The sequence below is a fragment of the Pseudomonas sp. 2FG genome (assembly GCF_005502935.1).
Taxonomy (GTDB): domain Bacteria; phylum Pseudomonadota; class Gammaproteobacteria; order Pseudomonadales; family Pseudomonadaceae; genus Aquipseudomonas.
Window position 1 is genome coordinate 1 of record NZ_SCMP01000009.1, and the last position, 54,859, is coordinate 54,859.

A 54,859-nucleotide genomic window follows, 5' to 3' on the forward strand; every position below is an offset into this window, starting at 1 on the left:
ACCCCAAACTGCCCCCAACCGCCATGCCAAGCCGCGCTTATCAGCGACGGCGTGGGCGGTGTAGCGGTGAGGGTCGGGGTGGGCGGTGGCTCGCTGAGTGCCTGGCCGACCAGGGGGCAGGACGCGCAGGCATCGGCCATTCGGACTAGGCAGCGGTAACGATTCCCCCATTAAGCGAAGCCGCCAGACTCGTTGGCGAAAGGGGCGTAGCCGTATGCGCCCCGCCAGATGAGCAGAAGGCGCACCTATGGAATTTGCGTTCAGCGACGAGCAGGAAATGATTCGCGCGTCCGCCGAGAGCTTTCTCGCGGATGTGTCCGACTCCGCAGCGGTGCGGGCGGCTATGGCCAGCGAGCTGGGCTATGACCGCGCGCTGTGGCAGCGCCTGTGCGGCGAGATGTACTGGCCGGCCATCCATATCCCCGAGGCCTACGGCGGCCTCGGCCTGGGGTTCGTCGAACTGGCGATCCTGCTGGAGCAGATGGGCCGCCGCCTGCTCTGTTCACCGTTCTTTGCGACCGCCTGCCTGGCCACGCCGGCGCTGCTGCTGGCCGGCAGCGAGCGGCAGAAAGCCGACTGGCTGCCACGCATCGCCGAGGGCAGCATCAGCGGCACCCTGGCCTTTGCCAGCGCCAACTGCTGGGATGCCGAGACGGTGCAGGCCACTGCGCGCGCGGAAGGCGAAGGCTTCGTACTGAATGGCACGCTTAATTACGTGCTCGATGGACACAGCGCCGACCTGCTGATCGTCGCCGCCAGAACCCCTGGCTCGATGGGCGAGGCGGGTATCAGTCTGTTCGTCCTGGCGGCCGACAGCGCCGGCATCGAGCGCCAGATGTTGCCGACCATGGACCAGACCCGTCGGCAGGCGCGGCTGCAACTGAACAATCTGTATCTCGGCGCCGACTGCCTGATGGGCGAGTTTGGCGCTGCCTGGCCGCAACTCGAACGCATCATCCAGTTGGCCTGCATCGGCTTGGCCGCCGAGCAGACCGGTGGCGCTCAACAGGTTCTCGACCTGAGCGTCGCCTACATGCAGGAACGCCAGCAGTTCGGCCGTCCCATCGCCAGCTTCCAGGCACTCAAGCACCGCGCGGCGGACATGATGCTGCAGGTCGAATGTGCGCGTTCGGCGGCTTACTACGCCGCCTGCGTGGCCCAGGAACTGCTCGACCCGGCGGGCGACGTCCAGGTCGCGGCCGAGTTGCCGCTGGCGGCGGCACTGGCCAAGGCGCAGTGCAGCGAGGCGTTCTTCCACTGTGCGGCGGAGTCGATCCAGCTGCATGGCGGGGTCGGCTTCACCTGGGAATATGACCCGCATCTCTACTTCAAACGCGCCCGCGCCAGCGAAAACTTCCTCGGCGCGCCAGCCCTGCATCGCGAGCGGATCGCCGCCCTGCTGCTGGATGCACAGCCATTGGGGGCACAGCCATGAAGATCAGTTTCAGTGCGCAAGACGAGTGCTTCCGCGAGGAAGTTGCCGGCTGGCTGGCGGAAAACCTCTGTGGTGAATTCGAGCCGCTGCGTTTTCGCGGCGGGCCGGGCGACGAACACATGTTCCCCAAAGAGCGCAAAGCCTGGGAGCGCACGCTCGCCGCAGGCGGCTGGACCTGCGTGGGCTGGGCGCCCGAGCACGGCGGACGCGGCCTGTCGATCAGCCAGCAGGTGATCTTCCACGAGGAATACGCCCGTGCCGGTGGGCCGGGGCGCATGGGCCATATCGGCGAGGGCTTGGCTGGGCCGACCATCGCCGCCTTCGGTAACGCCGAGCAACAGCGCAGGTTCCTCCCGGGCATCGTCAGCGGCAGCGAGTTCTGGTGCCAGGGTTATTCCGAACCGGGCGCCGGTTCCGACCTGGCCAACGTCAAGACCCGTGCGGTGCTGGATGAGGCGAGCGGCAAATGGCGGATCACCGGGCAGAAGGTCTGGACCTCGCTGGCCCACGAGTCCGACTGGTGCTTCGTGATCGCCCGCACCGAGCCGGGCAGTGTCGGGCACCACGGCCTGTCGTTCCTGCTGGTGCCGATGGCGCAGGCGGGCATCACGGTGCGGCCGATCGAGCAACTCACCGGCACTTCCGAATTCAACGAGGTGTTCTTCGACGACGCCGAAACCGACGCCGCGTATATAGTCGGCAAACCCGGCGAAGGCTGGAAGATCGCCATGGCGCTGCTGGGCTTCGAGCGTGGCGTGTCGACCCTCGGCCAACAGATGCAGTTCCAGAATGAGCTGAACGAGATCATCGCCATCGCCAAGGCCAATGGCGCCGCCCGCGATCCAATCTTGCGCCAGCGTCTCGCCGAGGCCTGGGGCGGGCTGCGAATCATGCGCTACAACTCGCTGCGCATGCTCTCCGGTGCCCAGGACGGTGCGCTGCGCAAGGACGCGATGATCTACAAGCTGTTCTGGTCCAGCTGGCACGCCAACCTCGGCAAGCTGGCGATGGACGTCCTCGGCGCCGAGGCCGAGTTGATCGAGGCCGCGCCTTACCAGCTCAACCGCCTGCAGTCGCTGTACCTGTTCACCCGCTCCGACACCATCTACGGCGGCAGCAACGAAATCCAACGCAACATCATTGCCGAACGCGCCCTGGGGATGCCGAAAGAACCCCGCGTTCGCGCCTGAATCCGGCCTGAGGAATCTGAATATGCTTAATCCGACCTACGTCCCTGGGCACCAGTTGCTGCACGGCAAGTCCGTTCTGATCACCGCCGCTGCGGGCGCCGGCATCGGCTTCTCCGCCGCGCTGCGGGCCGCCGAGGAAGGCTGCCGGGCGCTGATGATCAGCGATATCCATGAAGGCCGGTTGCAGGAAGCAGCGTTGAAGATTCGCGAGAAGACCGGGCTCGACCAGCTCTTCACTCAGGTCTGCAACGTCACCGACGAACAGCAGGTGCAGGCACTGATTGCCGCCGCCGAGCGCGATCTGGGCGGCGTCGATGTGCTGATCAATAACGCCGGCCTCGGCGGCTCGCGGCTGCTGGTGGAGATGCCGGACGAGGAGTGGCAGCGCGTGCTGGACGTGACCCTCACCGGCACCATGCGCATGACCCGCGCCATGCTGCCGAAGATGATCGAGCGCCAGGCCGGGGTCATCGTCAACAACGCCTCGGTACTCGGCTGGCGCGCGCAGAAGGAGCAATCACACTACGCCGCGGCCAAGGCCGGGGTGATGGCGCTGACCCGTTGCGCCGCGGTCGAAGCCGCCGAGCACGGCATCCGCATCAACGCGGTGAGCCCGAGCATCGCCCTGCATGACTTTCTGCGTAAGTCCGCGCCGCAGGAGGTATTGGAAAAACTCGTTTCGAACGAGGCCTTTGGCCGCGCGGCCGAGGTCTGGGAAGTGGCTAACGTGATGATGTTCCTGGCCAGCGATTACAGCTCCTATATGACCGGCGAAGTCTTGTCGGTCTCCAGCCAGAGGGCCTAAGCATGACGATGATTTTTACCAGTCCCTTCGAGCTGGCCGCGAGCGTCGGTGAGCAGCTCGGCCACAGCGACTGGCTGAAGGTGGAACAGGAGCGCATCGACCTGTTCGCCGAGGCCACCGGCGATCACCAGTGGATTCACGTCGATCCAGATAAAGCCGCCCAGGGCCCGTTTGGCGCCTGCATCGCCCACGGCTACCTGAGCCTGGCGCTGGTCAACCTGTTCCTGCCGCAGATCCTCGAGGTGCGCGGCATTTCCATGGGGGTGAACTACGGCTGCGACCGCCTGCGTTTCCCCAATGTGCTCAGGGTTGGCGCCCGCGTGCGCGGCAGCGCCGAACTGGTATCGGTCGAGGAGATCAAGGGCGGTGTGCAGGCGTGCATCCGCGTCAGCGTCGAGATCGAGGGCGAAGAGCGCCCGGCCTGCGTGGTGGACACCATCAGTCGTTATTACCCGGCATAAAAGTGCAGCGTCGTAGGGTGGATGTCGTCTTTCAACATCCACCGGCGTGCCGCCGGTTGGCGGATGTAAACAGCGACATCCACCCTACCTCTTCGTTGGCCCTGGTACCGGGAGTTAAACCCCCTCTCCCTTGAGGGAGAGGGCTGGGGAGAGGGCTGGGGAGAGGGTAGGACTCTCGCCAAGAACCTGAATTCGAGGAACAAACAAATGAAAGAAGCCGTAATCGTCTCCACCGCCCGCACGCCGATCGGCAAGGCCTTCCGTGGCGCCTTCAACGATACCGAGGCGCCCCTGCTGGGCGGTCATGTGGTACGCGAGGCCGTGCGCCGCGCCGGGATCGAGCCGGGCGAAGTGGACGACGTGCTGATCGGCGCCGCGGCGCAGCAAGGCACCCAGTCCTATAACCTCGGCCGGCTCTGCGCGATTGCCGGCGGGTTGCCTTCGACCGTGGCCGGCATGGCCATGGAGCGTCAGTGCGCTTCCGGCCTGATGAGCATCGCCACCGCGGCCAAGGGCATCATCTGCGACGAGATCGACATCGCCGTGGCCGGTGGGCTGGAGTCCATCTCCCTGGTGCAGAACAAGCACAAGAATCTTTACCGCAACCAGTCCAACGCGGTGCTCGAACTCGATCCGACCGCCTATATCCCGATGATCGAGACCGCCGAGATAGTCGCCGCGCGCTATGGCATCTCGCGCGAGGAACAGGACGAGTACAGCTACCACAGCCAGATGCGTACCGCCCTGGCGCAAAGCGCCGGGTTGTTCGATCTCGAGCTGGCGCCGCTGACCAGCCGGCAGGCGCTTTTCGACAAGGCCAGCGGCGAGAACCGCTACGAGAGCGTGACCCTGGCCCGCGACGAGTGCAACCGCGCGAGCACCACCCGCGAGAGCCTGGCGGCGCTGGAGCCGGTGTGGCAGGGCGGGCAGTGGACCGAGTCGGGCCGCTTCATCACCGCCGGCAACGCCTCGCAGCTGTCCGATGGCGCCTCGGCCTCGGTGCTGATGAGCGCCAAGCTGGCCGAACAGAAAGGTCTGGAGCCGCTGGGCATCTACCGTGGCCTGGCGGTGGCTGGCTGCAATGCCGACGAGATGGGCATAGGTCCGGTCTATGCGATCCCCAAACTGCTCAAGCGCCATGGCCTGAAGATGGACCATATCGGCCTGTGGGAACTCAACGAGGCCTTCGCCTGCCAGGTGCTGTATTGCCGCGACACTCTGGGCATCCCCGACGAACGCCTGAACGTCAACGGCGGCGCCATTTCCATCGGCCACCCGTTCGGCATGTCCGGCGCGCGCATGGTCGGCCATGCGCTGATCGAGGGTAAACGCCGTGGCCTGCGTTATGTGGTGGTGAGCATGTGCATAGGCGGTGGCATGGGCGCCGCCGCGCTTTTCGAAGTGGTCTAGGGGAGATGGCAATGATCAGTCCACAACAGATCCAGACAGCTATGGCGCGTTATGTCGAGCTGGTGGATGCCGGTGATATCGACGGCATAGTCGCGCTCTACGCGGCGGATGCGGTGGTGGAAGACCCGGTAGGCAAGGCACCGATTGTCGGCATTGCCGCTATCGCGACCTTCTACCGCGAGGGGCTCGGCAAGACCAATGCCACGGCCACCTTGACCGGCCCGGTACGGGCCACGGTGAATGGTTGCGGCGCCATGCCGTTTCGCGTCGATCTGAACTGGGGCGGGCAGCTGTGCTCGATCCAGGTGATCGACGTAATGGAGTTCGACGCCGACGGCAAGATCCGCTCGATGAAGGCCTACTGGAGCGAAGCCAACCTGGAACGGCGAGGTGAGGCATGAGCCTAGAGCAGCGCATCGCCCGCCTGGAGTCGCTGGAGGCGATCCGCCAGTTGAAACACCGCTACTTGAATGCCTGTGATCTGAAGGAGGTCGAGTGCATTCGCGACTGCTTCGCCGAGGGCGAAATCCTCATCGACTATGGCCCGGTGGGGCTCTTTCACGAGCGCGAGCGCTTCGTTGCGCTGTACCAGGAGTTGGCCTGCCATGAGTCGGTGATCGACCTGCATCACGGCGCCAACCCGGAGATCGAGCTGCTGTCGGCGAGCGAGGCGTCGGCGCGTTGGGCGCTCTGGTATTTCAATATCGACGCCAACAGCGGCGCCACTCGTCAGCTCGGCGGCTTTTACCAGGATCGCTATCGGCTGACCGAGAGCGGCTGGAAGATAGTCGAGACGCGCTTTAGCGCCCATTCGCAGACCAGCGGCAGTGCTGGCTGAGAACCCGTAGGGCGGACTCAGGAGCGCCGCGAACAGTCCGCCTGGTAGACGGCGTACTGCTGCGCGAGTACGCCCTACGCATTACGCCCCATGACCACTCCCGTTGATGGTCGAGGGCCGACTAGCCGGCGAAATCCCGATTCTGCGTCTGCCCGCTTTCATAGAAGGTCTTGAGGTTCTCGGCGATCTGTTTGACTGCCTTGGCGAAGGCCTTGGCCAGCAGCCATTCCACTAGGCGCCCGCCGCGCAGGCGGTAGCTCAGGCTGGCGGTGAAGGCGGTGCGCTCACCGGCCGAGGCGATGGCGTAGCGAAACCAGGCCTCGCGAAAGGGCACTGGCGCGCCCTTTCCCCCACGATGCAGACGGATCAGGAAACCCTCGCCCTCGTGCCACTCGCTGACCGTTTCATCCAGCCATTGGCCGTTCTTCTGGAATACCCGGCGGCTGGCGCCCAGGCCTTCCTGCGGACCGGGATGGAGCTGGCAGCCGGTCAGGTCCGGCACGTAATGCGGGGCCAGGGTCAGGTCGCGCAGCTTGCTCCAGACCTGCTCGACGGGCAGGTCGATCAGCAGGCTATGGCTGGCTTGTAACGGCATCGCTGGTTGCTCCGATCAAGGGTTCTGGGCCGCGTCGAGAAAGGCCGGGCGTTCGCCGCCGCCATGCACGCCTATATCGGCGCCGCTGACATAGCGTGCCAGGGGCGAGGCCAGGTACAGGCAGCTGTCGCCTATATCCTCCGGCTCGGCCAGGCGTTGCAGGGGAATGGTCGCCGCGACCCGGGCGAGGCCGGCCGCATCGCCATAGTGCAGCTCGGCCTGCTCGGTGCGGATCAGCCCGGCGGTCACCGCATTGACCCGTACCTTGGGCGCCCACTCTACCGCCAGCGAGCGGGTCAGGTTGAGCAGTCCGGCCTTGGCCGCGCCGTAGGCGGCGGTGCCGGGAGAGGGGCGGGTGGCGCTGACACTGCAGATATTGATGATGGCGCCGCCCTCGGCCTGCTCCTGCATCACCCGGTTGGCCAGCTGGCAGAGGTTCAGCGGCGCCAGCAGGTTGAGGCGGATGATCGACTCGGAGAAGCGCGGCGAGGCAGTGGCGGCATCCGCATTGGGGGCGCCGCCGGCGTTGTTGACCAGCACGTCGAGGCGGCCGAAGCGCTCGACTATGGCGTCGATCAGGCCCACGGCCTGCTCCCAGTCGCGCAGGTCACACGGCAGGAACAGCGCCTGGCGGCCATCCTGCTCGGGCAGCGTCGGCGGGGCTTCGCGCCCGCAGATCACCACCTCGGCGCCGCATTCGAGAAAGCGCTGGCTGATGCCGCGGCCGACGCCTTTGCCGCCGCCGGTCACCAATACCACCTTGCCGCGAAAGTCCATTGGGTTCTGCATGGCTGCCTCGCCTGTAATTCTGAGATACGGCCGAGCCTAGGGCGCCGCCCCGCAGGCGCCAACGTCCGAAGAGACTAGGGCGTAGGGTGCGCTCCGCGCACCACCTGCCGCGGGCATTTGGTGCGCAGAGCGCACCCTACGAGCCGCCTCTCGGCCGCCAACAAGGCGTCGCGGCTAGTCCTGTCGGACGATGTTGCGCCCCGGGCGCCTCGGAATAATCCGGTAAACCCTGAACCCCGAGGAGAACCCCATGGGCGCTGGACCGCAAGGGCATTTCATCACGTTGAACGATGGACTCAGGTTGCACTATCTGGATCTTGGGGCTGGGCAGGGCGAGCCCGTGGTGTTTATCCACGGCAGCGGCCCCGGCGCCAGTGGCCATAGCAATTTCAAGCAGAACTACTCGCAGTTCGCCGCCGCCGGTTATCGCGTCATAGTTCCGGACCTCCCGGGCTACGGCGCGTCCGACAAACCGGAAACGATTTACAGCCTGGACTTCTTCGTCACGGCGCTGAGCGGCCTGCTGGATGCCTTGGATATCCAGCGCTGCGTGCTGATCGGCAACTCCCTGGGCGGCGCCATTGCCATCAAGTTGGCACTGGACCAGCCGGCGCGGGTGAGCAAGCTGGTGCTGATGGCGCCGGGCGGGCTGATGGAAAAAGAGCAGTACTACCTGCAGATGGAGGGCATCCAGAAGATGGGCGCGGCCTTCGCCGCTGGCGAGCTGAACGATCCCGCGGGCATGCGCCGGCTGCTCGGCCTGCAACTGTTCGACCCGTCGCTGATCAGCGCTGAAACCGTCGATGAGCGGGTCAGCGTAGTCCTGCAACAACCGCGTTGCGTGCTGTCGAGCATGCAGGTGCCGAACCTGGCCAATCGGCTGGGCGAGCTGCAATGCCCGATCCTCGGCTTCTGGGGCATGAACGACAAGTTCTGCCCGGCCAGCGGTGCGCAGACGATGCTGGAAGCCTGCCGCCACATTCGTTTCGTGCTGCTCAGCGAATGTGGGCACTGGGTAATGGTCGAGCACCGCGAGCTGTTCAATCGGCAGTGCCTGGACTTCCTCGCGGAGGCCAAACCATGAGCGAGGACCTGCGCCGCCAGTACGGCGCCGAGCTGTACCAGGCCCTGAGCAACGGCACCACCTTGCAGCCGCTGACCGCGCGCTGGCCACAGATCAGTATCGAGGATGCCTACCATATCTCCCTGCAGGTCGTTGAGCAGCGGGTAGCGGCGGGCGACGCCATAGTCGGCAAGAAGATCGGCGTCACCTCCAAGGCGGTGCAGCAGATGCTCGACGTGCACCAGCCGGACTTCGGCTTTCTCACCCGGCAGATGTGGTTCGCCGAGGGCGCGACTATTTCCCTCGCCGCCAACCAGCTGATCCAGCCGCGCGCCGAGGGCGAGATCGCCTTCCTGCTCAAGCAGGACCTGGTCGGCCCGGGCATCAGCGAGCAGGACGTGCTGGATGCCACCGAGTGCGTGATGCCCTGTTTCGAGGTAGTCGATTCGCGCATCCAGGACTGGCGCATCCGCATTCAGGACACCGTGGCGGACAACGCCTCCTGCGGTGTGTTCGTGCTCGGTGAGCAGCGCCTCGACCCGCGCCTGCTGGACCTGCCGAACCTGCACATGCAGGTGTTCAAGAACGGCAACAAGATCAGCGAAGGCCTCGGCTCCGCCGTGCAGGGCAACCCGCTTACCGCAGTGGCCTGGTTGGCCAACTGCCTCGGCCAGTTCGGGATTCCGTTCAAGGCCGGTGAAATCATCCTGTCCGGTTCGCTGGTGCCGCTGGAGCCGGTAACGGCCGGCGATCGCTTTTCCCTGACTATCGACGGCCTGGGCAGCGCCCAGGTGTCCTTCGAGGAGTGAAAATGAGCAAGAAACTCAAAGCCGTGATCATCGGGCCGGGCAATATCGGTACCGACCTGTTGATGAAGATGCGCCGCTCGGAATGGATCGAGCCGGTCTGGATGGTCGGCGTCGACCCCGAATCCGAGGGCCTCAAACGGGCCCGCGAATTCGGCCTGAAGACCACCGCCGCGGGCGTCGACGGCCTGCTGCCGCATGTGCTGGACGACGATATCCGCATCGCCTTCGACGCCACCTCGGCCTATGTGCATGCCGAGAACAGCCGCAAGCTGAACGAGTTGGGGGTGATCATGATCGACCTCACCCCCGCGGCCATCGGCCCCTACTGCGTACCGCCGGTGAACCTCAAGGCGCACGCCGCAAAGCTGACGCTGAACGTCAATATGGTCACCTGCGGTGGCCAGGCCACCATTCCCATGGTCGCCGCCGTGTCGCGGGTACAGCCGGTGAGCTACGGCGAGATAGTCGCCACCGTCTCTTCTGGTTCCGTGGGGCCGGGCACCCGGCAGAACATCGATGAATTCACCCGCACCACCGCCGGTGCGGTGGAGCAGATCGGCGGCGCTTTACGCGGCAAGGCGATCATCGTGATCAACCCGGCCGAGCCGCCGTTGATGATGCGTGACACCATCCACTGCCTGACCGAAGACGAGCCGGACCAGGCGGAGATCCGCGCCTCGGTGTTGCATATGGTCAAGGAGGTGCAGCGCTATGTGCCGGGCTACAAGCTGATCAACGGGCCGATCTTCGACGGTAACAAAGTTTCGATCTTCATCGAGGTCGAAGGGCTCGGCGACTACCTGCCCAAGTCCGCCGGCAACCTCGACATCATGACCGCCGCCGGCCTGCGTACCGCCGAGATGTTTGCCGAAGAGGCGCACAACGGCGCGCTTCAGTTGCCCGCCCGCTAAGTGGAGAGAACTTCATGAATCTGCATGGTAGAAGCGTCACCCTCCACGACATGAGCCTGCGCGACGGCATGCACGCCAAGCGGCATCAGATCTCCCTGGAGGAAATGGTCAAGGTCGCCAGCGGCCTGGATGCCGCCGGCATCCCGCTGATCGAGGTCACCCACGGCGATGGCCTGGGCGGCGCCTCGCTGAACTACGGCTTCCCGGCCCACAGCGACGAGGAGTATTTCTCCGCGGTGGTGCCGCTGATGAAGCAGGCGAAGATCTCCGCGCTGCTGCTGCCGGGCATCGGCACAGTCGAGCATCTGAAGATGGCTCACGAGCACGGGGTTTCCACCATCCGCGTGGCGACCCACTGCACCGAGGCCGACGTATCCCAGCAACACATCGGCATGGCCGCGAAGATGGGCCTGGATACCGTCGGCTTCCTGATGATGGCGCACATGCTCAGCGCCGAGAAATTGCTCGAACAAGCCCGCCTGATGCAGAGCTTCGGCGCCAACTGCATCTACTGCACCGACTCGGCCGGCTATATGTTGCCGGATGAGGTCAGCCAGAAGATTGGCCTGCTGCGGGCCGAGCTGAACCCAGGCACCGAGGTGGGCTTCCACGGCCACCACAATATGGGTATGGCCATCGCCAACTCCCTGGCCGCCATCGAAGCGGGCGCCGTGCGTATCGACGGCTCGGTAGCGGGCCTCGGTGCCGGTGCCGGTAACACGCCGCTGGAGGTGTTCGTCGCGGTGCTCAAGCGCATGGGCGTGGACAGCGGCGTCGACCTCTACGGGATCATGGACGTGGCCGAGGACCTGGTGGTGCCGATGATGGATCAGCCGATCCGCCTCGACCGCGACGCCCTGACCCTGGGCTATGCCGGGGTCTACAGCTCCTTCCTGCTGTTCGCCAAACGCGCCGAACAGAAGTACGGCGTCTCCGCCCGCGAACTGCTGGTGGAGCTTGGCCGGCGCGGTACCGTCGGTGGCCAGGAAGACATGATCGAGGACCTGGCGCTGACCCTGTCACGGGCACGGGGCGTGTTACCGACCTGAGCGGCTGACAGCGCAGGAAAACCAGCAAGCTTTGCTCGGCAAGGCCTGCTGGTTAATTCGTTTGCCTGTCGTGGTCTGTAGGCTGGCGTAGAGCGAAGCGAAACCCAGCGCTGTCGGCGTTGGTCCTCTGGGTTTCGCCAAAAAGCGGCTCTACCCAGCCTACGTCCTGGAGTTTACCTGGCAAGCCAAGCTATCGGCCGAGGACCGACTCTCAGGGCAGCAGCTGGCCGATGGAGGGCGCCGGCATAAAACAAGCTCCGGCGTAAGCCTGGCAGGCAGCCATCCCTGCCAGCCGGTAAGGCTGGTCTTTCAGCAGCAGGCTTAAGGTTGCCGCGCTGCCGGCGCAGACGAGGATCAGCAGGGCTATCGTGGTTTTTCTCATGACGGGCCTCGGCTTCTATGGGCCGCCGCAGTCAGGCAGTTTCGCCGCTGCGGCTGGCGCTAGGCTTTGTTGTTGTAGAGCTACCTTAGAAGGGGCGCTCATGGCGGGCTTCGTCCGAATGGACTAGATGCCGGAGGGGGCGACTAGCGGTCTTGGGCGTGTGCCTCAACCGCGTCGGGCCAGGGCGCCGAGGGCCATGAACAACGCGGCGATGGCGCGGGCCTCATGCAGTTCGCCGCGGGCGACCAGGTCGGGAATCTGCGCCAGCGGCAGGCGAATCAGGTCCAGCGGCTCGGGCTCGTCGCCGGGCAGGTAGCAGGGGCTCAGGTCTTCGGCGAGCACGACGCTATAACGGTGGCACAGGTGGCCGGGCGCCAGGGTCAGTTCGCCCAGCTCGGTCAGCCGTTCGGCGCGCAGACCGACTTCCTCGATCAGTTCGCGCTGTGCCGCCTGCAGGTAATCCTCGTCCGGCTCGGCGCCGCCCTTGGGCAGGCCCAGTACCTTGGCCTCCACGCCCACCGCGTATTCACGCACCAGCAGCACGTGTTCGGGGTCGGGCATCGCCACCAGCATCACCGAGCGGTAGCCGGTGCCGCGCAGGCGTTCGTAGACGCGTTGTTGGCCGTTGCTGAATTGCAGGTGCAGGGCCTCGATCTGGAAGTAGCCGCTTTCGGCCAGCAGTTCGGTTTTCAGGATGGTCGGACAGGTCCGCATGGCTAGGCCCCCTACGCTTGGGGATGGCGTCTCGGTTAGCGCACTCTGCGCGTGGACGTGCATGCCGCCATCGTCCAAGCGGACTACTACAAGAGCGTAGGGCGGACTCAGGAGCGTAGCGAACAGTCGCCGTTCGAAATGGCGTACTGCTTCGCGAGTACGCCCTACGCGCTTTGTTTTTTGTGGATGGTCAGCGCACAAGTGGAGGGCTTAGCCGAGGGTCGCCACGCTGCGCAGGATCAGCCGGACCAGCATGGTCTGGCGGGTCACGCCGGTCTTGGAGAAGGTCGAACGCAGGTGCGCGCGCGCGGTGTTGCGGCTGATGCCCAGCTGTTCCGAGGCTTCGTCGAGGGTCAGGCCGTTGGCCAGCAGCATGGCCAGCTGGGTCTCGGCCGGGGTGAAGTCGAACAACGCCCGGACTATCTCTTGCGGGGCGCTGGACTGCTGTTCCGGGTCGCTGATAAAGATCACCACCGCCGGGCACTGCTTGCCTTCGCTCCAGGCTGACAGTGGCACCGAGCGCACGATGATGCCGAGATCCGCCCGCCCGGACGGCCGCTGCACGCGCAGGGCCTCGACCACCGAGGGGTTGCTGCTTTTCTGCGAGAGCAGGGATTGCTTCACCAGGCGGCGGAATTCCTGGGTGTCGCGAGCGGTACCGACCTGCAGGCCATCGTTGACCAGCTTGAGACCGTCCTTGGCCTGGATCAGGCGGTCGGCGACCTGGTTGGTCTGCAGCACCTTGCCCGTCTCGTCGAGGATGATGGTGCCGACCGCCATCTGGTCCACCGCGCCGGCGTAGAGGTTGCGTTCGGTCTCGATACGGTTGAGCTGCATGTGGATCTTGATCGAACGCTCCAGGTGCGGAATGAATTGCGCCAGTAGGGCCTTGTCTTCGCTGTCGAAAGCCGGGCTGCTGCGCCCACGGCTGATGCGGATGCGGCATTGCGCGCCGTCGCAGGTGTTGATGTCGGCGCCGAGGATATGGAAGACGTCCACCGGCTCGAGAAAGCTCTTGTAGAACTCGGAGTTGAGCCACTCGTCCTTGGAGACGACTTCCTCGAGGGTGACGACCTGGCGGTTGGGTAGGTCGACGAAGGGGTCGAGGGCGAAGAAGTGCTTGTTGTAGGAGGCCGTCGCCTCGGCCGAGGTGCCGGTGGTGTTCACCATCAGCCCGTCCACCTGGGCGCTGGGTGGGCGCAGGATGAAGGTCACGTACTTGCTGTCCAGATACAGATTGAGCTGGTTGAGAAAGGTCGCCCAGGGGATGTTTTCCAGCGGTCCCTGATAGAGGTTGCCGAGCATCTCACTAAAGGTTTCGAGACTGAGGGGGCGAGCCATGAGGGACACCGTTTTTTTGCTGTAACGGACACCGAGCATAAGCGCTGCTTTCTGCCGAGTGCAACGCCCTAGCTAGAGAGGAGGATGGCTGGCGGCAGGGCGTGCCGCCAGCCCAGGGCTCAGGCGAATTCGCGGTTACGCACCGCGAAGGTCTTGCGCTCGTTGACCTCGGCCGGCAGTTCGGCGATGTCGTTGTAGAACTGCTGGTACCACTTGCGCAGCTGGTAGACCGGGCCGTCGCCGTCGCACAGCAGCGGGTTGTCGACGCGGGTCTTGCTGTGCCAGATCGCCACGTCTTCGTAGAAGGCTGCTTGCGCCTGCTGTACGTAGGCCTTGGCCATGGCGCCGTTCTGCTCGTCGCTGAGGCCGGGGATCTTTTTCACCAGTACGCCATAACGCAGGGTGAAGCTGTGCAGGTCGATCGGCACATGGCAATTGAGCAGGATCGAATGGATCGGCTGGCCGTCCATCTCGCCAGTCATCTCGGTGATCTGGTAGGCCGGGCCGAAGTAGGTGGCCACGGTGTTCAGCTCGCTGTCGCCGGACAGGCGCTCGCTGCGCGCACACATGATCTGGGTCGCCATATGCCGTTCGAAGACGTTGCTGAATTCCTCGACCGGGGCGCCATGCACCGTGCCGAAATGCGCCATGTCGGCGACGTTGTCGATCAGCTCGCGGCAGTTGGTCGCGATCTGTAGCTCGGCAACCTCCCAGTCGGCCCATTCGTCGCTGAAGCTGGCGTCGATCCGCGGGATGAGCTGCTCGGCGATCGGCGGGTTGCCCTCGGGATCGTTCCAGACGAACAGTAACTGGTTCTCTTCCAGGATCGGCCAGCTCTTGACCTTGGCTCGTGGCGGGATGCGTTTGGCATAGGGGATGTCGTCGCACACGCCGTCGGCGCCCCAGCGCCAGGCGTGGAAGGGGCAGCGAATGGAGTTGCCCTCGACGCAGCCTTGGCTGAGGTCGGCGCCCATGTGCGGGCAGTAGCCGTCGAGTATATGCAGCTCGCCGTCCTCGCCTTGGAAGGCCACCAGGCGGGTACCGAACACGTCCAGGCGATGGGCTTTGCCATCGCGGTACTGGGCGGCCAGGCCGAGGCAATGCCAGCCCCGGGCGTAGCGGTCTTCCAGTTGTCTCGTTTCGATGCGGTGCAGGGTGCTCATCTTGTTGTTCTCCGGAGGCGTTCCTGATTGGGCTGCCACTGGTTCAGGCAAACCTTGGGCAGTGCTTTTGCACGCTACGGATTCTGCAACGCCTGTAGCTGAAGGCATCGTCTGAACGGACGATGGCTGGCATTGCGCAGGCAGCTCTACTGGCGCCATTAGAACAATCGGCAGGAGTCGGCGATGAGCAGTGAACAGGGCCGCGTGGCGGTCATCACCGGGGCGGCCAGCGGCATTGGCCGCGGTCTGGCCGAATATGCGGCGGGGCTGGGCATGCGCCTGGTGCTGAGCGATGTCGATGGGCAACGGCTACAGGCACTGTGCGCCGAACTGCAGGCACGCGGTGCCGAGGCCGTCGCCTGCGTCACCGATGTCGGCGACCCGGCGCAGGTCGAGCGCTTGCGCGATGTCGCGGTGGAGCGTTTCGGCGGAGTCGACCTGCTGTTCAACAACGCCGGGGTAATGCAGACCGGCAACTGCTGGGAGATCAGCCATGAGCAGTGGCAGCGCATGCTCAGCGTCAACCTGCAAGGGGTGATCAACGGCATTCGCAGCTTCGTGCCGCTGCTACTCGAGCAGGGCCGCCCGGCCCATGTGGTCAACACCGCCTCGCTCGCGGGCCTGGTCAGCAGCCCCTTGATGGCGCCTTACAACGTGACCAAACAGGCGGTGGTCGCGCTCTCGGAAACCCTGCACTACGAGCTCAGCCTGCTACAGGCGCCGGTCTCGGTGTCGGTGCTTTGCCCAGGGCCGGTGGCCAGCGAGATCATGGCCTCGGACCAGGTCGCAGGCTCCGCCGGCGCGCAGTTCAACGAGTTGCTCGACGCCAGCATCCGCCAGGGCATGACGCCGCTCGAACTGGCCGAACTGGTGTTCGCCGCCGTGCGCGATAAGCGCTTCTGGATACTCCCGCACAAGTTCTTCAAGCCGGCATTGCAGCGGCGGCTACGGAGCATCCTCGAAGAGACCAACCCGCTGTTTCAGTTCGCCGAGATAGAAGGAGAGCAGGATGCCGCTCGATAGCCAGATCGCCACGGTACTGCAGCAGTTCAGTGGCCTGCCGCAGCCGGACTTCAGCCAGCTTAACGCCGCGCACTACCGGCAGTTCTCCGACAACCTGATGCCGCCCATCCCCGGCGAGCCCATGGCCGAAGTCCGCGACCTGCGCGTGGCCGGCGCCGACGGCGAGCTGGACGCACGCCTGTATCGGCCGCTGGATCAGCCAAACCTGCCGCTATTGGTGTTCTTTCACGGTGGCGGCTTCGTCATCGGCAACCTGAATACCCATGACAATCTGTGCCGGGCGCTGGCCAGGCAGAGCGGTGCAGTGGTGGTGTCGATCGCCTATCGGCTGGCGCCTGAAGCCAAGTTTCCGGCGGCGCCCTTGGACTGCTACAGCGCCACCTGCTGGCTGGTCGAGCAGGCCCACCTGCTGGGCTGCGACGCCAGCCGGGTGGCCTTGGCCGGCGACAGCGCCGGGGCCAATCTGGCGCTTGCGGTGAGCCGCCTGGCGGCCGAGCGCAAGGGGCCGCGCATCAGCTATCAGTGCCTGTTCTATCCGGTCACCGACGCTCGCTGTGGGAGCGCCTCCTACCAGGAGTTCGCCGAGGGCTACTTCCTCACCCGCGAGATGATGCAGTGGTTCTGGCAGCAATATTTGCCGAGTCCCGGGCAGGCCGGGCAAGCGCTGGCTTCGCCACTGCTTGCCGATGATCTGGCCAGCCTGCCGCCGACCACCCTGATCACCGCCGAGTTCGACCCGCTGCGCGACGAGGGCGAGGCCCTGGCCCAGCGCCTGCGGCAGGCCGGCGTCGCCACGCGCCTGCAGCGCTATGACGGCATGATCCACGGCTTCGTCAGCATGGCGCCCTTTGTCGAACGTGGGGCCGAAGCCCTGGCTGCGGCCGCCGCCGATCTGCGCGCGGCGCTTAACTGAGCGGACACCGAACATGCAACTGGATACCCCACAGCAACTGCTCGAAGCCATCCGCCGTGGCGAGATGGTGATCATCACCGACGATGAGAGCGACGGCGAAGGCTCGCTGCTGATGGCGGCCAAACAGGTCGATGCCAGCGCGATCACCTTCATGGCGCTGCACGCCAGAGGCTTGATCTGTCTGGCCTTGACCGAGGAGCGCTGCAAGGCGCTGGGCCTCGGCCTGATGGTGCCGAACTCGCGCGCACCGCATGGCATGGGTTTTACCGTTTCGATCGAAGCGAGCACCGGCGTGTCCACCGGGATCTCCGCCGCCGACCGCGCGCGCTCGGTGCAGGTCGCGGTTGACCCGGCCAGCGGCCCCGCCGACCTGGTGCAGCCGGGGCATATCTTCCCGTTGCAGGCGCAGCCAGGCGGGGTGATGCAACGCGCCGGGCATATCGAGGCCGCCTGCGACCTGGCGCGCCTGGCCGGGCTGATGCCGGCGGCGACCCTGGTCGGCATCCTCAACGAAGCAGGGGAGATGGCCCGGGGTGCCGAGCTGCAAGCATTCGCCATGACCCACGGCCTGAAGATCGGCAGCATCGCCGAGCTGATCCACTACCGCATCCTCCACGAAGGTACCATCCAGCGTTCCGGCGAATATCCGCTGCGCACCCGCCATGGCGAGTTCCGGGCGCTGACCTATCACGATGCCTACAAGGGGCAGCTGCATCTGGCGCTGGTCAAAGGCCGCATCGACGCCGGGCAGCCGACCCTGGTGCGGGTGCAGGCGGTCGAGACCCTGCGCGATTCGCTCGGCTGCGAGCCCGAGAGCGGGCCGCAGCAGTGGAACCTGGACCGCGCCCTTGAGCGCGTGGCTGCCGAAGGCTGCGGCGTGGTGGTGCTGTTGGCCCAGCAGGAAACCCCGGACGGCCTGCTTGAACAACTGCTCAAACAGAGCGCCGGCAAGCCGCGGCCGCCGCAGTTCCCGCAGCGCACTCTGGGCATAGGCGCGCAGATCTTGCGCGACCTCAATGTGCGCAAGATGCGCCTGCTGAGCTTCCCGGTGAACTACAAGGCGGTTTCTGGTTTCGAGTTGGAAGTCGCCGAATTCGTCCCCTTTCATCCCACAACAGAATGAGGACGCCATGGCGACCGCGCTGGAAAAGCTCTTCGGTCCGGCGCGTCTGGCCGGGCTGACACTGCGCAATCGGGTGATCAAGACCGCCACCTTCGAGGGCATGTGCCCCAGCGGCGTTCCGGGCGACGAGCTGATCCGCCACCACGCCGAGATGGCCCGTGGCGGGGTAGCGCTGACCACAGTGGCCTACTGCGGAGTATCGCCGGACGGCCTGACTTTCCCCGACCAGATGTGGATGCACGACGGCATCTTCCCGCAGTTGCAGCGCCTGACCGCCGCGGTGCATGCCGAGGGTGGCGCCGTCTCCGCGCAGCTGGCCCATTGCGGCTTCTTCAGTGCGCAGGGCGGGTGAAACCCGCCAAATAAAAACAACACAACACTCTCAGCCGGTCATTAGTTTTACCGCGCGGGTTTCACCCGCCCTACAAGGCTCATGTTCATCCAGACGCCCAATCACCATGGGACCGAAGTGCACGTCCCTCGGTAATCCGGGAATCAAGAAAAAAGCCCCTGTCCTTCTTCAAGAACAGGGGCTTTTTCATATCTGCCGAATCAGGGCTTCAGGCCCTTGAACATCAGCTTGGCCTGCGCCTGCAGTGCCGGTAACGCGGTCATATTGCCGTCGATCACGGTGATCACCGCCTTGCCCAGCCACAGCTGATAGGCGTCGGCCTTCTGCTGTTCGGCGGTCGGCGTCGGCGGGGCGATCAGGTTGACCCGTACCACGCCATCGGCGCCACGCTGCGGGGCGAAGTTCACCGTGCCCCAGTCGCCGATGGGGGCATAGCTGACGCCGGTCACCTCGCTGGCCTCACGGGCCGGGTAGTTGATGTTCAGCCCGGTGGTGCCCGGCAAGCCGAGTACGTTCAGCTCGCAGAACGGCTTGGCTTTGCCACCGCTCTTCGTGCACAGCCGCTTGGCCTGGGCGCCGGCGGCGGAGGCCTGCTGGATCACCTTCACCGCGAAGTTGGCGGTGTCGTCCATGGCGTTGAGGGTCTTCAGGTAGCCGGCTTGTTGGTCGCGCATGATCAGTTCGAGGTCAATCGCGGTGGACACCGCCACCGCCGGCACCCCCTTGAACATGGCGCGCACCGCGGCGTTCACCGTGCCGGACATCTGCGTCAGCGGGCCGACGTTGTCGCCGAAGTTGGTCCCGGAGACCACCAGGTCCGGTGGGTTGTCCTTGAGCAGCAGGCCGAGACCGACGTTGACCGCATCCACCGGCGTGCCGATGGCCATGTTCTTGCCGGCCGGCGGGGTGTAACCGGCGGGTGCGCCGACGCAGAACTTGCCGGGGGCCAATTCGGTCACCGCCACAGCCTGGCCGGGACTGACCACGCTGGCGGCACCTATGCCGCTGCTGTCCTTCTCCGGGCCGACCAGGGTGACCTGGTGGCCGGCGCCGACCAGCGCCTGGTACACGAAGCCGATGCCGGGGGCGCGGCAGCCGTCGTCGTTGGTCAGCAGAATGTTCAAGGCCTGGGCCTGCAGTGACAGGCTCACACCGGCCACGCCCAGGGCGGCGGTAAACAGCTTATTCATTATTGTTGTCTCCATGCGATCAAAGTAAGGCCATCACCGGCGGGGCGCAGCGGCACCGCCAGTCTGGCAAGGCTTGGTTACAGTGGTTCGACAGATAGGCTGCTGGCGTGCGGATTGTGCTGTGCCGCACACCGGCTGCATTGGGGATCCCTGATTGAACGGGCCGATCAGGGACTAGGTTCAGAACCTGTTCAATATCTGCTGCGCTTGGCCATGCTGCGTTGAAAACAGGCTCGGACTGCTCATTTATTACTCGTAAACTCCGCGTCCTCGCCTGTTTTCGCCTTGCCTGACCTGCGCTCGCGACGATCTTGAGCAGGTTCTTAGCGCGTACCCAATTTACGCAGGTTGCCTGGGGTGAAATCGCTGTCCGTGAAGGTGCTGGCATTCAACTTCGCGGGGTGTTGGTCAACCAGCAACCGGTCGACCAGGTAGGAGCCGGCGATCAGGTCATGGTACATACCCAACCGGGCGTGATAACGCTGGGTGTCGTAGGTGTAGATCGAGGCTTGCATGTTGGTACGCCAGAACTGGCCACGGTTGTCGTAGTTGTCGGCCAACGCCGCCGCCCAGGAGTCCTCGTCGAGGTAGAGCACGCGCTTGGCGTAGATATGGCGGTTACCTTCCTTCAGCTTGGCTTCCAGTACCCAGACGCGGTGCTTCTCATAACGCATATAGTCAGGGTTGATATGGCCCTTGGTGGACAGCAACTGCTCGGCCTTCACACTGGGGTCGTCGAGCTTGTAATTGTGGTAGGGGATGTAGAGCTCTTTCTTGCCCAGGATCGTCCAGGTGTAGCGGTCTGGTGCGCCGTTGAACAGGCGGTCCTCGTCATAGACGCGAAAGCCGCCTGCACCGGTGGGAGAGTCATAGCCCACGGTGGGGGCGCGACGTACCCGGCGTTGGCCTGGTGCGTACATCCAGGCTTGGCGAGGATCGGCCACCGGGTTGATGAACTCGTGGCCAACGACCATCTCACCTTTTTTGCGCACGGGCTCCAGAGTGGTCAGCAGGAAGTGCGACATCACGCCATTGGCCGACTCCAACGTAAGGTTCGTGTCGGACCAGGTCGAGAGGATCTTGTAGTTCACCTTCTCGAAGACCTTGTTGCCATCGGCATAGTTCACGACCTGAAGGTAGTCGGCCTCTTCTTTCGCGGCGCGCCCCTGCAGGACGTGGTTGAACATCAGCTCGCTGCCGCTCTTCGGGATCGGGAAGGGCGAGGCACCGAAGGCATTCTTGGTGCCGTAGCCGCCGTCGGTCAGCTCGGCGTTAAGGGCGTTTTGCTTGATGTTGTCTTCCATTTTCTGGTCGAAGCGGAAGTCGCGGTGGCTCGGATAAACCGGGATCTTAAACGTGGCGGGATAGCGTTTGAGCAGTGCCTTCTGTCCATCGCTGAGATTGTCGGCGTACTGCGCCACGTTCTCCGCGGTGATGATGAACAAGGGTTTTTCATCGGCATAAGGGTCTGGATAGGGCGTGCCGGCGCCGGCGAATTTCACCTGGGGCGGGGCGCCGCGCCATTTGCCGGACCAGGCGGGGATGCTGCCGTCGGCGCTGCCGGCTTTCTCCGCGCCCATGGGGGTCAGATCCTGGCCCAGGCGAGCGGCCTCTTCGTTGCTGACCTTGGCCTGCACGGCAAGGCTGCCGCTGAGCAGGGTAACGGCCAGGGCCGTGCGGAGCAGGTTTTGCGTACTTCTAGTCATGCTGGGTTCCTCCGTCAGAGGCTTCAGAAACGGTATTTGAAGTTGAGGGCGACGTTGTCGCGGTCTGCCAAGGGGGCGTTCTTGGAATTGCCCAGATAGGCGTTGTAGAGACCCTCCACGGTGAAGTTTCCGAGGTAGCGCCAGGTGCTGCCGATACTCATGCGATCGTCCCCCTCGCCTGAGTTGATTGAGCCCAGTAGCGAGCTATCGCGTTGCGCTGCGGTGCTGTAGGTGATGGGAACCGACATGTCCCAGCCGCTGAACACGTTGTTGTAATCGAACGAGGCCTGGACGGTGTAGCCCCAGGCGTCTCGGTCCTTGAACAGCGTGTCGGATTCCGGAGTGTCGAGTGGGCCTAAGCCGGGAATGAAGACGGTGAAAGACTCCGCCTTGTCGTGGTCCAGCACGTTGTTATAAACCACTTCACCGACCAGGGTGGTGTTGTCCGCCCAGGAGGTCGGGCCGACCACATGGATCATGGACATCTGCGCCTGCAGAGTTTTGGCCCTTACCGCGTGCGGCGGGAGCGGGATGGCGATGGGGAAGCCGAAGCCGTTGAAGGTGGTGGCGGTGTCGACCAGCACCGGCTGGCCATCGCGGTAGCTGACCTCACCCGAGAAACTGGTGTCGCCGAGCACGGTGGCGAAGCTGGCGCCGTATTGGTCGATGTCGTCGAAGTAGCGCACCCGGTAGCTGCCAAAGTCGCTGAGGAAGTCCAGCGTCGGGGTCTTGTCGTGGAAGCGCGAGTAGTAGACACCGAACTCGGTATTGTTCAGCGACTCGGCCGTATAGGTCATGGCCACGCCGTATTGGCCGCTGTCGGACGGCTCGTCATCGTCCAGCCGCTTGAGGAAACCGCTGGCGTCGTTGAAGCCGCCTTCGTCGATCAGGTCGGTGGTGGAGAAGTAGCTGCCGACCCCGAACAGTTCGGTTTTTTCCCATTCGTACTGGTAGTAGGCCTGCAGGTTGAGGTTGTCGGTCAGGCTGTACTGGGCGAACAGTTGGCCAACCGGCAGGAGGATCTCCTTGACCTCGACGCCCGGGGTGGTCGCCTTGGTAGCGTCCACCGGGCTCTGCGCGGACGAGATGCCTTGGTAGAACAGACTCTCACCCCAACTCACCACCTGGTCGCCGAGGCGCAGGTTGAGGTCGCGGCCGGCTAGATCCCAGGTGCCGTACAGGTAGGAGTCGAGCAGGCGCAGGTCTTCGCGGTGCTGGTCGATGGTTTGCTGCGGAAAACGATCGGGCCTGGAACACTGGCCGCCGGCGAAGCAGTTGGAAGTGCCGGTGTCATTGTCGTTGCCCTGGTCGTAGACGCGGTCGTAGAAGCCGGCGGCGCGAACGAACAGGCCGTAGTCGGTGCGCCAATTGAGGTTGGCCTCGGAAATGAAGCCGACACGGTTGTTGATCAGGCTGCCTTTGTCGAAGGCGTTGTCACCGTCGTTGCCATTGGCGTCACTGGTCAGCCGATGGTCACGGTCGTCGGTACGCCAGGCCAGGCCGTAGCTCAGGGTCGTGTCCAGATCTATCGCCAGCTCATCGTTGGGCTGGAAGGACAGGGCGCTGGCCTGACCGCTCAGCCCACCGGCCAACATCAGCAGGGCCAGGCGCACGGAGGTGCGTAGCGGTTGTGGGGCGACTGTTGTTCTTATCATATCGTCCTCTTGCCGAGGTCGGGACCAGCCCGACCTGCAATTCAGGTTTGGGGAGTGGAGCTGGGGTGACTATGGAGTCACGGCCGAAGGCTCAACATCGTCCAACTGGACTAGCCGAAAATTTCTCCCTGCCTGCGCTGTCGCCTGCCGTATCCACATCGACCATATCCAGACCAACCGTAGTCCCATCGGACGATGTTTGGCCTGCGGGGCCTGCCAACAATCCCCAGGTCGACTGCGCACAGCTCCGGGCTGACGGCGGCGGCTCCTTGTCCTGTAGGCCCTGAGCGGAGATGGTCGCATGAATGACGGCAAGATCAACTGGGATGACTGCTGCGATGTGCTGGTGGTCGGCTCAGGAGCGGGGGCCATGACCGCCGCGTTGCGCGCCCATGACCTCGGGCTGAACGTGCTGCTGATCGAGAAGAGTGCGCAGTACGGCGGCACCTCGGCGGTATCCGGCGGCGGCATCTGGATACCCAATAACCACCGGATCGCCGCGCTCGGCGGCGCGGACTCGGCGGAGGAGGCGATTCGCTATATCAAGGCGGTGACCCACGGGGAAATCGACGATGGGCGTATTGAAACCTATGTCGAGCATGGCCGCGAGATGGTCGAGTATCTCGAGGGGCAGACGCGGGTGCGCTTCGAGGCACAGCCCAGCTATTCCGACTATTACCCGGAGGTGGAGGGCGGCAAGCCGGGCTATCGCTCCATGGACCCGCAACCCTTCGACGCCGCCGAACTGGGCGAAGAATTCCTGCTCATGCGCCCGCCATCGCCCGGCACCCTGATGCTGGGGCGCATGGCCATGACCATGAAAGAGGCGCAGGTGCTGCTTTGCCGTGGCAAGGGCTGGCTTGGCCTGACCCTGCGGGTGATCTGGCGCTACTGGCGGGATCGGGAGGGCCGGCGGCTGTCGCGCCGCGACCGCTTCCTGACCCTGGGCAATGCGCTGATCGGCGCTTTGCGCGCCTCCCTGCTGGACCGCGCGCTACCCCTGTGGCTGAACTGCGCACTGGAAGAACTGATAGTCGAGGACGGCCGGGTCAGCGGTGTGCTGGCGTGCCATGAGGGGCGTTCGTTGCGGATCAAGGCGCGCCATGGGGTGATACTCGGCGCCGGTGGCTTCGAGCGTAACCAGGCGATGCGTCAGCAGTATCTGCCACAACCCTCGCAGGCTGCCTGGAGTGCCACGCCGCCGAACAATACCGGCGACGCCATTCGCGCCGGCCAGGCCATAGGCGCGGACACGGCGCTGATGGGTCACAGCTGGTGGGCGCCCACCACCCATGTCGCGGGTGAGGAAAAGCAGCGTGCGCTGTTCGTCGAACGCACCCTGCCCGGCTGCGTGCTGGTCGACTCCGCCGGCCAGCGCTTCGTCAACGAGGCGGCGCCCTACACCGACATCGTCTACGCGATGTACGCCCACAACCGCGAAGGCGCGGTGAGCGTGCCCTGCTGGATGGTCTTCGACGCCGAATTCCGCCGCAAATACCCCTGCGGCGCGCTGCTGCCCGGTTACGCCCAGCCGGACTGGCAACTGCCCAAGCACCTGCGCGGCTATTTCCACAAGGCCGCGAGCCTGGAGGCCCTGGCCGGGCAGATCGGCATCGACCCGGCTGGCTTGGCGCGCAGCGTGGAGCGCTTCAATGCCATGGCCGTGCGGGGCCGCGACGAGGATTTCCACAAGGGCGAGTCGTTGTTCGACCGCTACTACGGCGACCCCAATGTGCAGCCCAATCCCTGCCTGGCGCCTTTGACCCGCGGGCCGTTCTACGCAGTGCGCATCGACGCCGGCGATATCGGCACCAAGGGCGGCCTGCTCACCGACGTGCATGCCCGCGTGCTGCATGAGGACGGCCAGCCCATCGCCGGCCTGTATGCCATCGGCAACAGCGCGGCCTCGATGATGGGCCGCACCTACCCGGGCGCCGGCTCGACTATCGGTCCGGCCATGTGCTTCGGTTATCTGGCGGCTAACCATATCAAGAGTCAGAGCCTAAAGACCGAGCCCTCAAGCAGCCCGTCATTACTCGGCTAACCCGTGCTGCGGGGGGCTTGTCCTAAACCACCTAGGGTCTGCCAGGCGCGCCGCGCCGGCCCTACACACAAGCTAGGAGCTGCATATGAATACAGAGCCCACCCAGGTCGCCGTCGTCACCGGCGCCAGCCGCGGCGTCGGCAAGGGTATCGCCCTGGCGCTTGGCGCCGCCGGCATGACCGTCTTTGTCACCGGACGCGCCGCCGATCAGGCGGGCTCAAACCTGCATGGGCGGCCCCTGCGCGGCTCGCTGGAGGACAGCGCAGCAGCCATCACCCGCGCCGGTGGCCGGGGCATTGCGGTGACCTGTGACCATGCCGACGATGCCCAGGTGCAGGCGCTGTTCGAGCGGGTCGAGCGCGAATGCGGGCGTCTCGATTTGCTGGTGAACAACGCCGCCTTTCTCCACGAGAACCTGATCGATCCAGGGCCGTTCTGGGAGAAGCCGCTGGAGCTAGTACGGATCCTCGAAGTCGGTCTGCGCTCCGCCTATGTCGCCAGCTACCATGCCGCGCCGTTGCTGGTGCGTGGCGGCCACGGGCTGATCGGTTTCACCTCGTCGTTCGGCGCCGGCTGCTATATGCACGGGCCGGCCTACGGCGCGCAGAAGGCCGGTTGCGACAAGCTGGCAGCCGACATGGCGGTCGATTTCGAAGGCACCGGAGTGGCCGCGCTGTCCCTCTGGCTGGGGCCGCAACTGACCGAGCGTACGCGCATCGCCGGCGAGAATCATGGCGAGCAGTACGATGCCTTCCTGGCCCAGGCCGAGACACCGCAGTTCAATGGCCGGGTGATCCATGCGCTGCTCAACGATCCTGAGCTGATGAGCTACAGCGGGCAGACCCTGGTCACCGCCGAGATCGCCCCGCGTTACGGCATCAGCGAGGCCGAAGGGCGCCAGCCACCGTCCTACCGCGAGATGCTCGGCGCGCCGCGCGTGCAGCATCCGGCGCGGGTGATCTGAGGGCGATAAAAAACGGGCTCCAGGGCCCGTTCTCGTATCGCCGCGTAGACGTTCAATCAGCTGGCCGTGGCGGCCTTGAGCAGGTACTGGCTGGTCGGCAACACATCGATCTTGTCGAAGTCGATGAAGCGCTGGCAGCTCTCCATCATGGTCGCCAGATTGCGCTGGAATTTGGCCTCGTCGCCGACGGCGTCGAAGAACGCCTGTGGGTCGGTCATCGCCGCTGGCGGGAAGCACTCCTCGACTATGGCGTCGAACTTCGGCGCGTCCGCGTTCAGCGGGCGCAGCACCAGGTTCTGCACGTAGAGGAAATTGTCCTGAGTGTCGATCGCCACCTGGGTGTGCTGGTTGTGCCAGATGTCCAGCCAGGTCGCCGGATCCTGCCCGGCCGGGCGGGTCAGCAGGGCCAGTTGGGCGAAGCCGTGGGTGCGTTCGCCCGGCACGGCCGGGAAGCGGGTGTTGCGGATCGGCACCGACTCGCTGACCAGATAGCCGGCCAGTCGCGCGACCGCCGACGCCAGCACCGCCTCGAACGGTTGGCGGAACTGGGCGATGGCGCTGTCGACCCACAGCGCCACGCTGCCGTCCATCAGCGGCTGGCTGTTGGCCTGGCGCAGACCGGCGGCGGCTTCGACCTGGCGGTCGACGACATTCACCTGCAGGCCGCAGGCGCCGAGGGCCAGCAGCTGGTTGGCGACTTCACCGCGCAGGCGCTGGGCGAAGGTTTCACTGTCGGTCTGGGCGTCGCGCCAGACGAGGTAGATGATCTTTTCCATTTCAGAGAGTCCTCGGTTGGGGGGTGGGGTTTTGCCAGTCTGTGCGCGTGGGACGAGCCTTAGGTTCCGGCCGCGGCCAGTTCGCGCAAGGCATTCTTGGTCACCTTGCCGGCGGCATTCAGCGGCATGGCCTGGAGCAGTTGCACCCGCCGCGGCACCTTGTAATTGGCCATTTGTTCGCGGCACCAGGCGAGCAGGGCCGGCTCCTCGATCACGCTACCGGGTGTCGGCAGCACAAAGGCCATCGCCACCTCGCCGAGGCGTTCGTCGGGGATGCCGATCACCGCGACCTGGACCAGCCCCGGATACTTCAGCAGGCATTGCTCGATCTCCGCCGGGTAGACGTTGAAGCCGCCGGTGATGAACATGTCCTTCAGCCGGTCGGTGATGCGCAGATAGCCCTGCGCGTCGAGTACGCCGATATCCCCGGTATGCAGCCAGCCGTCGTTATCGATGGTCTCCAGGCTGGCCTGGGGGTCGTTGAAGTAGCCCTGCATCAGGTTGTAGCCACGCACCAATACCTCGCCGGGTTCGCCTGGCGATAGCAGGTTGCCCTCGGCATCCACGCAGCAAAGTTCGATGCCAGGCATGGCCCGCCCGCTGGTGGTGGCGACCAGCTCGGGGGCGTCTCCGGGGCGGCAGATGGTGGCGAAGCCGCAGACTTCGGTCAGCCCGTAGGCGGTGATGATGGTCTGGAAACCGAGCTCATCACGCATGCGATGGATCATCTGCACCGGAATCGCTGCTGCGCCGGTCACCGCCACACGCAGCGAGGACAGGTCGTACTGCGCCCGCTGCGGGTGGGCGAGCAACGATTGATAGAGGGTCGGTGGCCCCGGCAGCACGCTGATGCGCTCGCGCGCCACACACTCCAGCACCGCCTGCACATCGAACACCTGTTGCGGCAGGATGGTGCAGCCGCGCATCAGCGCCGCCAGCCAGCCGGCCTTGTAGCCGAAAGAGTGGAAGAACGGATTGACGATCAGGTAGCGGTCGCCCTCACGCAGGCCGACCACCGCGCTCCAGTCGCGCACCACCCGCAGGTTCTGCCCATGCTGGGTCATGACGCCCTTGGGCCGGCCTGTGGTGCCGGAGGTGAACAGCAGATCGGAGAGCGACTGCGGGTTGACCGACTCCTCACGCACCACCAGCTCGGCCGGCGAAACCTCGGCGGCCAGGGCGAGAAAATCCCTCCAGGCCAGAGCGCCGTTGCCGGCGCCGCGCAGGCTGACGATCTGGCGTAGGGCCGGTAAGGCTTCGCCTTCCAGTTGACGCGGATAGTCGACACCGAGGAACTCGCCTATCGAGAACAGCAGGCTGGCACCGCTCTCGCGCAGGACGAAGCCGGCCTCGGTGCCCTTCATCCGCGTGTTCAACGGCACCAGGGCGGCGCCGACGCTTTGCAGCGCCGTGGCCGCGACTATCCATTCCCAGATATTCGGCGCCCAGATCGCCACCCGTTCACCGGCCTGCACACCCAGCGCCAGCAAGGCGCGGGCGGCTTGGCGGCGCAGTTGGTCGAGTTCGCGGTAGCTGATCCGCCGGCCGGCTTCCTCGATGGCTGGGCTGTCGCCATACGTCTGTGCGGCGGCGGCCATGAGTTGTGGAATGGTGTGGGCGTTTTCAACAGACGGCATGGCGCCTCCTCAGGCAGAGGATGGAAACGGATGGGAACGGCCGGGGCAGGGCGCCCGGCCGGGTGTCTCGGGCGAGCGCTTAAAGCGGCGGCGGGGCAAAGCGGCGGCCAGCGGAGAAGCCACCATCGACGGCAATCATCTGCCCGCTGACGAAGGAAGCCTCGTCGGAGGCGAGGAACAGTGCCACGTTGGCCACTTCTTCCGGCTGCCCGGCGCGGCAGAGCATGTGCTGCGAGGCGAAGTAGGCATGGAAGGCCTCGTTCTCGCGGACCATGCTGGTCATCGGCGTCTCGATCAGGCCTGGGCACAGGCCGTTGACCCGCACGTTGGCGTAGCCGTAGTCGATCGCCATGGAGCGGGTCAGCTGGTTGATGCCGCCCTTGGCCACATTGTAGGCGACGTTGCCGTCGCAGCCCTGCAGACCGAAGATCGAGCCGAAGGTGATGATCGAGCCGCTGCGCTGGGCGACCATCTGCGGCAGCGCGTACTTGCAGGCGAACATGCAGCCGTTGAGGTGGATGTCGAGCATGCGCTGCCAACTGGCGGTGTCGGTCTGGGTCACGCTGCCCTGGCTGGCGACGCCGGCGGCGGTGACCAGCGCGTCGATACGGCCGAAGCGCGCTATCACCTCGGCCATCACCGCCTGGGTCTGCGCTTCGTCGGTGACGTTCAGGCGCAGGAACAGCGGCGCCGGGTCGAGACCCTGCAGCGCTTCGGCCGGCGGCTCGCCGAGGTCGAGGCCGACCACCTGCGCGCCTTCCTCGGCGAAGCGGCGCACGCAGGCCAGACCTATACCCGAAGCGGCACCGGTCACGACCGCTACCTTGTTCTGCAAACGTGCCATAACTGAACCTCTTTATTGTTGTGGGCCAAGTTCTTCGTTCGGAGTCTAACCAGAGCCCGGCCGCCGGTGATCGTCCATTGGGACTAGCCGACGAGCAAGCGTCAGCCGACGGGAAGCGACGAGAAGCCAACACGGCCCCCATCTCATTCCAGCGACCATAAAAAACCCGGCCGAAGCCGGGAAAAAGGAGCAGACGCTCAGGACTGCTCCTCAATCTGGAAACTGCAGCCGCACCCGTGCGCTGGTTGGCCGGCTCTGGCAGGCCAGGGTCCAGCCCTCGGCCAACTCCTGGGCGCTGAGCACGTCGTTGCGCGCCAGCTGGGTGTCGCCTTCCTGCACCTTGCACATGCAGGCGCCGCAGAAGCCCTCCTCGCAGGAGGAGGGCACGTCCAGGCCGGCGGCCTTGCAGCTTTGCAGCACTGTGTCGCCGGGCTGGCAGGCGATCTCGTGCTGCTGGCCGTCCAGCTCCACGGTCAGGACTTCGCAGGTGGAATCGGCGGTTGCCGCGCGCGCCTCGGCCTCCTGCGCCAGCAGCTCGTCCGGATCGGGCGGCGAGACGAAACGCTCGACATGGATGCGCGCCGGCGCCTCGCCCAGCGCCAGCAGCGCCCCTTCCACCGTGTCCATAAAGGGCCCGGGGCCGCAGATGAAGAACTCCGCGCCGGCATGCCCGCGCACCAGTTGGCGCACCTCGGCGGCGGTCAGGTAGCCGTGCAGCGAATCGAGCACGTGCACCACTTCCAGTTGTTCGGGGTTGGCCTTGGCCAGTTGGCGCAGCTCGTCCTTGAAGATCACCGAGGCCTCGTCGCGGTTGGCGTAGATCAGCTTGATCCGCCGCTGGCTGGTGCGCAGCGCCGACTTGAGGATGGAGAACACCGGAGTAATGCCGGAGCCGCCACCGAACAGGACTAGGTCGTGGTCGCCCGCAGTCAGATGGCTCTCGTTTAAACAGAAATGGCCCGCTGGGGGCAGCACCTCCAGCCAGTCGCCGGCCTGTACCCGTTGGTTCATCCAGTTGGACACCCGTCCACCCTCGACCCGCTTCACCGTGACCTTGGGCAGCGCATCGCAATCCGGCGAGCTGGCCATGGAGTAACAGCGGGTTAGCAGCTTGCCGGCAACGGGCACGCGAAAGCTGAGGAACTGTCCTGGCTTGTAGCGGAAGCGCTCGTGCAGTTCGGCTGGCACGTGCAGCACCAGCGAGCGAGCGTCGGCAGTCTCGTCGATCACCACGGCCACTTGCAGGCGGTAGCCGCCCAGCGTGGTCGCTTCGGCCGGGGTCAGGTTCAGCTGTTGTGTGCCCATGTTCACCTCCGCCTCAGAAGCTGTTTTCAAATTGTCTGCGCTCGGTCATGCTGCGTTAAAAATGGCTTCGGAATGCTCATTTACAGCTCGTAAACTCCGCGTCCTCAGCCATTTTTGCCTTGCCTGACCTTCGCTCGCCGAGTTTGAAAACACCTTCTCAGATCCCGCTGATCAGTTGGGCGTTGTCGACGCGGATCTCGGCGCCGTTGATGAAGCGCGACTCGTTGCTGGCGAGGAACAGCACCACGTTGGCGATGTCCTGCGGCGCGCACATGCGGTTCATCGGGTCGGCATCCAGCACCTCCTGGGGGATCGGTTGACCACCGGTGAGGGCTTGGGTCATCGGCGTGTTGATGCCGTCCGGGTGCACGCTGTTGCAGCGGATGCGGTAGCCCTGCTGTTTGCAGTGCAGGGCCACGGAACGGGTCATGGCCGCTACCGCGCCCTTGGAGGCGGAGTAGGCGCAGAACATCGGCATGCCGCCTAGGGCCGCCACCGAGGACATATTGACGATCGAGCCGCCGCCGCTTTCCTTCATCGCCTGTACGGCGTATTTGCAGCCGAGGAAGTAGCCGTCGCTGTTGATCTTCTGCACCTTCTGGAACAGCTCCAGGCTGGTGTCCTCGATGCTGCCGAGGGCCAGGATGGCGGCGTTGTTGACCAGCACGTCGAGGCGGCCGAAGCGTTCCAGAGTGACCTTGATGACGTTTTGCCAGTCGGCTTCGCTGGCGATGTCCTGGCGGATAAACAGCGCGTTCTCGCCGATCTCGGCGGCGACCTGGCGGCCGGCCTCCTCGTTGAGGTCGGTCAACACTACCTTGGCGCCTTCGCGGGCCAGCAGCAGGGCATCCTCGCGACCGACGCCACTGGCGGCACCGGTGATGATGCAGACTTTGCCTTCTACGCGTTTCATTGTTGTTCTCCTGATCAGGCGGTTTCGAGTGAGGTGTGCGTGGCGATATGGGCGCCGGCGCGGCGCCCGGAATAGACGCAGTCGGCCAGCGACAGGCCAGAGACATAGAGGTTGGAAGCGATGCCCACGGCATTGCGCCCGGCGCTATAGAGGCCGGCGATAGGCGCGCCGGCGTCGTCCAGCACCTGGCCGCTGCGCTCGCAGACCTTGAGTCCGCCGAGGGTGATGGCCGGGCAGGGGAACAGGCGGCTGTCGAAGGACAGGTCGAGGGCGTACCAAGGCCCTTGTTCCAGGTTGGCGAGCATGGCCGTCGACTTGCCAAAGGCATCGGCTGTCTCGCCGCGAGCGGCGCGGTTGTAAGCGGCGAGGCTTTGCTCCAGTTCAACCACCGGTAAACCGCAGCGTTCAGCCAGCACGGCTGGGCTGCTAGCGCGTTTGGCGTTGCACAGCAGGTTGAGCAGTACCGGTAGACGCTGGAACTGCCAGACCTTGCCTGGCCCGACCTGGCGCAGCGCTTCGCGCACCAGGGCCTTATTGAGGATCAGGATGGCGCGGCCGCCCTGTTCCTCGACCATGGCGTGGCCGAGCGTGGCGCCATACACCTCTTCGTTGCAGTAGCGCTGACCGGCGCCGTTGACGATCAGCCCGCGGGCCCAGGCCAGTGGTGGGTTGATAAAGCGCCAGGCGCTGACCTTGTCCATCCGCTCCAGTGCGCCACCGGCGCTCTGCCCGAGGCGGATGCCGCTACCGTCGCAGCCGGTGGTGCCGAGCGGCAGGCCGGCCAAATACTGCGACGCATGCTGGCGAACCAACGCGCGGTTGAAGATAAAGCCGCCCGCGCTCAGCAGCACGCCACGTTCGGCGCGGATCAGCCGGCGTTGGGCGTGTGCTCGTTCGATCCGCCGCAGACGCGTGCGCAAACCATCGGCCAGCGCCGGGGCATACATATGGATCGTCGTGGCCCAGCGGCTCAAGCGTCCGTGCCAGCGTGCCGCGCGGCTGCCGGGCGGCAGTTGCCAGGCCTCGACGCCGAGCACTTCATCGCGCTCGCTGAGGACCAGGCGGCGCACCTCGCACTGGCTGTGCAGGCGCACACCACGGCTGAGGGCGGCGGTTTTCAGCGCGGCGAACAGGCTGGCGCCGGACATCCCCGGGCCTTTTGTCCGGTGTCCGCGCGGTGCCGGCGGCGCTTGTTCGGCATACACCGGCACCGCTTCGTTGCCGGAGTAATAGAGGTAGTACTGGTCGCTCGGGTAGGAGGTCTTGTGCGGCGGCACGCTGGCCTCGAAGGCCACGCCCTGGCGTTCCAGCCAGGCCAGCTGTTCACGGCTGCGTTCGCAGAAGTCGCGCAGAGTCGCGGCGGATACCGCCTCGCCGACTTCCTGACGCAGGTAGCCGAACATCGCCTCGCTGCTGTCGCTATAGCCGGCCTGCTGCTGGTAGGGCGTACCGCCGCCGGCATAGACCACGCCGCCGCTGATCGCGGTGGCGCCGCCGCCGGCGAAGCGTTCCAGGGCCAGCACGGACAACCCCCGGCTGGCCGCTTCTATGGCCGCGCAGGCCCCGGCGCCGCCGAAGCCGACCACCAGCAGCTCGGCCCGGTCGTCCCAGCTCAGTTGCTCGGCGGAGGTAACCCGCAATGGCGCCAAAGCCTCACTCCCGTCCATGCCGCGCGCCTCAGCCGGCCGCCGCGAGGGTCGGCGCGGGCGCAGCGGTGGTGGTGTAGGAACCATCCAGATAGACCAGCGGGCTGATCGCCGCACCGTTGTGAATCTGCTGGATGCGGCCGATGAAGATGCTGTGGGTGCCGTAGCTGAACTTGCCGTCCTGGCGGCAGAGGATCGCCGACTGCGCGTCGCCCAAGTAGGGAATGCCGTCGGCGCTGCTCAGCCAGTTGCCGCGCTGGAACCGCGCCTCGCCCTTGATCGGCCCGCTGCATAGGTGCGACAGCTCTTCCTGTTCCAGACCGAGGATGTTCACGCAGAAGTCCGCGCCGGCATCCAGCACCGCATGCAGGGAGGCGGTTTTGTTTACGCAGATCAGCAGCGACGGCGGCTCGGTGCTCAGCGAGTCGACCGCCGTGGCGGACATGGCGAAACGCTCGTGGCCGTTGCTGGTGGTGATGATGGTCACCGACTTGGCCAGGCGGCGCATGGCTTGGAGCATCTCGGCTTTCAGGTTGGCTTCGTTCATCGCACGGCCCTCTGAGTTGTGCACGGCTGGTTGTGCATGGAGTGCGATGGATTCTTGCAACGGCTAGCGGCGGCAACATCGTCCGAGGGGACTAGTCGGGGTTTGGCTGCTTTTAGCCTCTGGGAATAGCGGGCTTAACCACGAAATCCGCGACCGGCCCCAAGCCCGCATCCATCTGGTCCGTTTGAGGGATGTTCGCCCGCCCAGGCATTGCTTGAATGCCCGCGTAGGCACGGCCGCCGGTCTTCTGTAGCGCGGCCCGCTACCTGCTGAACGCGCGCCCCGGCGGACGGGGTGAACACAGGAGAACAACAAGATGCTCGACCAAGACCTGATTCGCCAGCGTCTGACCCAACGTGCCCGCGAACTGGTGCCACTGCTGCGCGAACGCGCGCCGCAGGCCGCGCAGCTCGGCCAACTGCCGGAAGAGACCATTCGCGACTTCCAGGAGGCCGGTTTCTTCCGCATCCTCCAGCCCGCCCGCTGGGAGGGCTACGAGTTGGAGCCCAAGGACTTCTTCGAGGTGCAGATGACGCTCGCCGAAGGCTGTATGTCCTCGGCCTGGGTGCTCGGCGTGGTAGCCATCCACAACTGGCAGCTGGCGCTGTTCGACGACCGCGCCGCGCAAGACGTCTGGGGCCAGGACTCCGGCGTGCTGATTTCTTCTTCTTATATGCCGGTGGGCAAGGTCGAGCGGGTCGACGGTGGCTTCCGCCTCAGCGGTCGCTGGGGTTTCTCCTCCGGCAGCAAACACTGCGACTGGGTGTTCCTTGGCGCCATGGTGCCGCCGGCCGAGGCGGGCGGGGCGCCGGACTACCGGACCTTCCTGCTGCCGCGTAGGGATTACCAGATACTCGACAACTGGAACGTGATGGGCCTGGAAGCCACCGGCTCCCACGATATCCTGGTGGAGAACGCCTTCGTTCCCGAATATCGCACCCATCGCGCCCTGGATGGTTTCATGCAGAACAGCCCGGGCAACGCGGTGAACACTGCGCCGTTGTTCCGCTTGCCGTTCGGGCAGATCTTCGTGCGCGCCGTGTCTTCCTCGGCGATCGGCGCCTTGCAGGGCGCGGTCGACCAGTTCGTCGAACATAACCGCGCGCGGGTCGGGGTCAACGACGGACGCAAGATGCTCCAGGACCCGGCGGCGCAGACCGCGCTGGCCAACGCCATGGTCTGCGTCGACGAATGCAAGACGGTGCTGCTGCGCAATTTCGCCCTGATGCTGCAACGCGCGCAAAACGGCGAGCCACTGAGCATGCCGGAGCGGGTGAAGATGCGTTACGACTCGGCGCTGGTGGCCGACAAGTGCGCGCGGGCGGTCGCCGAGCTGATGTTCAACAGCGGCGCCTCGACCATCTTCCGCAGCCACGTGATCAACCGCGCCTTCCGCGACATCCACACCGGCCGCGCCCACGTCGCCAACAGCCCAGCCAAATACGCCTGGAACCTCGGCGGCGTGAGCATGGGCCAGGACAGCAGCGACTTCTTTCTCTGAAAGTCCTGCCGGCTACAAGGGCGTAGGACGCTCCGCCGAGCGTAGGGCGTACTCGCGAAGCAGTACGCCATTTCCAACGGCGGACTGTTCGCTACGCTCCTGAGTCCGCCCTACGTGCTAGTCCGTTTGAGCGATTCCACCGCCGCTGCTATCCCCGAACATGGCTGCAAGGCGCACTCCCTGACCGCCGACCGACCAGCCAATAAGTACAAGGATCAAACATGAAATTCTCCCTGATCTATGAAGCCCAGACGGTGGACTCCAGCCGTGAAGGCGACCGCAAGATTTTCGAAGACACCGTGGAGCAGGCGGTGCTCGCCGACCAGCTCGGCTTCGACACCTTCTGGTGCGTCGAGCACACCGCGCTGAGCAACTACTCGCATATGTCCGCGCCCGAGACCATGCTGGCCTTCGTCGCCGGCAAGACCGAACGCATCGGCATCGGCCACGGCGTGGTCTGCCTGCCGCCGGCGATGAACCATCCGGTCAAGGTAGCCGAGCGCATCGCCACCCTCGACCTGCTGTCCAAGGGCCGTGTGCACTTCGGCGTCGGCAAGGGCGGCACCCAGCAGGAAGCCGGCACCTTCGGCTACGACCTGGCGACCCTGCAGCCGCAGATCGACGAAGCCATGTACCTGATCCCGAAGATGTTCGTGCAGGACGAGATCGAACATCACGGCGATTTCGTGCAGATTCCCCTGCGGCCGATCCATCCCAAGCCCTACCAGTATCCGCACCCACCGATGTACCTGGCCTGCACCAACACCGAATCGCTCAAGCGCGCCGGCGAGCGCGGCATGGGCGCCCTGGTGCTGGGGTTCGGTGGCCCGGAAGAGATCGCCAAGAAGGTCGCCGTCTACCACGAGGCCTGGGACAACCGTGACGAGAAGGACCAGGTCGGCTTCCGCCCCAACCGCCATATCGCCGCCCTGTGCCCGGCCATAGTCCTCGCCGACAACGAACAGGCGCGCAAGATCGGCATCCGTGGCCAGCGCTACTTCATGGAATCACTGGCCTACTGGTACGCCGGCGGCGAGCGCCCGGACCCGGCCAAATGGCAGGACGACACCTTCACCGACGGCAACGGCCAGAGCGTGATCAAGTCGCGCTTCGCCTCGGAAGAGATCACCGCGGACTTCTCCGACCCGACCATGGCGATGATGAACCCCAACCACGCCTACGGCACGGTCGAAGATTGCATCGGCTACGTGCAGCGCCTGCAGGAAGCCGGTGCCGACGAGATCCTGTTTATCTGCCAGATGGGCACAGTGCCGCAGTGGGCGCAACTGGAGACCCTGAAGAACATCGGCGAGCAGGTGATTCCCTATTTCCGTGGGCAGCCGGCCAAGGCCTGAGATTACCGAGCGTTTAACGGGCCTTAACGGCCCGTTTTTATATTGGGGGGTATGGCGCGGCTTGCCTTTGTGGGAGGGGCTTGCCCGCGCTGCTTGGGCGGCCTCGATCGCGGAGCTGCAGCGGTGCGTTGTCTATATGGGCCATATGGATCAGGTGGCCCGCCGCATCGACAATGGCAATGCTCACCCGCACATTCAGTTCGGCCGCTTGGTCCAGGGCGGCCTGGAGCACAGGCATGGCCAGGTCGAGGCTCAGGGAGTTCTGTTGCCGCAGCAGCTTTGTCATGGAAGGGGCCTTGACTTGAGAGGTGATTCCGTTAGAGTGCAGATCATGAACAGGTTAACGATTTCCCTCAACGCTTATTACGCTTATCTACTCGCTCATTCGAGGCGGTAGATGCTGCGTGCATTCCGATCCGCCTGAGGCGGATCGGAACTACTCTTGCTCCTTGTCTCCTCTGGTGATCGTTCATTCCCAAGGAGACTGCAATGCCCTCACCCCATCACGACCTGATCGCCCTGTTGCAGGCGCGCGGCTTCATCCATCAATGCACCGACCTGCAAGGCCTGAGCGCGCAGCTGGATAGCGGCTCGCTGACCGTCTACCTGGGTTTCGATGCCACCGCCGACAGTCTGCACGTCGGCCATCTGCAGGGGTTGATGCTGATGCGCTGGCTGCAGAAGGCCGGGCATCGGCCGATTCTGCTGATCGGCGGGGCGACCACGCGCATCGGCGATCCGAGCTTTCGCGATGAGAGCCGGCCGATGCTCAGCGAAGCGCAGATAGTCGAGAACATCGCCGGAATCACCCAGACCTTCGGCCGCTACCTGACGCTGGGCGATGGGCCTGGCGACGGCTTGGTGGTGGACAACGCCGACTGGCTCGATGGCCTGGGCTACCTGCAGTTTCTCAGCGAGGTGGGGCGGCACTTCTCGATCAATCGCCTGCTGACCTTCGATGCCGTGCGCCAGCGCCTGGACCGCGAGCACTCGCTGTCGTTCCAGGAGTTTGGCTACACCCTGCTGCAAGCCCACGATTTCGTCGAACTGTCGCGTCGGCATGGCTGCACCCTGCAATTGGGCGGCGCCGATCAGTGGGCCAACATCATCAACGGCGTCGAGTTGTCGCGGCGCCAGGGCGGCACCCAGCTGTATGGCCTGACCATGCCGCTGCTGGCCACCAGCGATGGGCGCAAGATGGGTAAATCGGCGCAGGGAGCGGTCTGGCTGAACGCCGACAAGCTGGCGCCCTTCGATTTCTGGCAGTTCTGGCGCAACTGCGATGACCGCGATGTCGGCCGCTTTCTCGCGCTGTTTACCGAACTGCCGCTGGACGAGGTGAATCGCCTGGCGGCGTTACCGGGCGCCGAGCTGAACCAGGCGAAAATCGTGCTGGCCAACGAGGCCACGACCCTGGCCCATGGCCAGGAGACCGCACGGGCTGCCGAGGCGGCGGCGCGCGGGCTGTTCGAGCACGGCGCCATGCGCGAGGGGCTGACGATTGTGCCGCTTAGCTGCGCCGACCTGCAGCGCGGCCTGTCGTTGACCGACCTGCTGGTGGCGGCCGGCTTGCAGCCATCCCGGGGGGCGGCACGGCGACTGGCGGCGGGAGGGGGGGTGCGGCTCGATGGCGTGAGCGTGGTCAATGTCGATACCGCTCTGCCGCGTGACGGTTGCGGCTGGCTCCTCAGCCTGGGCAAGAAGCGCCACTTCGAGATCCGCCTGACGGACTAAGAGCCTGTTCATGATCTGCTGCGCGTCGGCCATGCGGCGTTGAAAACAGGCTCGGAATGCTCATTTACCACTCGTAAACTCCGCTTCCTCGCCTGTTTTCGCCTTGCCTGACCTTAGCTCGCGAGATCATGAACAGGCTCTAACGCTCCCGGCATCCAGGAACAAGTCCAGCGGCAGCCAGGTACAAGACGTGCCCTCACCGAGTCTCTCTAATGCCAGGCAAGCCAACCGCTGCAGTGGCGGTTGGCACCTTAATCTTGCAATCTCTGGAGGGAACCGATGAGGCGTCTGTCTTTGCTCGTGCTGTTGGGCGTAGTTGCATTCAGCGTCCAGGCGCAAGAGGTGCTGCGTGTCCTCAACTGGAAGAACTATATCGACCCCGGGGTGCTGGAAAACTTCCAGCGCGACACGGGTGTGCGGGTTGACTACCAAACCTTCACCGCAGCGGATGAACTCGACCAGGCACTCACTCGTGGCGAACATTTCGATCTGGTAGTGCCGTCGCATTTCCAGCTCGCCCGGCTGATCAAGGACCGGCGCTTGCAGGCGTTGGATATGCACCAGTTGCCGCACTACGCCAGCGTCGATCCCGAGTTGCTGGCCATGCTGGCCGGGTTCAATTCCGCCAACCGCTATGTCGTGCCTTATCTGTGGGGCACTGTGGGCTTGGTGACCAATCCCGAACTGGCGGAGCAGGCATTCGGCGGACCCTTGCCGAACAGCTGGAGCCTGCTGTTCGATGAGCAGCAGAGTGCCCGTCTGGCGGGCTGTGGCATCGGTTTGCTGGATGCACCGGAGGAAACGCTATCGCTGTGGCTGAATTACCAGGGTAAAAGCTTGGCCCGCAGCAGTGCGGGGCAGATCGGGCGAGCGGGCAAACCCTTGCTGGAGCTGGGTCGACGGATAGGCTCCCTGGACAATGAAGCTTATATCGAAGACTTGTCCCAAGGGCGGTTGTGCGTCGCCATGGCCTGGGTCGGGCACGCCCTGACCGCAGCCAAAGCGAGGCCGTCGCTGCGTTATCAGATTCCGGAAGAAGGGGCACTGGTATTCATCGACAGCTTGGCCATACCCGCTGACGCGGCGCATCCGGAGCTGGCCTATCGTTTTATCGATTACCTGCTGCAGCCCGACAATGCTCGGCGCAACTCCCTGGCGACCCTGTTCTATTCGCCGCTGTCGAGCAAGTCGCCGGAACTGGCTCAGCTGGCCAAGGAACAACCGCTGCTGGTGCCGGGCCAGGCGGATCGACGCCGTCTGTATTTCCTGGAGAAGCTTTCTCCAGAGCAGAAACTGGCCGTCGATAGGCTGTGGCAGAGTTTGAAGCAGGCCCGGACTAGCCCTTGATCGAGGATATTCCTCCACAGGGGCCTGATCACGGCGGCAAACTTCGTTAAACTCTTCATGAACCCACAACCTCAACCCGCGTACCCCATGCCGACACCTAGACCGTCCCTGACCCTGACCCTGCTGCAAGCCCGCGAGGCGGCCATGAGCTTCTTTCGTCCGCTGCTCAACCAACATGGCTTGACCGAACAACAATGGCGGGTGATTCGTATCCTGCGCCAGCAGGGTGAGCTGGAGAGTTACCAGCTTGCCGAACTGGCCTGCATTCTGAAACCGAGCATGACCGGTGTGCTGGCTCGCCTGGAGCGCGATGGCATAGTTGTCCGGCGTAAGGCGCCGCAGGACCAACGCCGGGTCTATATCAGCCTGACCGATCAGGGGCAGCAGTGCTTCGACTCGATGAGCGAGGGCATGGAGGCGAACTACCAGAAGATCCAGGAGCAACTGGGCAATGAGAAGCTGCAACAACTGCTGGGGTTGTTGAACGAGCTAAAGCAGGTCAAGCCCTGACTTGAAGCGACGGGGTTCGGGCAGTACGCCCGAACCCCGTATGGGGCATCAGGCGATGCCCAGGCACAGGTACTTCTGTTCGATATAGTCGTCGATGCCGTAGTGCGAACCTTCGCGGCCCAGGCCCGACTGCTTGATGCCGCCGAAGGGCGCGACTTCGGTGGAGATCAGCCCTTCGTTGATGCCAACCATGCCGTATTCCAGGGCCTCGCCGACGCGCCAGGCGCGGCCGAGGTTCTGGGTGTAGACGTAGGAGGCCAGGCCGAACTCGGTGTCGTTGGCCAGCGCTATGGCCTCGGCTTCGCTGTCGAAACGGAAGATCGGCGCCAGCGGGCCGAAGGTCTCGTCGCGGGCCACCAGCATCGCGGCGGTGACATCGCCCAGCACCGTCGGCTCGAAGAAGCTGCCGCCCAGTACGTGCGGTTTGCCACCGGCGAGCAGGGTGGCGCCTTTGCCGAGCGCGTCGTCGATATGCTGCTGAATCTTTTCCACCGCCTTGGCATTGATCAGCGGGCCTTGCTGAGCGTCTTCCTCGCTGGCCGGGGCGACCTTGAGCGCCTCGACGGCCGCGACCAGGCGGCGGGCGAATTCGTCGTAGATGCCGTTCTGCACCAGCAGGCGGTTGGTGCACACGCAGGTCTGCCCGCTATTGCGGAACTTGGAGGCGAGGGCGCCTTGCACCGCCGCATCCAGATCGGCGTCGTCGAAGACGATGAAGGGGGCGTTGCCGCCCAGCTCCAGGCTGACCTTCTTGATGGTCTCGGCACACTGCGCCATCAGCAGCTTGCCGATGCCGGTCGAGCCGGTGAAGGACAGCTTGCGCACGCTGGGGTTGCCGGTCAGCTCGGTACCGATCTCCCGTGCGTTTTTGCCCGGAACTATGTTCAACACCCCGGCCGGGATACCGGCGCGCTCGCCGAGCACGGCCAGGGCCAGCGCCGACAACGGCGTCTCGGAGGCCGGTTTGAGCACCACGGTGCAGCCGGCGGCCAGCGCCGGGCCGACCTTGCGGGTGATCATGGCGTTGGGGAAGTTCCAGGGCGTGATGGCGGCCACCACCCCGATCGGCTGCTTGATCACCACCAGGCGGCGGCCCTGCTTGTCGTGGGGGATCACGTCGCCATAGACGCGTTTGGCTTCCTCGGCGAACCATTCGATGAAGCTGGCACCGTAGGCGATCTCGCCCCGGCTCTCGGCCAGCGGCTTGCCTTGCTCCCAGCTGAGCAGCCGCGCCAGGTCTTCCTGGCTGGCCAGGATCAGCTCGAACCAGCGGCGCAGGATGGTCGCACGCTCCTTGGCGGTCTTGTCGCGCCAGGCCGGCCAGGCGGCTTCTGCGGCGGCGATGGCGCGGGCGGTTTCCGCACGGCCGAGGGAGGCGACTTCGGCGATCAACTCGCCATTGGCCGGGTTGTGCACGGCGAAGCGGGCGCTGTCATCGGCTTCGATCCATTCGCCGTTCACATAGGCCTGCTCGCGCAGGAGATTCAGATCGTTGAGTTTCATGCTTGGGTCTCAATACGGGTCAGTACACGCCACCGCCGCCATTGACCGGCGCCGGGGCATTCTTGAAGTTGGCGGCCAGGTTCTGCAGGGCTCGCATCAGCAGGCTGGTGTCGACGCCGACGGCGACGTAGGCGCAGCCGAGCTCGAGATAGCGACGGGCGAGCTTTTCATCGGCCGAGAGGATGCCGGCAGCCTTGCCGGCGCGGCGGACCCGGGCGATGGCGTCTTCGATCGCGGCTTGAACCTCCGGATGGCCAGGGTTGCCGCGATGGCCCATGGCGGCGCAGAGGTCGGCCGGGCCGATAAACACGCCGTCGACGCCTGCGACCGCTGCAATCGCATCGAGATTGGCCAGACCCTCGAGGTTCTCGATCTGCACCAGCAGGCACATCTGTTCGTCGGCATGATCCAGGTAGCCGGGAATGCTGTTCCAGCGCGACGCCCGCGCCAGGGCGCTGCCCACCCCACGGATGCCGTGCGGCGGATAGCGCATGGCGCGCACCAGTTCGGCGGCCTGTGCGGCGGACTCGACCATGGGCACCAGCAGGGTCTGGACGCCGATATCGAGCAGCTGTTTGATCAGCACCGGGTCACCCACCGGCGGGCGGATGATGGGGTGACTGCCCCCGGCTTCGCTAGAGTAGGGCGCTACTGCCTGGAGTTGGCCGAGCAGGCTGCGCAGGTCATTGGGCGCATGCTCGCCGTCGATCAGCAGCCAGTCGAAGCCGGCGTTGGCCGCCAGCTCGGCGCTGTAGGGATCGGCCAAGCCGAGCCACAGACCGATCTGCGCCTGGCCGCTGGCGAGGCGTTGTTTGAAGCTGTTGATGGGCAGTTGCATGGCGGCTTACCTCAGACGAAGCGACAGGAAATCGAGCCGAGCTGGTCGTAGTCGACGTGGAAGGTGTCGCCCGGACTGGCCGCCACCGGACGGGTGAAGGAGCCGCCGAGGATCACCTGGCCGGCCTCCAGGGTGACGTCATAGGGCGCCAGCTTGTTGGCCAACCAGGCCACGCCCTTGGCCGGGTGGTTGAGCACCGCGGCGGAGACCCCGGACTCCTCGATCACGCCGTTGCGGTAGAGCACCGCCGGCACCTTGCGCAGGTCGATGTCGCCCGGGCGCACGGCGCGCCCGCCCATGACCACGCCGGCGTTGGCGGCGTTGTCGGAGATGGTGTCGAAGACCTTGCGGGTGACCTGGGTGTCCGGGTCGACCTGCTGGATCCGCGCATCGATGATCTCCAGTGCCGGGATCACCCACTCGGTGGCATCCAGCACGTCGAAAATCGTGCAGTTCGGCCCGCGCAGCGGCTTGCCGAGGATGAACGCCAGCTCCACTTCCACCCGCGGCACTATGAAGCGCTCGAAGGGAATATCGCTGCCTTCCTCGAACAGCATGTCGTCCAGCAGCGCGCCGTAGTCCGGCTCGGTGATGTTCGAGGACACCTGCATGGCCCGCGAGGTCAGGCCGATCTTGTGGCCGACCAGCTTGCGCCCATCCTTGATCTTCTGCGCGACCCAGGCGCGCTGGATGGCGTAGGCATCCTCGATGCTGATCTGCGGATAGTCGAGGGAGAACTGGCGCACCTGCTGGCGCGAGCGTTCGGCGGCGTCGAGGCGGGCGGCGGCCTGTTGGATGATGGAGTGGTCGAGCATGGCAATTTCCTTCGGCCGGCGGGCCGGCTCAGCTGAATGAAACAGGGCAGGGCGGAATCAGCTCGCCTGGCCCTTCAGAAAGGCGTGGATGTTGTTGTGCTTGTAGTTGAGCTCGGCATCCAGCTCGGTCATCTCGAATGACAGCGCCAGCAGACGTCTGGCTTGCAGCTCGGCGAAGTGCGCCTTGATCCGCTCGAACAACTGCTCGGCGACCTGGCGGCGGGTATCCAGATCGCGTCCGGCGCCGACCTTGAGGGTCATGTGTACGAAGGCGTAGTCGTGCTTGCCATCGGCCATGCGGAAGCAGTCCATGCGCACGGCGCGGCTGCGAATGCCGCCGAGGGGGAACACGCCGCTGTCGCCCAGGCAGGCATGGACCTTCTCGAACAGGCCGGGCAGATCCGCTTCGGCTTCGAGGTTGGCGGAGTATTCGGCGATGAAATGGGGCACAGGAACCTCCTGTAGGGCGGATGACGCTGTGTTCATCCGCCGGAGTGCATGACGGTCGCGGCTGCAAGGTGGATGGATGAAGCGCCATCCACCCTACGGGTCAGAGCGGGAAGATGGCGTTGAGCTGGCCGGTGCCGGAGCTGCCGAAGGGCTCGGTGACCACCTCGACCTTGCCGGTGTATTCCGGGCCGCCGAGCAGGCCAAGCAGCATCGCGGTGTCATGCATCTTGCCTTCGCCGTAACAGTGCTCGGCGTAGTCCGGGAGCATGGCGCAGAACTCCTTGAAGCGGCCTTGCTGCCACAGCTCGACCACCCGCATGTCGACCTGTTTGTCGAATTCGCGGGTCCAGTTGTTCAGGTTGGCTTCGGCGTTGCGGTCGTCGGAGAAGCGGTGCGACAGCGAGCCGGAGGCCAGCACCAGCACCTTGCGGTCACTCTTCTCGATGGCGCGGCGCACCGCGGCACCGAAGGCCAGGCTGTCCTCCAGACGGTGCCAGGCGCACCAGGCGGCGATGGAGATGACCTTGAAATGCTGCTCCGGCGGTACATCCATATGCATGTAGCGCATCGGCACCAGGGTGCCGTACTCCAGCTCCAGGCTGGGGATGTTGTGCGCCATGCTGCGCACGCCGGCGGCATTGGCCTCTTCGGCGATCAGTGCACCGAGTTCGGGGCAGCCGTCGTATGCGTAGGTCATGTCCTTGATGAAGTGCGGCAGTTCGTTGCTGGTGTAGATGCCTTCGAAATGCTCGCCACAGTTGATGTGATAGGCACTGTTGACCAGCCAGTGCACGTCGAACACGACTGCGGTATCGGCCCCGAGTTCACGAGCGCGCTGGGCGATCAGTTTGTGGCCGTTGATCGCCGCTTCGCGGCAGCCGTGGTGCTTGCCGGGCAACTCGGACAGGTACATCGAGGGAACGTGACAGATCTTGGCGGCTAGGACGACTTCGCCCATGGCGGTTCTCCTTGTAGCGGGGTCTGCGACTGGCGCAGCCTCTGGATTGTTATGACTGTTTGCACGTTCGGCAAAGCAGCCGCTTTTTATGGGCCCGGCTCATTGTCGAGTATGAGTCGTCCTGCGCCCTATGCAGGGCTGTGCGGCTGCCATCTATCCTGGTTTACACGCCCCAGCGCGGGATGTGGTGGCTACCCATGGAGATGCACACGTTCTTGATCTCGGCGAACACTTCGAAGCTGTACTCGCCGCCTTCGCGGCCGGTACCCGAGCCCTTCACGCCGCCGAACGGCTGGCGCAGATCACGGACGTTCTGGCTGTTGATAAACACCATCCCGGCTTCGATGCCGCGGGCCAGGCGGTGGGCCTTGCCGATGTCCTGGGTCCAGATATAGGAGGCCAGGCCGTACTCGGTGTCGTTGGCCAATTGCAGGGCTTCGGCTTCGTCCTTGAACGGGATCAGGCAGACCACCGGGCCGAAGATCTCTTCCTGGGCGATGCGCATCTGGTTGTTCACGTCGGCGAACACCGTGGGCTGGATGAACTGACCCTTGGCCAGGTGCGCCGGCAGGTTGGCCGGGCGCTCCAGGCCGCCGGCCACCAGCTTGGCGCCTTCCTCGATGCCGATGCGGATATAACCGGTGACCTTGTCGTAGTGGGCCTGGGTGATCATCGAGCCGACCTGGGTCTTCGGGTCTTGCGGATCACCGACAATCAGGCGTTTGGCGCGGGCGGCGAACTCGGCGACGAATTGCGGATACACGCTCTCCTGGATGAAGACCCGCGAGCCGGCGGTGCAACGCTCGCCGTTCAAGGAGAAGATGGTGAACAGCGCGGCATCCAGGGCCCGCTCGAGATCGGCATCTTCGAAGATCAGCACCGGCGACTTGCCGCCCAGCTCCATGGAGTATTTCTTCAGGCCGGCGGTCTGCATGATCTTCTTGCCGGTGGCGGTGCCGCCGGTGAAGGAAATGGCGCGCACGTCCGGGTGGCGGACCAGGGCATCGCCGGCGGTGGCGCCGTAGCCCTGCACTATGTTCAGCACGCCGGCCGGAATCCCGGCTTCGACCGCCAGGCGGCCCAGCTCGTTGGCGGTCAAGGGTGACAGCTCGGACATCTTCAACACCGCGGTGTTACCCAGCGCCAGGCAGGGCGCGGTCTTCCAGGTGGCGGTCATGAATGGCACGTTCCACGGCGACACCAGGCCACAGACCCCCACCGGCTGGTACAGGGTGTAGTTGAGCATCTGGTCGTCGACCGGATAGGTATGGCCGTTCATGTTGGTGCAGACTTCGGCGAAGAAGTCGAAGTTGTGCGAGGCGCGCGGGATCAGCACGTTCTTGGTCTGGTGGATCGGCAGGCCGGTGTCCAGGGTCTCCAGTTCGGCCAGCTTGGGTACGTTCTGGTCGATCAGCTCGCCGAGCTTGCGCATCAGGCGGGCGCGTTCCTTGGCCGGGGTGTTGGCCCACTTCGGGAAGGCGTCCTTGGCCGCGGCCACGGCGGCGGCGATTTCCTCGGCACCGCCGCTGGCGACTTCGCCTATGGCCTCACCGGTGGCCGGGTTGTAGTTGACGAAGATGTCTTTGCTTTCGACCTCGCGGCCGTTGATCCAGTGCTTGATCATTGTGCTCATGCCTCTTGTTTACGGGCGAAGAACTCGGCTTCGCTGACGATACGGTTGACCAGACGACCGACGCCTTCCACTTCCACCACCACCTCGTCGCCCGGGACCACATCGGCCAGGCCTTCGGGGGTGCCGGTGGCGATCATGTCGCCCGGTTGCAGGGTCATGAAGCTGGACAGGTATTCGATCAGGTACGGAATGTCGAAGATCATGTCGGCGGTCGAGCCTTCCTGGCGCAGCTCGCCGTTGACCCAGGTGCGCAGCTTGAGCCGCGACGGGTCGGCAACATCGCCGGCGTCGACTATCCAGGGGCCGACCGGGGTGGTGCAGTCGCGGTTCTTCACCCGCAGGTTCGGCCGATAGTAGTTCTCCAGGTAATCGCGGATGGCGTAGTCGTTGCAGACGGTGTAGCCGGCCACGTAGTCCAGAGCGTCCGCGCGCTTGACGTTGCGCGCCGGTTTGCCGATCACCGCCACCAGCTCGCACTCGTAGTGCATATAGGCGACGTTGTCCGGGCGCCAGGTGACTTGGTTGTGGCCGGTGTAGGTGTTCGGCGCCTTGATAAACACCAGCGGCTCGGTCGGCGGCGTGAAGGCCAGCTCGGCGGCGTGGTCGGCGTAGTTCAGGCCGAGGGCGAACATGCTGCCGGTCGCCGGCGGCAGCCACTCGACCTGGTCTTCGGCGAGCAGGCGACCATCGGCCAGGCGTACGGCATTCCCGGCTTCGACGCTGACGTTGAAGGTTTCGCCCTGATGGCGGATGCGTGCGTGTTTCATCTTCCGGCTCCTTATTCCGCGACCACGGTGTTGCTGAGACGGCCAATGCCGTCGATTTCCACTTCGACGACATCACCCGGCTGCACATCGACGCGGCCCTCCGGGGTGCCGGTGATCAGCAGATCGCCTTCGTTGAGAGTCATGAATTCACTGAGCTCGGCGATCAGCAGGGCAATGCTGCGGATCATCCCGGAGCTGTTGTTCTCCTGGCGCAGCTGGCCGTTGACGTAGAGCTTGATCGGCAGGTTGTGCGGGTCGACGATGTCCGCGGCATCGACCACCCAGGGGCCGACCGAACAGAAGCCGTCGCGGCACTTGGCCTTGACCGCCGGGCGGTAGTAGCTGTCTTCCGGCAGGCTGAACTCGTTGACGATGCAGTAGCCGGCGACGTACTGCATGGCCTCTTCCAGGCTCACGCGGCTGGCCTTTTTACCGATCACCACACCCAGCGCTGGACCTGGTTGCAGGCGCTCGACGTCCTTGGGAAAGACCACCGGCTGGTTGTGCGCGTTGCGGGTATTCGGCGTCTTGATGAACAGCACCGGTTTGACCGGTGGTTTCTGATAGGGCGGCTGGTGAAATTCGTCCAGGCGGCTGTGCAGCAGCCCGCGATAGTTCAGGGCGATGCCGAACATGGTGCCGCTGACAGGCGCCTGCCAGCGCACTTGCTCCGGGCTGAATTGGCCGAGCCCAGCGATCTGCAGCCGGCCTTGTGGATCGACCGTGGCCGGGTGGTGGTTGCCGTTCACTTCGACTGCTGCGCGACGCATGCTCGGTTTCTCCAGTGATAAAAAAGAGCAGTGCCGCAAAGAAGCGTCGGCATGCTCAAGAGGGTGTATTTCATTAACATGTGAACTTTATAATTAACATATTAATAATCGTCAAGCGCCGTTCGCCTATTTATGCTTTTATGCTGGCTAGACAGAGCGGCCGAGGTGCTGGGGGCTTCGCCATGCGTGAGCAGCAACCGATTCCGAACATCAACATCGGCCAGGTCTATGACCAGCGTTATGCCGATGCCGACGTGCATTACGAGGCGCTCGGCAAGCTGGCCGACTTCTTCGGGCGCAACATGCCGGTGCACCGGCATGATCGGTTTTTCCAGGTGCACTACGTCAAGAGTGGCGCGGTGCGGGTCTACCTCGACGAGCAGCAGTACCACCAGCAGGGGCCGATGTTCTTCCTGACGCCGCCGACCATCCCCCACGCCTTCGTCACCGACGCGGATAGCGACGGCCATGTGCTGACCGTGCGTCAGCAGTTGGTCTGGCCCTTGCTGGAAGCCGAGCTGGGCTTGGCCGAGGGCCCGCAGATCGGCCCGGTGTGCGTGGCCATCGGTGAGCTGGGCGAGCCATTCGCGGAGGAGGTGGAGCGCCTCAATCTGTTGTTCGATCAGTTGCGTAGCGAGTTCGCGGCGGACCGTGCCGGCCGCGAGCTGAGTCTGGCGGCTTTGACCCGCTTGATCTTCATCAGCTTGCTGCGGCTCTCGTCCCACTCGCTCAAGGCTCAGCCGGCCCGGCAGGAGGATCTGCAGATTTTCCATCGCTTCAATGCCCTGATCGAAGCGCATTACCAGGAGCACTGGTCGCTGACGCGCTACGCCGAGCAGATGGGCGTGACCGAGGCCCGGCTCAACGATGTCTGCCGGCGCATCGCCGACCTGCCGTCCAAGCGGCTGATCTACGACCGCCTGATGCAGGAGGCCAAACGCCTGCTGCTGTTCACCGGCAGCTCGGCCAACGAGATCTGCTACCAGCTGGGCTTCAAGGATCCGGCCTACTTCAGCCGCTTCTTCACCCGCAACGCCGGCATCACGCCGGGCGAATATCGCCTGCGCAAAGACAGCGACAAGGAACAGGCGTGGCGGTAATGGGGGCTGATAGAAGGCGGTCATAGGCGCTGACCTGTTGAGCGGTGGCCGGCATCCATTAAAGAGCCTGCCGGGCGACAAAGATTGTCTGCGCCTGCCGGCAATTTGATCCTGCCTGCCGTGCTAAACGTCATCCGCTCCGACAGGCGTCTGTAAGGCCCGCTATGACGCCTTGATCCGCACGCCGAGCCTGCGCTGCCGCGGGAATAACCACAGGCAATACACCAGCAGTACTGCGCCGGCGAGAGCCAGGGTGAGCGGTGCGCCAAACCGGGTGGCCAGTAGCCCGGCGAGCAGGCCGCCGATGGCGTCGAAGCCGAAGCGGGTCGAGGTGTAGAAGGACACCACCCGGCCGCGCAGCTGTTCCGGCGTCAGGCTCTGCAGCAGCATGTTGGTGCCGACGTTGCTGGTGGAAATACCGAAGCCGAGCACGGCCATGGCCAGCAGCGAGAGCGTCAGCTGGCTGCTGGCGGCGAACACCAGCAGCGCCAGGGTGCTGGCAATGGCGCCGGCCATGATCACCGACACCAGGCCGGGCAAGGCCTGGCGCGTGGCGAGAAACAGCGCCGCGACCAGTGAGCCGCAACCGGCGGCCCCCCAGAGCCAGCCGAGGGTGGTGGCGTCGCCGGCGAAGATGTCCTTGGCGAACACCGGCAGCAGCACGGCATAGCTGGAGGCGGTGAGGTTGACCATCATCACGCTGATGATCAGCAGGCGGATGGTCGAGTCCGCGGTGATGTACGCCAGCCCCTCGCGGAACACGCTGCTCATCGAGCCCTGCGCCCGTGGTGACGGCTCCATGCGGATCAACAGCAAACCCAGCAACAGGCCGAGGTAGGACAGGGCGTTGAGGGAGAAACAGACCGCCTCGTTGCTGAAGCCGAGCAGCAGGCCGGCCAGGGGCGGGCCGATAAAGCGCGAGGAGTTGAACAAGGTGGCATTCAGCGCCAGGGCGTTCGGCAAGTCGTCCTGGTGGCCGACGAAGCGGCTGAGCAGCGACTGGCGCAAGGGGGTGTCGAAGGCATTGAGCACGCCGAGCAGGGCCGACATGCACAGGATCAGCGTCGGCCCTATGGCGTTCAAGGCCGTCAGCACGGCCAAGCCTATGGCTTGGATGCCGAGCAGGCCTTGCACCAGGATCAGCAGGCGCCGTTTATCGTGGCGGTCGATCCAGGCGCCGGCCAAGGGGCCGACCAGCAATTGCGGGAGCAAGGCCGCGAAGGTGGCGACACCCAGTAGTGCCGCCGAGCCGGTGAGGCGATAGATCAGCCAAGCCAGGGCGACCTGCTGGATCCAACTGCCCAGGGTGGAGATGGCCTGGCCGGCGAAGTACAGGCGGAAGTTGCGATGCCGTAGCGCACGAATGGCGGCTGGCCAGGCATTGCTGGCTCGAGTGGTTGAGTTGCTCACGGTGCTCGGGACTGGGAAATGGGAAATGGGAAATGGGAAATGGGAAATGGAGAGTGGCATGGTAAATGATTATTCGGGATTTTGTTTAGATGTTAATCAACCCGCTTGGGTTGGCCCGCATCCCTTGCCGGGATTGTGTTCATAGGCCAGCGACCAGGCGAAAACAAGCCTTGATCTGCTCGTCGTTGCACCATGAAAAATACAATCAATGGTTTGGAAGTTACATTTTAGAATCTGCTTGATGCAGTCACACTCTGTTCCCGTATCCACTAGGAACGCCTCTTTCACCGGCTGCAAATCAGCCGATTCGAGGGGGTGCTGCGAGACCCGGCAAAGGGCTGGCAAGCGATCGAGAAACCAACAATAAGTAGGGCCTGAATATGAAAAAGCCAAACCCCCTCCTCGAAGATCTGAAGGCCATCCTGCCAGCCATCGCCGCCAATGCCGAACGGGCGGAACAGGATCGCAAGGCGCCCAGCGAAAACATCGCGCTGCTCAAAGGCATCGGCATGCATCGTGCATTTCAGCCGAGGGCGTATGGGGGCCTGGAAATTTCACTGCCGGAATTCACCGACTGTGTCGCGGCACTGGCCGGCGCCTGCGGCGGTACTGCTTGGGCCTTCAGCCTGCTCTGCACCCACAGCCACCAACTGGCTATGTTCTCCAAGCAATTGCAGGATGAAGTATGGCGGGAGAACCCGGACGCTACCGCCAGTAGCAGCATTGCGCCCTTTGGACGCACCGAAGAGACTGACGGCGGCGTGATCCTCAATGGCGAAATGGGCTGGAGCAGCGGTTGCGACCATGCCGAGTGGGCCATAGTCGGCTTCCGGCGCAAAAACAGCGCAGGCGAACCGATCTACAGCTTCGGCGTGATCCCGCGCTCCGACTATGAAATCCGTGATGACTGGTTCGCGGCAGGGATGAAAGGCAGCGGTTCGAAGACCCTGATCATCAAGGATGCCTTCGTCCCCAACCATCGCATCGAAGCGGCCAAGGACATGATGGAAGGTCGCTCTGCCGGCTTCGGCCTGTATCCGGACAGCAACATCTACTACACCCCCTATCGTCCTTACTTCGCCAGTGGTTTTGCCGCCGTCAGCTTGGGTATTGCCGAGCGCATGCTGGTCGCCTTCAAGGAAAAGGCCCAGAACCGTGTCCGCGCTTACACCGGCGCCAATGTCGGCACCGCCACCCCGGCGCTGATGCGTTTGGCCGAGTCGACCCATCAGGTCGCCGCCGCCCGCGCCTTCATGGAGAAAACCTGGGAAGAGCACGCCGAGCATGGCGCGGGCCATCAGTACCCGAGCCGCGAGACCTTGGCTTGCTGGCGTACCAACCAGGGCTACGCGGTGAAGATGTGCATCCAGGCGGTGGATCGCCTGTTCGAGGCTGCTGGCGGCAACAGTTGGTTCGAACATAGCGAAATGCAGCGTCTGTTCCGTGATTCGCACATGACCGGCGCACACGCTTACACCGACTACGATGTCTGCGCGCAGATCCTCGGCCGCGAGCTGATGGGCATGGAGCCGGATCCGACTATGGTCTGACGCAATGGTCTGACGGAGCGCCGGGCTGGCTCGGCCTCCCGAACGAAGCCTAAGTCCGGGCTTCTCCCTATCGAGTGGCGAGGCTTGCACCTTGAGCGTGCAACCCGCCAGTGCCTAAGCCTGCTTCGATCAAGCCCTGTGCGGCTCGAGGCTAAGACAACAACGACCTGCCGAGCGAAAGAGTCGGCAGCTAGGAGCCACCATGACGGCTACAACTGAAGCGGGTTTCGATCCGCGTGCCTTCCGCCGAGCCCTGGGTAATTTCGCCACGGGTGTCACAATAGTCACTGCCGCTACCCCCTCGGGTGCCAAGGTCGGTGTGACGGCCAACAGCTTCAACTCAGTGTCACTGGATCCACCCTTGGTGCTCTGGAGCCTCGACAAGCGCTCCAACAGTTGCGAGGTGTTCGAGCAAGCCTCGCACTTCGCCGTGAACATCCTCGCGGCGGATCAGATCGAGCTGTCCAACCAGTTCGCGCGGCCCAAGGACGACAAGTTCGCGGGAGTCACCTATGAGCTGGGGGATGGCGGCGCGCCCTTGTTGCCCGACTGTTCGGCACGCTTTCAGTGCGAGAAGTACCAGCAGCTAGACGGCGGCGATCATTGGATCCTGATCGGCAAAGTCCTCGCATTCGATGACCTCGGGCGTTCGCCGCTGCTCTATCACCAGGGCGCGTATTCGATGGTCCTGCCGCATAGCCGCATGGCTAAGAAAAGCGATTGCACAACGCCCAGTGCGCTGCAGGGGCGGCTCAGCCAAAACCTGTATTACCTGATGACTCAGGCCGTGCGCTGCTACCAGGCTGACTACCAGCCAAAACAGCTGTCCACCGGGCTGCGTACCAGCGAGGCGCGCATGCTGATGGTGCTGGAGAGCGATGCCAACCTTGGCATGGCCGAGCTCCAGCGCGAAGTCGCCATGCCCATGCGCGAGATCGAGCAAGCAGTGGAAATCCTCAAGCGCAAGGACTTGGTCGTCGACAGTCAGGCCGGCTACGGCTTGACCCGGGAGGGCATCGAGCAGACCGAGGCGCTTTGGGATATCGCGCGTGAGCAGCAGGACAAGGTCTTCGCGAGTTTTAGCGAAGACCAGGTCGATACCTTCAAGATGATGCTCAAGGCCTTGATCTCGACGGGCTGAACGCTAGGACGTGCCCGCTGCAACAGCAGGGGCAGGTCGTTGAGCCGGTAAGCGCCGGGAGTCCACCGCGCGGTTACGCGGTGCCGGCGATCTGTGCTTCGAGATGCGTCTGCCAGTCCTCGGCGCGGCCGAGGTAGCGACTGGCATCCAGCCGTTGGAAGCGCCCATCGCGCTCCAGGGCGAAGCTGGGGAAACCGCTGCCGCCGATTGCTTGCAGCAAGCGGCGGCTGTCGGCGAAGTGCCTGGCGAGCGGCTCGCCGCCCTGGCGCTGCAGTTCATCGCGGAAGGCTTCGGGCGCGAGTCCGAATTCTGCCGCCAGTTCCTGCAGGACGGCCACCTCGGCGACTCGCCGGCCCTCGACATAGTGGGCCTGCTGGATGCGCCCGAGCAGCGCGAGGCCAGACCCGCCGAGCGCCTCGGCGGCGAGGGTGGCGGCGGTTGGCGCTGCCGAGTCGAACACCGCGCCGCTATCGCGCAATAGACAGTCGAAGTAGGCGGCGCCGAAGGGCTGGCCGCTGAGGGCGGCAATGCGCCGGTCATGCGGTAGCACATGGTTGCGCCAATGCTCGTTGCCGGACTGCCGGTTGGCGCCGATTAGCATGCCGCCACCGTGCAGCGCGATGCGCAACCCGGCCACTGCGCCGGCCGCCTTCGCCAATGGCGCGGCGCCGTAGCACCAACCACAGAGCGGGTCGTAGATATAGTGCAGGGTGGCGGGGGACATGGGGGTTTCCTCTTCTCTGTGGGTTTGACTCAGGGCCACTGCATCTCGCCCTTGAGCACCTTGGCGCTCAGTTCCAGATCGGCTTCGCCGGCCAGGCTCGGGTAGTGGCGCTTCATCGCGGCGACCAGCGCGGCGGAATCTTTGGCCTTGGGCAGTTCGGCTTCCAGGGTCTTCAGGTAGGTGCGGGTGAACTGCAGCGCAGCCAGGGTCTGCGGCCCTTTACCCAGATAGTGGCCAGGCACCAGCACCTCGGGCTTGAGCGCCTCGATCTGGTCGAGCGAGGCCAGCCAGGCCTGGCGCGAGGCTTGGCTCTGGGTATCGGCGGTCCAGACATGCAGATTGCTCTCGACCGCGACACCGCCGACCACGGCTTTCAGCGCCGGAATCCAGACCACCGTGCGCTCCGGGGTGGGGCCATCGAGGCCGACGACCTTCAACTGCTGGCCTTCCAGGCTGAGGCTGTCGCCTTGCAGTGGCTGCGGCACGATCAACTGCTGGGGTGCGTTTGCCTTGAGGATCGGGCCCCAGTAATCCAGCTTGAGCCGCTGGGTTTGCTCGATATGCGCGATGGTCTGTGGGGTGGCGAGAATCTTCGCGTCAGGGAAGGCGGCCTTGAGCACATCGAGGCCGAAGTAGAAGTCCGGGTCGCCGTGGCTGATGTAGATGGTGGTCAGGCGCTTGCCGCTGGCCTTGACCAGCTGCACCAGGTTTTGCGCATCGCTGCGGGCGAACTGCGCGTCGATCAGCACCGCGTCGTGTTCGCCGCTGATCAGTTCGGAGGACACCGGGAAGATCGCGGCCTCGCCGGGGTTGTATACCTGCAAGTGCAGGGGCCGCTCGCTGGCGCTGGCGGCAGCGGTGCCGAACAAGGCGGCGGTAACGAGCAGAGTGCGGAGCATTCCGAGGCTAAGCATATTGAAACTCCAGTGCAGGGATAAGGTGCCGGCTATGTTAGTTGCTTGAAAGCGAGCAAAAAGCCGTATTATCCGCGCTAGTTAATTGCGTGGATCGAGCTAGTCATGGATCGCCTTATCGCTAGCCGGGTTTTCGTCGAAGTGGTCGAGCGCGGCAGCCAGACGGCCGCCGCCGAGCGGCTGGACATGTCGAGGGCCATGGTGTCGCGCTATTTGGCCGAGCTGGAGAGCTGGGTCGGCGCGCGC

Annotated in this window: 54 protein-coding genes (1 of these 54 cut by a window edge); 26 read left to right on the forward strand and 28 right to left on the reverse strand. The window is 64.7% G+C overall.

Annotated elements, in window-relative coordinates:
• Nucleotides 1–247 precede the first annotated feature (247 nt).
• From FFS13_RS10665 to FFS13_RS10695, 7 genes are all read left to right on the forward strand, one after another.
• Nucleotides 248–1,435, forward strand: coding sequence for an acyl-CoA dehydrogenase family protein (locus FFS13_RS10665; protein WP_137819078.1), 1,188 nt, complete (start codon nt 248–250; stop codon nt 1,433–1,435).
• Nucleotides 1,432–2,625: an acyl-CoA dehydrogenase family protein gene (locus FFS13_RS10670; RefSeq protein WP_137819079.1), complete on the forward strand. Its 1,194-nt coding sequence runs from the start codon at nt 1,432–1,434 to the stop codon at nt 2,623–2,625. The genes FFS13_RS10665 and FFS13_RS10670 overlap by 4 nt, the downstream gene beginning before the upstream one ends.
• 22 nt (nt 2,626–2,647) lie before the next feature.
• Nucleotides 2,648–3,430: an SDR family oxidoreductase gene (locus tag FFS13_RS10675; protein WP_137819080.1), complete on the forward strand. Its 783-nt coding sequence runs from the start codon at nt 2,648–2,650 to the stop codon at nt 3,428–3,430.
• A gap of 2 nt (nt 3,431–3,432) precedes the next feature.
• Complete coding sequence (locus FFS13_RS10680; RefSeq protein ID WP_137819081.1) at nt 3,433–3,891, forward strand: MaoC family dehydratase; 459 nt, start codon at nt 3,433–3,435, stop codon at nt 3,889–3,891.
• Nucleotides 3,892–4,098: 207 nt separating this feature from the next.
• The gene (locus FFS13_RS10685; protein ID WP_137819082.1) at nt 4,099–5,301 is read left to right on the forward strand and encodes an acetyl-CoA C-acyltransferase; all 1,203 of its coding nucleotides are present in this window, start codon (nt 4,099–4,101) and stop codon (nt 5,299–5,301) included.
• A gap of 11 nt (nt 5,302–5,312) precedes the next feature.
• On the forward strand, nt 5,313–5,702 hold the full coding sequence (locus tag FFS13_RS10690) for a steroid Delta-isomerase (RefSeq protein WP_137819083.1): 390 nt from the start codon (nt 5,313–5,315) through the stop codon (nt 5,700–5,702).
• Nucleotides 5,699–6,139: a nuclear transport factor 2 family protein gene (locus FFS13_RS10695; protein ID WP_137819084.1), complete on the forward strand. Its 441-nt coding sequence runs from the start codon at nt 5,699–5,701 to the stop codon at nt 6,137–6,139. The genes FFS13_RS10690 and FFS13_RS10695 overlap by 4 nt, the downstream gene beginning before the upstream one ends.
• 121 nt (nt 6,140–6,260) lie before the next feature.
• Here the strand turns inward: FFS13_RS10695 and FFS13_RS10700 are convergent, their stop codons facing one another.
• Entirely contained in the window at nt 6,261–6,734 is a 474-nt protein-coding gene (locus FFS13_RS10700) for an SRPBCC family protein (RefSeq protein WP_137819085.1), read from the reverse strand.
• A 15-nt stretch (nt 6,735–6,749) separates the two neighbouring features.
• On the reverse strand, nt 6,750–7,523 hold the full coding sequence (locus FFS13_RS10705) for an SDR family oxidoreductase (protein WP_137819086.1): 774 nt from the start codon (nt 7,521–7,523) through the stop codon (nt 6,750–6,752).
• Nucleotides 7,524–7,773: 250 nt separating this feature from the next.
• On the opposite strand from FFS13_RS10705, the gene FFS13_RS10710 reads away from it, so the two are divergent.
• The 4 genes from FFS13_RS10710 to dmpG are packed head-to-tail and all read left to right on the forward strand — an operon-like array spanning nt 7,774 to nt 11,355.
• The gene (locus tag FFS13_RS10710) at nt 7,774–8,607 is read left to right on the forward strand and encodes an alpha/beta fold hydrolase (RefSeq protein WP_137819087.1); all 834 of its coding nucleotides are present in this window, start codon (nt 7,774–7,776) and stop codon (nt 8,605–8,607) included.
• Nucleotides 8,604–9,395 carry a fumarylacetoacetate hydrolase family protein gene (locus FFS13_RS10715; RefSeq protein ID WP_137819088.1) on the forward strand — a complete coding sequence of 264 codons (792 nt, stop codon included), beginning with the start codon at nt 8,604–8,606 and terminating at the stop codon, nt 9,393–9,395. The genes FFS13_RS10710 and FFS13_RS10715 overlap by 4 nt, the downstream gene beginning before the upstream one ends.
• Before the next feature lie 2 nt (nt 9,396–9,397).
• The gene (locus tag FFS13_RS10720) at nt 9,398–10,306 is read left to right on the forward strand and encodes an acetaldehyde dehydrogenase (acetylating) (protein ID WP_137819089.1); all 909 of its coding nucleotides are present in this window, start codon (nt 9,398–9,400) and stop codon (nt 10,304–10,306) included.
• 14 nt (nt 10,307–10,320) lie between these two features.
• Nucleotides 10,321–11,355, forward strand: a complete 1,035-nt coding sequence (gene dmpG / locus FFS13_RS10725; protein WP_137819090.1) for a 4-hydroxy-2-oxovalerate aldolase — start codon at nt 10,321–10,323, stop codon at nt 11,353–11,355.
• A gap of 211 nt (nt 11,356–11,566) precedes the next feature.
• Here the strand turns inward: dmpG and FFS13_RS19770 are convergent, their stop codons facing one another.
• The 4 genes from FFS13_RS19770 to FFS13_RS10740 form a co-directional block, all read right to left on the reverse strand.
• Nucleotides 11,567–11,737 (reverse strand): hypothetical protein, encoded by a 171-nt coding sequence (locus tag FFS13_RS19770; RefSeq protein WP_171006466.1) that lies wholly within the window; start codon nt 11,735–11,737, stop codon nt 11,567–11,569.
• A 165-nt stretch (nt 11,738–11,902) separates the two neighbouring features.
• Nucleotides 11,903–12,451, reverse strand: coding sequence for an ADP compounds hydrolase NudE (nudE, locus tag FFS13_RS10730; protein ID WP_137819091.1), 549 nt, complete (start codon nt 12,449–12,451; stop codon nt 11,903–11,905).
• A gap of 210 nt (nt 12,452–12,661) precedes the next feature.
• Nucleotides 12,662–13,792: a helix-turn-helix transcriptional regulator gene (locus FFS13_RS10735; protein WP_137819092.1), complete on the reverse strand. Its 1,131-nt coding sequence runs from the start codon at nt 13,790–13,792 to the stop codon at nt 12,662–12,664.
• Nucleotides 13,793–13,911: 119 nt separating this feature from the next.
• Entirely contained in the window at nt 13,912–14,955 is a 1,044-nt protein-coding gene (locus FFS13_RS10740; RefSeq protein ID WP_137819093.1) for a Rieske 2Fe-2S domain-containing protein, read from the reverse strand.
• Between the two features lie 183 nt (nt 14,956–15,138).
• Between FFS13_RS10740 and FFS13_RS10745 the strand changes: the two genes are divergently transcribed.
• From FFS13_RS10745 to FFS13_RS10760, 4 genes are read left to right on the forward strand one after another with little or no spacing between them, the layout of a single operon-like run.
• Nucleotides 15,139–15,978, forward strand: a complete 840-nt coding sequence (locus FFS13_RS10745; RefSeq protein WP_137819094.1) for an SDR family NAD(P)-dependent oxidoreductase — start codon at nt 15,139–15,141, stop codon at nt 15,976–15,978.
• The gene (locus tag FFS13_RS10750) at nt 15,965–16,891 is read left to right on the forward strand and encodes an alpha/beta hydrolase (protein WP_137819095.1); all 927 of its coding nucleotides are present in this window, start codon (nt 15,965–15,967) and stop codon (nt 16,889–16,891) included. Before FFS13_RS10745 ends, FFS13_RS10750 begins: the two co-directional genes overlap by 14 nt.
• Nucleotides 16,892–16,904: 13 nt before the next feature.
• Nucleotides 16,905–18,014: a 3,4-dihydroxy-2-butanone-4-phosphate synthase gene (ribB, locus tag FFS13_RS10755; protein WP_137819096.1), complete on the forward strand. Its 1,110-nt coding sequence runs from the start codon at nt 16,905–16,907 to the stop codon at nt 18,012–18,014.
• 7 nt (nt 18,015–18,021) lie between these two features.
• Nucleotides 18,022–18,366, forward strand: a complete 345-nt coding sequence (locus FFS13_RS10760) for a hypothetical protein (RefSeq protein ID WP_256657870.1) — start codon at nt 18,022–18,024, stop codon at nt 18,364–18,366.
• A 200-nt stretch (nt 18,367–18,566) separates the two neighbouring features.
• Here FFS13_RS10760 and FFS13_RS10765 read toward each other — a convergent pair whose 3' ends face one another.
• The 3 genes from FFS13_RS10765 to FFS13_RS10775 all read right to left on the reverse strand — a co-directional run bounded on the left by FFS13_RS10765 (nt 18,567) and on the right by FFS13_RS10775 (nt 22,917).
• Nucleotides 18,567–19,556 (reverse strand): 5'/3'-nucleotidase SurE, encoded by a 990-nt coding sequence (locus tag FFS13_RS10765; protein ID WP_137819097.1) that lies wholly within the window; start codon nt 19,554–19,556, stop codon nt 18,567–18,569.
• Between the two features lie 323 nt (nt 19,557–19,879).
• Nucleotides 19,880–21,262: a DUF1329 domain-containing protein gene (locus FFS13_RS10770; protein WP_137819098.1), complete on the reverse strand. Its 1,383-nt coding sequence runs from the start codon at nt 21,260–21,262 to the stop codon at nt 19,880–19,882.
• A 23-nt stretch (nt 21,263–21,285) separates the two neighbouring features.
• Nucleotides 21,286–22,917 carry a DUF1302 domain-containing protein gene (locus FFS13_RS10775; protein WP_137819099.1) on the reverse strand — a complete coding sequence of 544 codons (1,632 nt, stop codon included), beginning with the start codon at nt 22,915–22,917 and terminating at the stop codon, nt 21,286–21,288.
• Nucleotides 22,918–23,218: 301 nt separating this feature from the next.
• Here FFS13_RS10775 and FFS13_RS10780 point away from each other — a divergent pair, with 301 nt between their 5' ends.
• Both FFS13_RS10780 and FFS13_RS10785 read left to right on the forward strand, forming a co-directional pair.
• A complete protein-coding gene (locus FFS13_RS10780) occupies nt 23,219–24,961 on the forward strand; it encodes an FAD-binding protein (protein ID WP_137819100.1) in 1,743 nt (580 codons plus the stop codon).
• A gap of 85 nt (nt 24,962–25,046) precedes the next feature.
• Complete coding sequence (locus tag FFS13_RS10785; protein WP_137819101.1) at nt 25,047–25,925, forward strand: SDR family NAD(P)-dependent oxidoreductase; 879 nt, start codon at nt 25,047–25,049, stop codon at nt 25,923–25,925.
• 56 nt (nt 25,926–25,981) lie between these two features.
• Here FFS13_RS10785 and FFS13_RS10790 read toward each other — a convergent pair whose 3' ends face one another.
• The 7 genes from FFS13_RS10790 to FFS13_RS10820 all read right to left on the reverse strand — a co-directional run bounded on the left by FFS13_RS10790 (nt 25,982) and on the right by FFS13_RS10820 (nt 33,593).
• Nucleotides 25,982–26,701: an EthD domain-containing protein gene (locus tag FFS13_RS10790; RefSeq protein WP_137819102.1), complete on the reverse strand. Its 720-nt coding sequence runs from the start codon at nt 26,699–26,701 to the stop codon at nt 25,982–25,984.
• Nucleotides 26,702–26,760: 59 nt separating this feature from the next.
• Nucleotides 26,761–28,338, reverse strand: a complete 1,578-nt coding sequence (locus FFS13_RS10795) for a FadD3 family acyl-CoA ligase (RefSeq protein ID WP_137819103.1) — start codon at nt 28,336–28,338, stop codon at nt 26,761–26,763.
• Nucleotides 28,339–28,417: 79 nt separating this feature from the next.
• Nucleotides 28,418–29,182 (reverse strand): SDR family NAD(P)-dependent oxidoreductase, encoded by a 765-nt coding sequence (locus tag FFS13_RS10800; protein WP_137819104.1) that lies wholly within the window; start codon nt 29,180–29,182, stop codon nt 28,418–28,420.
• A gap of 210 nt (nt 29,183–29,392) precedes the next feature.
• A complete protein-coding gene (locus tag FFS13_RS10805) occupies nt 29,393–30,487 on the reverse strand; it encodes a ferredoxin--NADP reductase (RefSeq protein ID WP_137819105.1) in 1,095 nt (364 codons plus the stop codon).
• Nucleotides 30,488–30,644: 157 nt separating this feature from the next.
• Entirely contained in the window at nt 30,645–31,400 is a 756-nt protein-coding gene (locus FFS13_RS10810) for a glucose 1-dehydrogenase (RefSeq protein ID WP_137819106.1), read from the reverse strand.
• Nucleotides 31,401–31,414: 14 nt separating this feature from the next.
• On the reverse strand, nt 31,415–33,067 hold the full coding sequence (locus FFS13_RS10815) for an FAD-binding protein (RefSeq protein ID WP_137819107.1): 1,653 nt from the start codon (nt 33,065–33,067) through the stop codon (nt 31,415–31,417).
• Nucleotides 33,068–33,077: 10 nt separating this feature from the next.
• On the reverse strand, nt 33,078–33,593 hold the full coding sequence (locus FFS13_RS10820; RefSeq protein WP_137819108.1) for a flavin reductase family protein: 516 nt from the start codon (nt 33,591–33,593) through the stop codon (nt 33,078–33,080).
• A gap of 316 nt (nt 33,594–33,909) precedes the next feature.
• Here FFS13_RS10820 and FFS13_RS10825 point away from each other — a divergent pair, with 316 nt between their 5' ends.
• Both FFS13_RS10825 and FFS13_RS10830 read left to right on the forward strand, forming a co-directional pair.
• Nucleotides 33,910–35,094 (forward strand): flavin-dependent monooxygenase, encoded by a 1,185-nt coding sequence (locus FFS13_RS10825; protein ID WP_137819109.1) that lies wholly within the window; start codon nt 33,910–33,912, stop codon nt 35,092–35,094.
• Nucleotides 35,095–35,315: 221 nt separating this feature from the next.
• Nucleotides 35,316–36,449 carry an LLM class flavin-dependent oxidoreductase gene (locus tag FFS13_RS10830; RefSeq protein WP_137819110.1) on the forward strand — a complete coding sequence of 378 codons (1,134 nt, stop codon included), beginning with the start codon at nt 35,316–35,318 and terminating at the stop codon, nt 36,447–36,449.
• A gap of 37 nt (nt 36,450–36,486) precedes the next feature.
• On the opposite strand, the gene FFS13_RS10835 is transcribed toward FFS13_RS10830, so the two are convergent.
• Entirely contained in the window at nt 36,487–36,735 is a 249-nt protein-coding gene (locus FFS13_RS10835) for a heme-binding protein (RefSeq protein WP_137819111.1), read from the reverse strand.
• Between the two features lie 203 nt (nt 36,736–36,938).
• Between FFS13_RS10835 and tyrS the strand changes: the two genes are divergently transcribed.
• The 3 genes from tyrS to hpaR all read left to right on the forward strand — a co-directional run bounded on the left by tyrS (nt 36,939) and on the right by hpaR (nt 40,040).
• Nucleotides 36,939–38,183 (forward strand): tyrosine--tRNA ligase, encoded by a 1,245-nt coding sequence (tyrS, locus tag FFS13_RS10840; protein WP_137819112.1) that lies wholly within the window; start codon nt 36,939–36,941, stop codon nt 38,181–38,183.
• 279 nt (nt 38,184–38,462) lie between these two features.
• Entirely contained in the window at nt 38,463–39,530 is a 1,068-nt protein-coding gene (locus FFS13_RS10845) for an extracellular solute-binding protein (protein ID WP_137819113.1), read from the forward strand.
• 87 nt (nt 39,531–39,617) lie between these two features.
• A complete protein-coding gene (hpaR, locus tag FFS13_RS10850) occupies nt 39,618–40,040 on the forward strand; it encodes a homoprotocatechuate degradation operon regulator HpaR (RefSeq protein WP_137819114.1) in 423 nt (140 codons plus the stop codon).
• Nucleotides 40,041–40,088: 48 nt separating this feature from the next.
• Here hpaR and FFS13_RS10855 read toward each other — a convergent pair whose 3' ends face one another.
• From FFS13_RS10855 to FFS13_RS10890, 8 genes are all read right to left on the reverse strand, one after another.
• Entirely contained in the window at nt 40,089–41,543 is a 1,455-nt protein-coding gene (locus FFS13_RS10855) for an NAD-dependent succinate-semialdehyde dehydrogenase (RefSeq protein ID WP_137819115.1), read from the reverse strand.
• A 19-nt stretch (nt 41,544–41,562) separates the two neighbouring features.
• Complete coding sequence (hpaI, locus tag FFS13_RS10860; protein WP_137819116.1) at nt 41,563–42,381, reverse strand: 4-hydroxy-2-oxoheptanedioate aldolase; 819 nt, start codon at nt 42,379–42,381, stop codon at nt 41,563–41,565.
• A gap of 11 nt (nt 42,382–42,392) precedes the next feature.
• On the reverse strand, nt 42,393–43,196 hold the full coding sequence (gene hpaH, locus FFS13_RS10865) for a 2-oxo-hept-4-ene-1,7-dioate hydratase (protein WP_137819117.1): 804 nt from the start codon (nt 43,194–43,196) through the stop codon (nt 42,393–42,395).
• Between the two features lie 57 nt (nt 43,197–43,253).
• Complete coding sequence (locus FFS13_RS10870) at nt 43,254–43,646, reverse strand: 5-carboxymethyl-2-hydroxymuconate Delta-isomerase (protein WP_137819118.1); 393 nt, start codon at nt 43,644–43,646, stop codon at nt 43,254–43,256.
• Nucleotides 43,647–43,746: 100 nt separating this feature from the next.
• Nucleotides 43,747–44,604, reverse strand: coding sequence for a 3,4-dihydroxyphenylacetate 2,3-dioxygenase (gene hpaD, locus FFS13_RS10875; protein WP_137819119.1), 858 nt, complete (start codon nt 44,602–44,604; stop codon nt 43,747–43,749).
• Nucleotides 44,605–44,767: 163 nt separating this feature from the next.
• Nucleotides 44,768–46,228 carry a 5-carboxymethyl-2-hydroxymuconate semialdehyde dehydrogenase gene (hpaE, locus tag FFS13_RS10880; RefSeq protein WP_137819246.1) on the reverse strand — a complete coding sequence of 487 codons (1,461 nt, stop codon included), beginning with the start codon at nt 46,226–46,228 and terminating at the stop codon, nt 44,768–44,770.
• 5 nt (nt 46,229–46,233) lie between these two features.
• Nucleotides 46,234–47,004: a fumarylacetoacetate hydrolase family protein gene (locus FFS13_RS10885; protein WP_137819120.1), complete on the reverse strand. Its 771-nt coding sequence runs from the start codon at nt 47,002–47,004 to the stop codon at nt 46,234–46,236.
• 11 nt (nt 47,005–47,015) lie between these two features.
• The gene (locus FFS13_RS10890) at nt 47,016–47,639 is read right to left on the reverse strand and encodes a fumarylacetoacetate hydrolase family protein (protein ID WP_218568614.1); all 624 of its coding nucleotides are present in this window, start codon (nt 47,637–47,639) and stop codon (nt 47,016–47,018) included.
• 317 nt (nt 47,640–47,956) lie between these two features.
• Here FFS13_RS10890 and hpaA point away from each other — a divergent pair, with 317 nt between their 5' ends.
• Nucleotides 47,957–48,874: a 4-hydroxyphenylacetate catabolism regulatory protein HpaA gene (gene hpaA, locus FFS13_RS10895; RefSeq protein ID WP_137819122.1), complete on the forward strand. Its 918-nt coding sequence runs from the start codon at nt 47,957–47,959 to the stop codon at nt 48,872–48,874.
• Between the two features lie 162 nt (nt 48,875–49,036).
• Here hpaA and FFS13_RS10900 read toward each other — a convergent pair whose 3' ends face one another.
• On the reverse strand, nt 49,037–50,284 hold the full coding sequence (locus FFS13_RS10900) for an MFS transporter (protein WP_256657871.1): 1,248 nt from the start codon (nt 50,282–50,284) through the stop codon (nt 49,037–49,039).
• Between the two features lie 380 nt (nt 50,285–50,664).
• Between FFS13_RS10900 and FFS13_RS10905 the strand changes: the two genes are divergently transcribed.
• Nucleotides 50,665–51,834 carry a p-hydroxyphenylacetate 3-hydroxylase oxygenase component gene (locus FFS13_RS10905; RefSeq protein ID WP_137819124.1) on the forward strand — a complete coding sequence of 390 codons (1,170 nt, stop codon included), beginning with the start codon at nt 50,665–50,667 and terminating at the stop codon, nt 51,832–51,834.
• A 202-nt stretch (nt 51,835–52,036) separates the two neighbouring features.
• Nucleotides 52,037–52,975, forward strand: a complete 939-nt coding sequence (locus tag FFS13_RS10910) for a p-hydroxyphenylacetate 3-hydroxylase reductase component (RefSeq protein ID WP_137819125.1) — start codon at nt 52,037–52,039, stop codon at nt 52,973–52,975.
• A 73-nt stretch (nt 52,976–53,048) separates the two neighbouring features.
• Here the strand turns inward: FFS13_RS10910 and FFS13_RS10915 are convergent, their stop codons facing one another.
• Together FFS13_RS10915 and FFS13_RS10920 are read right to left on the reverse strand one after the other, a co-directional pair.
• On the reverse strand, nt 53,049–53,699 hold the full coding sequence (locus tag FFS13_RS10915; RefSeq protein WP_137819126.1) for a DsbA family protein: 651 nt from the start codon (nt 53,697–53,699) through the stop codon (nt 53,049–53,051).
• A 29-nt stretch (nt 53,700–53,728) separates the two neighbouring features.
• On the reverse strand, nt 53,729–54,598 hold the full coding sequence (locus FFS13_RS10920; protein WP_218568615.1) for an MBL fold metallo-hydrolase: 870 nt from the start codon (nt 54,596–54,598) through the stop codon (nt 53,729–53,731).
• Between the two features lie 120 nt (nt 54,599–54,718).
• Here FFS13_RS10920 and FFS13_RS10925 point away from each other — a divergent pair, with 120 nt between their 5' ends.
• Nucleotides 54,719–54,859 carry the 5' end (the start) of a LysR family transcriptional regulator gene (locus FFS13_RS10925; RefSeq protein ID WP_137819128.1) on the forward strand. Its footprint extends 780 nt past the window's final position, so the window shows 141 of its 921 coding nt (coding positions 1–141); it begins with the start codon at nt 54,719–54,721; the stop codon falls past the right edge of the window.

Excerpts from the sequence above, each read along its gene's own strand:
- FFS13_RS10665 (WP_137819078.1), top strand. The coding sequence starts at position 248 with ATGGAATTTGCGTTCAGCGACGAGCAGGAAATGATTCGCGCGTCCGCC.
- FFS13_RS10670 (WP_137819079.1), top strand. The coding sequence starts at position 1,432 with ATGAAGATCAGTTTCAGTGCGCAAGACGAGTGCTTCCGCGAGGAAGTT.
- FFS13_RS10675 (WP_137819080.1), top strand. The coding sequence starts at position 2,648 with ATGCTTAATCCGACCTACGTCCCTGGGCACCAGTTGCTGCACGGCAAG.
- FFS13_RS10680 (WP_137819081.1), top strand. The coding sequence starts at position 3,433 with ATGACGATGATTTTTACCAGTCCCTTCGAGCTGGCCGCGAGCGTCGGT.
- FFS13_RS10685 (WP_137819082.1), top strand. The coding sequence starts at position 4,099 with ATGAAAGAAGCCGTAATCGTCTCCACCGCCCGCACGCCGATCGGCAAG.
- FFS13_RS10690 (WP_137819083.1), top strand. The coding sequence starts at position 5,313 with ATGATCAGTCCACAACAGATCCAGACAGCTATGGCGCGTTATGTCGAG.
- FFS13_RS10695 (WP_137819084.1), top strand. The coding sequence starts at position 5,699 with ATGAGCCTAGAGCAGCGCATCGCCCGCCTGGAGTCGCTGGAGGCGATC.
- FFS13_RS10700 (WP_137819085.1), bottom strand. The coding sequence starts at position 6,734 with ATGCCGTTACAAGCCAGCCATAGCCTGCTGATCGACCTGCCCGTCGAG.
- FFS13_RS10705 (WP_137819086.1), bottom strand. The coding sequence starts at position 7,523 with ATGCAGAACCCAATGGACTTTCGCGGCAAGGTGGTATTGGTGACCGGC.
- FFS13_RS10710 (WP_137819087.1), top strand. The coding sequence starts at position 7,774 with ATGGGCGCTGGACCGCAAGGGCATTTCATCACGTTGAACGATGGACTC.
- FFS13_RS10715 (WP_137819088.1), top strand. The coding sequence starts at position 8,604 with ATGAGCGAGGACCTGCGCCGCCAGTACGGCGCCGAGCTGTACCAGGCC.
- FFS13_RS10720 (WP_137819089.1), top strand. The coding sequence starts at position 9,398 with ATGAGCAAGAAACTCAAAGCCGTGATCATCGGGCCGGGCAATATCGGT.
- dmpG (WP_137819090.1), top strand. The coding sequence starts at position 10,321 with ATGAATCTGCATGGTAGAAGCGTCACCCTCCACGACATGAGCCTGCGC.
- FFS13_RS19770 (WP_171006466.1), bottom strand. The coding sequence starts at position 11,737 with ATGAGAAAAACCACGATAGCCCTGCTGATCCTCGTCTGCGCCGGCAGC.
- nudE (WP_137819091.1), bottom strand. The coding sequence starts at position 12,451 with ATGCGGACCTGTCCGACCATCCTGAAAACCGAACTGCTGGCCGAAAGC.
- FFS13_RS10735 (WP_137819092.1), bottom strand. The coding sequence starts at position 13,792 with ATGGCTCGCCCCCTCAGTCTCGAAACCTTTAGTGAGATGCTCGGCAAC.
- FFS13_RS10740 (WP_137819093.1), bottom strand. The coding sequence starts at position 14,955 with ATGAGCACCCTGCACCGCATCGAAACGAGACAACTGGAAGACCGCTAC.
- FFS13_RS10745 (WP_137819094.1), top strand. The coding sequence starts at position 15,139 with ATGAGCAGTGAACAGGGCCGCGTGGCGGTCATCACCGGGGCGGCCAGC.
- FFS13_RS10750 (WP_137819095.1), top strand. The coding sequence starts at position 15,965 with ATGCCGCTCGATAGCCAGATCGCCACGGTACTGCAGCAGTTCAGTGGC.
- ribB (WP_137819096.1), top strand. The coding sequence starts at position 16,905 with ATGCAACTGGATACCCCACAGCAACTGCTCGAAGCCATCCGCCGTGGC.
- FFS13_RS10760 (WP_256657870.1), top strand. The coding sequence starts at position 18,022 with ATGGCGACCGCGCTGGAAAAGCTCTTCGGTCCGGCGCGTCTGGCCGGG.
- FFS13_RS10765 (WP_137819097.1), bottom strand. The coding sequence starts at position 19,556 with ATGAATAAGCTGTTTACCGCCGCCCTGGGCGTGGCCGGTGTGAGCCTG.
- FFS13_RS10770 (WP_137819098.1), bottom strand. The coding sequence starts at position 21,262 with ATGACTAGAAGTACGCAAAACCTGCTCCGCACGGCCCTGGCCGTTACC.
- FFS13_RS10775 (WP_137819099.1), bottom strand. The coding sequence starts at position 22,917 with ATGATAAGAACAACAGTCGCCCCACAACCGCTACGCACCTCCGTGCGC.
- FFS13_RS10780 (WP_137819100.1), top strand. The coding sequence starts at position 23,219 with ATGAATGACGGCAAGATCAACTGGGATGACTGCTGCGATGTGCTGGTG.
- FFS13_RS10785 (WP_137819101.1), top strand. The coding sequence starts at position 25,047 with ATGAATACAGAGCCCACCCAGGTCGCCGTCGTCACCGGCGCCAGCCGC.
- FFS13_RS10790 (WP_137819102.1), bottom strand. The coding sequence starts at position 26,701 with ATGGAAAAGATCATCTACCTCGTCTGGCGCGACGCCCAGACCGACAGT.
- FFS13_RS10795 (WP_137819103.1), bottom strand. The coding sequence starts at position 28,338 with ATGCCGTCTGTTGAAAACGCCCACACCATTCCACAACTCATGGCCGCC.
- FFS13_RS10800 (WP_137819104.1), bottom strand. The coding sequence starts at position 29,182 with ATGGCACGTTTGCAGAACAAGGTAGCGGTCGTGACCGGTGCCGCTTCG.
- FFS13_RS10805 (WP_137819105.1), bottom strand. The coding sequence starts at position 30,487 with ATGGGCACACAACAGCTGAACCTGACCCCGGCCGAAGCGACCACGCTG.
- FFS13_RS10810 (WP_137819106.1), bottom strand. The coding sequence starts at position 31,400 with ATGAAACGCGTAGAAGGCAAAGTCTGCATCATCACCGGTGCCGCCAGT.
- FFS13_RS10815 (WP_137819107.1), bottom strand. The coding sequence starts at position 33,067 with ATGGACGGGAGTGAGGCTTTGGCGCCATTGCGGGTTACCTCCGCCGAG.
- FFS13_RS10820 (WP_137819108.1), bottom strand. The coding sequence starts at position 33,593 with ATGAACGAAGCCAACCTGAAAGCCGAGATGCTCCAAGCCATGCGCCGC.
- FFS13_RS10825 (WP_137819109.1), top strand. The coding sequence starts at position 33,910 with ATGCTCGACCAAGACCTGATTCGCCAGCGTCTGACCCAACGTGCCCGC.
- FFS13_RS10830 (WP_137819110.1), top strand. The coding sequence starts at position 35,316 with ATGAAATTCTCCCTGATCTATGAAGCCCAGACGGTGGACTCCAGCCGT.
- FFS13_RS10835 (WP_137819111.1), bottom strand. The coding sequence starts at position 36,735 with ATGACAAAGCTGCTGCGGCAACAGAACTCCCTGAGCCTCGACCTGGCC.
- tyrS (WP_137819112.1), top strand. The coding sequence starts at position 36,939 with ATGCCCTCACCCCATCACGACCTGATCGCCCTGTTGCAGGCGCGCGGC.
- FFS13_RS10845 (WP_137819113.1), top strand. The coding sequence starts at position 38,463 with ATGAGGCGTCTGTCTTTGCTCGTGCTGTTGGGCGTAGTTGCATTCAGC.
- hpaR (WP_137819114.1), top strand. The coding sequence starts at position 39,618 with ATGCCGACACCTAGACCGTCCCTGACCCTGACCCTGCTGCAAGCCCGC.
- FFS13_RS10855 (WP_137819115.1), bottom strand. The coding sequence starts at position 41,543 with ATGAAACTCAACGATCTGAATCTCCTGCGCGAGCAGGCCTATGTGAAC.
- hpaI (WP_137819116.1), bottom strand. The coding sequence starts at position 42,381 with ATGCAACTGCCCATCAACAGCTTCAAACAACGCCTCGCCAGCGGCCAG.
- hpaH (WP_137819117.1), bottom strand. The coding sequence starts at position 43,196 with ATGCTCGACCACTCCATCATCCAACAGGCCGCCGCCCGCCTCGACGCC.
- hpaD (WP_137819119.1), bottom strand. The coding sequence starts at position 44,604 with ATGGGCGAAGTCGTCCTAGCCGCCAAGATCTGTCACGTTCCCTCGATG.
- hpaE (WP_137819246.1), bottom strand. The coding sequence starts at position 46,228 with ATGATCAAGCACTGGATCAACGGCCGCGAGGTCGAAAGCAAAGACATC.
- FFS13_RS10885 (WP_137819120.1), bottom strand. The coding sequence starts at position 47,004 with ATGAAACACGCACGCATCCGCCATCAGGGCGAAACCTTCAACGTCAGC.
- FFS13_RS10890 (WP_218568614.1), bottom strand. The coding sequence starts at position 47,639 with ATGTTCGGCATCGCCCTGAACTATCGCGGGCTGCTGCACAGCCGCCTG.
- hpaA (WP_137819122.1), top strand. The coding sequence starts at position 47,957 with ATGCGTGAGCAGCAACCGATTCCGAACATCAACATCGGCCAGGTCTAT.
- FFS13_RS10905 (WP_137819124.1), top strand. The coding sequence starts at position 50,665 with ATGAAAAAGCCAAACCCCCTCCTCGAAGATCTGAAGGCCATCCTGCCA.
- FFS13_RS10910 (WP_137819125.1), top strand. The coding sequence starts at position 52,037 with ATGACGGCTACAACTGAAGCGGGTTTCGATCCGCGTGCCTTCCGCCGA.
- FFS13_RS10915 (WP_137819126.1), bottom strand. The coding sequence starts at position 53,699 with ATGTCCCCCGCCACCCTGCACTATATCTACGACCCGCTCTGTGGTTGG.
- FFS13_RS10920 (WP_218568615.1), bottom strand. The coding sequence starts at position 54,598 with ATGCTCCGCACTCTGCTCGTTACCGCCGCCTTGTTCGGCACCGCTGCC.